Origin of the sequence: Cysteiniphilum sp. 19S12-1 (assembly GCF_052030685.1) — a bacterium.
Lineage (GTDB): Bacteria > Pseudomonadota > Gammaproteobacteria > Francisellales > Francisellaceae > Caedibacter.
The window spans coordinates 1-57,671 of record NZ_JBQAJM010000010.1; the positions used below are offsets into that span (position 1 = coordinate 1).

Sequence of the window (57,671 nt, forward strand, 5' to 3'; positions counted from 1 at the left end):
TTGCGTAAGAAAGCAGCCTGGGGAAATCAGACTTTAAGCACTATTTTGGCTCAAGGTTTGTAGATGGGACAGCCGTGATTTGTAAGCGCTTTTATAAAATTAATGAACAGAGTATTATGATGTTATGTTTTTCAAGAAGCTTTATAGCTATGTTGAAATGATGCAAAAGGATGTTTTGTAATGAATAATGAAAAAAGTATTAAACAAATGAATAAAGCTGAGTTGTTATCTATGATTTCTGATCTTGAGGAAAGGCTTAAAAATATAAAAGATATTAATCAGGATCATGAGAAAATATACTCGAAGTGCCATGATTCTGTGAAAAATGATAATGATCTTCATTCAGTTTTGAAAAAGAAAGATGATTCTAACGTTGCCAAATAATCCATATCGATTGGACTTAATTCAAAAATATAGTATATTTACTATGTTATATTTAAGCATGCATTCATATGAAAGAAGTAATTTGGCTAGGCTCATCACTGAACGACCTGAAAAACTTTCCTGATCTGCAATGGGTTATGCGCTGCACTTGGCACAAATAGGTGAAAAGCATCACCATGCAAAACCATTGACAGGAAAACAGTTTAGCGGTGCAGCAGTGATCGAGGTAGTTGAAAACCATGATGGTGATACATATCGGTGTGCTTATACGGTGAAAATTGGTGAAACACTTTACGTGTTGCATTGTTTTCAGAAGAAATCTAAGCGCGGTATATCAACACCAAAGCAAGATATTGAAATGATATTAAAGCGTTTAATTGAAGCAAAGCAATTGGAGATTGATCATGGCAAATGAAATTAAATATCACAAAGGCTCTGGCAATGTTTTTGAGGATTTAGGCTTTAATGATCCTGTTGAAATGCAGGCAAAAGCACGGCTAGCGCTCAAAATAAGTCAGTTACTTAAAGAAGAAAAAATTACGCAAGTTAAAGCCTCAAAATTAACAGGTGTTGCACAGGGTGATTTATCAAAAATCGTCAATGGTAACTTTGCAGGCTTCACAATTGATCGCATGTTTAGCATTCTTTTGAAGCTGGGGCAGGATATTGATATTAATATTCATCCTGCTAAAAATTCGCCATCAAATATCAATTTTGCGATGGCTTAGATTATCCCGTTCTCAAAACTTCGCGTTACCCGGTGTGCGTGGAAATGGGATCACATCACGAATGTTTGGCACACCCGTGATATAGCCTAATAGACGTTCAAATCCAAGGCCAAAGCCGCAATGTGGTACTGTGCCATAGCGACGTAAATCACGATACCAATATAAACCTTCAGCATCGACACCGGTTTCAGCAATGCGCTGATCAAGTATCTCAAGGCGCTCTTCACGTTGACTGCCACCGATAATCTCACCAATGCCAGGGACTAGCACATCCATCGCTGCAACGGTTTTATTATCATCATTTAAGCGCATATAAAAAGCTTTGATGTCTTTTGGGTAGTTCATTAAGACTACTGGCGATTTGAAATGCTCTTCACACAAAAAGCGCTCATGTTCAGATTGTAAATCCAAGCCCCATTCAACCGGATAGTCAAATGTCTTGCCACAGGTTTTTAAGATTTCAATAGCATCAGTATATTCAACGCGGATAAAGTCATTGTTCACTACGGAGTTTAACTTATCGACTAAGCCTTTTTCCATAAACTGATCAAAGAACTTTAGATCATCTTGGCGTTCATGCATAATGGTTTTAATCACTGATTTTAAGAGTTTTTCAGCCAAATCAGCATCATCATTCAGATCAGCAAAGGCAAACTCAGGTTCAACCATCCAAAACTCAGCTAAGTGACGTGAGGTATTTGAGTTCTCTGCGCGAAACGTTGGACCAAAGGTATAGACCTTGGATAATGCCATGCAATAGGTCTCAACATTCAACTGACCAGAAACAGTCAAGAAAGTTTCACGCCCAAAGAAGTCTTGAGTGTAGTCAACGTTACCTTGATCATTTTTGGGTAAGTTCAACTGATCTAATGTTGAAACGCGAAATAACTCACCAGCGCCTTCACAGTCATTTGACGTTAAAATGGGTGTGTTAACCCAAAAGAAACCTTGATCGTTGAAGAAATTATGAATGGCATTGGCTAAGGTATGACGCATACGCGAAACCGCACCGATCAAATTGGTGCGAACGCGTAAATGTGCATGTTCTCTTAAGTGCTCCATCGTGTGGCGCTTGGGTGACACGGGATAGGTTTCAGGGTTATCAATCCAACCGTGAACAATCACTTTATCTGCTTGGATTTCGACACTTTGTCCTTTGCCTTGTGATGAAACTAATGTGCCGGTTACCTCAAGTGCGCAGTCCTTAGTTAGATTTAAAATTTCTGATTGATAATTAGCAAGTGAGCTTTCAGCAACTGCTTGAATGGGGTCAAAGCATGAGCCATCATGAATGGCAAGAAAGGAAAGTCCGGCTTTTGAATCGCGACGGCTTCTTAACCAACCTTTGACGGTTACTTTTTGCCCAATAAGTTTTGGTGTGGTAAATAGTGCTTTTGCGGTATGTGTTTGTATCATATTAGTTTTTACCTATACTATCTATTTTATTTATCTAGCATGACATATTTGATCTGAATATCGCTTGAAGTTTTATCATAAGCGTATATGCAACAAAGGGGCGTATGCAATATGCCCCTACAAGGTCATGTTCAATATGGTTTCATTTAATCAAAATTGCGCAAGCGATTATAACGATATTTACACTTAAGCGGTAGAACAAGATTGCAAATTGGCACCAAGCTCGAGATAAACACTATAAAATAACAGCTAATAAGTATATACTTTAGCGCAATTTTGATGTGATGAATGTGGATAATCGCTAATGCTTAGTTTTCAGGATATTATTTTCAAACTTCAGCAATATTGGGCAGAAAAAGGTTGTATGATTGTGCAACCATTGGATATGGAAGTAGGTGCTGGCACTTTTCATCCGGCAACTTTTTTAAGAGCAATTGGTCCTGAGAGTTGGAATGCAGCATATGTGCAACCATCGCGCCGCCCAACCGATGGTCGCTATGGCGAGAACCCTAATCGCGGGCAGCATTATTATCAATTTCAAGTAGTAATGAAGCCATCACCGAAAGAATTGCAAGAGCTATACTTGGGGTCATTGCGCGTTTTAGGTATTGATCCATTAGAACATGATATTCGCTTTGTTGAGGATAACTGGGAGTCACCTACCTTGGGTGCTTGGGGCTTAGGCTGGGAGGTTTGGGCAAATGGCATGGAAGTGACCCAGTTTACCTATTTCCAACAAGTTGGTGGCTTAGAATGTAAGCCAGTTACTGGTGAGATTACTTATGGACTTGAACGTTTGGCAATGTATTTGCAAAATGTTGATAGTATGTATGATTTACTGTGGGCAAATACGGCAATGGGTCCTGTGTATTATCGCGATGTGTTCCAACAAAATGAACGCGAGATGTCACAATATAATTTTGAAGAAGCCGATGTTGAGCATCTCTTTAGTGAGTTTGATTTTCTTGAGAAAGAAAGTGCGCGACTTTTAGAAAAAGGCTTGGCGTTACCCGCCTATGAGATGATGCTTAAGGCATCACACATCTTTAATTTACTAGATGCGCGGCATGCGATTTCTGCAACCGAGCGCCAGCGCTATATACTACGTGTTCGCACATTATCACGAGGTGTGGCTGAAGTATACTACAAAACCCGTGAGGAACTCGGGTTTCCAATTTTGAGTAATGTTTGACTTCTGAATATTCTGATCGTGACCCATTATACGAGTCGACCTCTAAATTTAGTGAACTAAAGACCCACGTTCACACTTAAGAAAATAAATTTTAAAAAACTATAAATAAAAGATTGTGTTTCGCAAAATCTATTGCTAGTTTAATAGCTATGTTGTTCAAAACAGATGCAAGGCATTTGTTGATAAAGACACAGAAATACATAAAAAATGCAAATTTTGGAGATTAATTTATGCTACGTTCACCGGTAATCAGCCTGATCCTGATTATTATTCTGGTCGTCATTGGACGATCGGAAGGTGCGCGGCTGTAGCTAAGAAAAGCCAAGATTAGAGAACCCGCATCTTCCAAGCAAAGGAGGATGCGGGTTTTTTTTTGTTTTTTATTTAATTTTGTGGTGTTGAAGAAAGAATATGTGAATAAATTGAAATAGAGACAGTGGGGAGTAAGTATGCAAATAACCGGCGCACAAGCAATTGTTAAAGCACTAATAGAGGAAGGGGCTCGTACTGTTTTTGGTTATCCAGGGGGCGCGATTATGCCAACCTATGACGCACTGTATGATGCAAAAGATACGCTTCACCATGTGTTAGTGCGCCATGAGCAAGCTGCGATTCATGGTGCCGTTGGCTTTGCGCGCGCAACAGGTGGTGTTGGCGTTGCGATTGCCACCTCGGGACCTGGCGCGACGAATCTTATCACCGGTATAGCTGATGCCCTTATTGACTCTATCCCAGTGGTTTGTATTACGGGTCAGGTATTTAGCAGCCTATTAGGATCTGATGCTTTTCAAGAAGCAGACATTATTGGCATGACCATTACTGCTACTAAATGGAATTATCAAATCACCGATCCAAATGAAATTCCAAGTGTTTTCAAGAAAGCCTTTGAAATTGCTCAAAATGGCCGCCCCGGTCCAGTACTCATAGATATTACCAAAGATGCACAAGTAGGAATGATGGAATATATCAGTGCTCATCAACCAGTGAAACATGAGGTAGTTAAACCTAAATGGCTTAAAAAGCCAATGATTAATATGGATAGTGTGCACCAAGCATCGCAACTGATTAATTTGGCGAAAAAACCGATTATGATTGCAGGCCATGGTGTCATGATCTCCGGCGCTGAAGAAGTATTTATAAAGGTGGCAGAAAAAGCAGATATGCCGGTGGTTAGTACCTTATTAGGTTTGTCTTCTTTCCCTGTAGAGCATCCACTGTATAAAGGCATGCTTGGCATGCATGGCAATTATGCGGCTAATGTCTTATGCAATGATGCTGATGTTGTTGTTGCTGTGGGTATGCGCTTTGATGATCGAGTTACGGGGGATCTCAAGCGTTATCTACCACACGCTAAAGTCATTCATATTGAAATCGATATGGCAGAAATTGATAAAAACGTTAAAGCCGATGTTGCGATTCATGCCGACGCCAAAGAAGCATTAACCGCATTATTACCCTATGTTTGTCAGAATAAACATGATGATTGGCATAAGGTGTTTGTTGAGCATCATGCCAAAGAATATGATGCCGTTATCAAAAATGAAACAAAACCTGCAACAGGCGAGTTAAAAATGGCGGAAGTCGTTGCACTTTTATCTCAAAAGACAAAAGGTGAAGCCATTATTGTTAGTGATGTTGGTCAACACCAGATGATTGCAGCACGTTATTATCAATTTAGAAATAGCAATAGTCATATTACTTCCGGAGGCTTGGGAACGATGGGATTTGCACTACCTGCTGCCATTGGCGCTAAGCTTGGTGTTAAAGAGCAAAAACAGGTCATTGCCATTGCTGGGGACGGTGGTTTTCAGATGAATATCCAAGAGCTTGCCGTACTTAATCAAGAGGGGATTAATCTTAAGATGATCGTTCTGAATAATGGTTATCTTGGGATGGTAAGACAGTGGCAAGAGCTCTTTTTTGAAGAGCGTTATGCATACACTAACATCTCATCTCCCGATTTTGTCAAAGTCGCCGAAGCCTATGGTATCCGCGGTAAACGCGTCGTTGATCGCGCGGATTTAGAGGCAAGTATTCAAGAGATGCTAGATTCAACACACTCATTCTTTTTAGAAGTGGTGGTTGAGCAGCAAGAAAATGTTTTCCCGATGGTGCCAGCAGGTGCTTCAATCAGTGATACACAACTATCCGTAGGAGGGTAAGATCATGCAACAGAAAATTTACTTTATCTCAATGACAACAGAAAATGCTTTATCCGTTTTACAGCGTATTTCATCGATCTTTTCACGCCATAGAATTAATATCGAGCAGATGAATGTTTTTGAAACTGCTAATAAAGGGGTGTCACATTTTAGTTTGGTGCTGCATTCTAATGATGAAAAAATCCAGAAAGTGACCAGACAACTTGCCAAAGTGATTGAAGTGATTGATATCCAGATTTCAAATAGTATGCCAATTACTACTGAAGAAACTGCAAGCAAAGAATCACTGAAAGTCGCCTAAAGGAAAAGTCCATGTATCAACTGCTAGATTTTAACACCAAAGATGTGGTGACAACGGATGATTTCGTTTTTGCCGGCGAGAGCTCTCCGTGGGAAGTGCAAATGGATATTGAGCACATCCGACGTAAGATTAATTTAGATTATTTTGTCTCCGCTGCTCCTTGCCTTTCTAAATATTTACCCTTAATGCCAATTCAGGAACCCGCTAACTTTGTATCATTACGTGAAAGTGCGACTCCACTTGTTAAAAGCAAAGTGTTGGGCAAAGAGTTGGGCATTGATTTATATTTCAAAGTTGAGGGCAAAAATCCAACAGGTTCGTTTAAAGATCGCGGCTCCGCAGTTGATATTAGCATTGCCAAAGAGTTGGGTGCCAAAGGGGTAATATTGGCCTCAACAGGTAATATGGCAGCGTCATGCTCATGCTATGCAGCAGCAGCTAAAATGCCATGCTTTATTGTCGTGCCTGAAGGAGTATCGATGTCGAAGCTTGCGCAAGTTATTTCATTCGGGGGCAAAATTATTCAGGTTAAGGGTAGCTATAATGATGCGGCGAATCTGGCTTTCAAGATTGCTAAATCGCGTAAGTTTTTCTTAGCGGGAGACTATGCTTTTCGTGTTGAAGGACAAAAAACTGGTGCCTTTGAAGTCATCGATCAGCTATTGTTTCAAGTACCGGATGAAGTAATTATTCCGGTTGGCTGTGGTACTAATATTACGGCTTATGCTAAGGGCTTTGCTGAGTATAAAGACCTAGGACTTATTCATAAGATACCACGCTTAGTTGGTGTGCAATCAACCGGTGCTTGCTCTTTGGTTAATGCATTTAATAAAAAGGCAAAACATCTTGAACCATTAGAGCGTGCTGATACGATTGCCACAGCGATTGCCGTGCCTTTCCCAATTGATGGTGATAAAGCGATTGACGCCATTTATCAAACTGGCGGTGAGGCATCAGCGGTAAGTGATACTGATATGCTCAAAGCACAATATTATCTATCCACACAAGAAGGTTTATTTGTCGAAAGTGCCTCAGCAGCTACGGTTGCACATTTGTTTAAGAAAAAAGAACAAGGCTTGATTAAAACAGGAAGTCGCGTTGTTTGTGTTTTATCAGGCGAAGGCTTAAAAGATCCGTCAGTGGTGTTGAAATCAGCGATCCAACCGCCGATTATTTATCCAAATGAAAAAGACTTTGACAAACTTTATGACAGTAATTTTTTTAATAATAAAACGATGGTATTCGTTGAAAAAGATCAAGTGCTGTTTAGAGAAATGCCAAATCCTACTCAAACCAAAAAGGCATTGGAAGATTTGTTTGGCGCGAATTACAATGATGACCTAATTGCCAAGGTGCAAAGTTGCATTGAGCGCTTTTTAGCAAAAGGGCGTGCTATTCATATTTCAGATTTGCAAGACATCGTCCAAGATGCGATGGAAATGGTTGATGTTACACGAGGTGATATTTTAAAAGTGGTGTCATTTAAAGTGACCACAGGGCAAGATAAAATTGCTGAGGCTGAAGTCACGGTTGAGCTTAATGGTCAGCTTTACTATGCATCAAATAAAGGTGTTGGGCCGGTTGATGCAATTATTCAAGCCTTATGCAAGGCGTGTCCTAGTGAAATTCAATATCAATTGACTGATTATAAGGTTCAGATTCGCGGGCAGGGTGCTGATGCAGTTGTTTATGTCGAAATGAAGTTGATAAAAGGCAGTCAAAACTCGGTTGGCAAAGCAGTCTCACCTGATATCATTCAAGCATCTGTTGAAGCGTTTATTGATGCGTACAATATTGCGCATCCGGCATAAAAACAAAGGAATATAATCATAATGACAAATCAAAAATTAAACCGTTATAGCCAAGTGTTAACGCAAGATAAAACTCAAGGAGCTTCACAAGCCATGCTCTATGGCACGGGAATGCATGAAGCGGACATGAACAAAGCTCAAGTCGGCATTGCTAGTGTTTGGTATGAAGGTAATACCTGTAATATGCATTTAAATCAACTGGCGCAATATGTAAAGCACAGTGTCACCAAAGCAGATCTTGTCGGTATGCGCTTTAATACGATCGGTGTCAGTGATGGTATCTCAATGGGAACCGATGGCATGAGCTATTCATTACAATCGCGCGATTTAATCGCTGACTCTATTGAAACAGTGATGTCTGCACATTGGTATGATGGTTTAGTAGCTATTCCTGGATGCGATAAAAATATGCCTGGATGCATGATGGCATTGGGGCGTTTAAATCGACCTGGTTTTGTGATCTATGGTGGTACGATTCAAGCTGGTGTCGTGCGCGGTCAACCGGTGGATATTGTCACAGCTTTCCAAAGCTATGGAGCATGCTTAGCAGGCAGTATTAGTGAAGAAGAGCGCGTTGAGACGATTAAAAAAGCGTGTCCTGGGGCTGGCGCTTGCGGTGGCATGTATACTGCTAACACCATGGCATGTGCGATTGAGGCAATGGGGATGAGCTTGCCATTTAGTTCATCAACCCCAGCGACCGATGTGAAAAAGATTCAAGAATGTGATAGAGGCGGTAGCGTTATCGAGAACTTATTAGCATTAGATATTAAGCCACGCGATATCATGACCAAACACGCCTTTGAAAATGCAATGGTTGTGATTACCGCAATGGGTGGTTCAACCAATGCAGTGCTGCATTTAATCGCTATTGCACATTCAGTGGATGTCAAATTAACTTTGGCAGATTTTCAGCGTATCAGTGACAAAGTGCCATTACTGGCAGACTTTAAGCCAAGTGGAAAATATGTGATGGCAGATTTGCATGCAATTGGTGGCACACCGGCTGTCATGAAAATGTTGCTAAAAGAAGGGTTGTTGCATGGCGATTGTATGACCGTAACGGGTAAAACATTGGCTGAAAATCTAGCTGAAGTCCAAGAGTTGCCACAAGATAATGATATCATTCGGCCATTAACTAATCCGTTGAAGGCAACAGGGCACTTACAAATGCTATTTGGTAATATCGCGACTGAAGGTTCGGTTGCTAAGATTACCGGTAAAGAAGGTGAAACGTTTACAGGTGTTGCCAATGTGTTTGATGCTGAAGAAGAATTAGTAACAGCCGTTGAAAAGGGGCGCGTTAAAAAAGGTGATGTGATTGTTATTCGCTATGAAGGACCCAAAGGTGGACCTGGCATGCCGGAGATGCTAAAGCCAACCTCACTAATTATGGGCGCGGGATTAGGACAAGATGTCGCATTGATTACTGATGGGCGTTTCTCGGGTGGATCACATGGTTTTATCGTTGGACATATTGCCCCTGAAGCACAAGCAGGAGGTAACATCGCACTGATTCAAAATGGTGACAAGATCACGATTGATGCTGTCAATAATCGAATTGATGTTGATCTGTCGGATGATGAGCTTAACGCGCGTCGTGCGAATTGGAGAGCCCCTGAACTTAAAGCCAAACAAGGCGCTTTGAAGAAGTATATTAAGACAGTTGCTTCTGCTTCTGAAGGCTGTGTCACTGATTTGTAAATTTTTAAAATGACAAAAAGTCATAAAATCATCTGGTGTTTTTGATGACAATTTGTCATAATTGAGCAAGATTTACAACAAGGAGTAAAAAATGCTAAAAAAAGGCAAGATAAATCCGGTAGCAAAGAGCCTTGCTAAACTTAATTATAATGCAGGGTTTCATGAAAAAACGCATAAAGCAAAGCGAGCTAAAGAAAAGCAGAAATTATTGAAATCATTATCACGTAGCTTTGATAGCTATTTAATGGGTTTGTTTTCTGAAGCAAATTAATTAGATAGCTATTAAGTAAGTCAGCGATGATAATCATTAACAAAGAGCTTATCATAAAGTTTTGTAAGAAGCATGCGCGTGCTAAGAAAAGTTTTGATCCGCTTCTTAAAATCATAGAAAGCAATGACTTTGATGGGGTTAGACACCTGACTGAAACATTTAAAACAGCAGATTATGTTTACCATGTTTTTACAATTTTCGATGTAGCAGGACATAATTATCGCATGGTAACGATTGTTGATTATGATTTTGCAGTGATTGATGTGCACCATATATGGACACATGAAGAGTATAATAAAAAGCAAAGCATACTCAAAAAAGAGGCAAAGAAGCATGCTAACGATAAATGATATTAATAAATCTTGGGTTTTATTAATGCCATATTTAGAGGCGTACAAAACCAAAAAACAATATGAAGCATCGAAGCGATTATTGCGCGAGCTCATGAGTTTGTCAGCAGATGACAGAACAGCAGAGCTTCAATCTTTTGCCAAAACATTAGCTAAGCAAGTCGCTTATTATGAACAGAAGCATTTAGGTGCAGATAATAGTGCAGAGGCTAAAGATATCTTAGCTTATTTAATAAAAGCAAATGGCTTAACGCAGAAAGATTTGCCTGAGATTGGTTCGCAGTCACTGGTGTCTAAGATTCTAAATGGTGAAAGGGAATTAACACTTGAGCATATCAAAGCTTTATCGAAGCGTTTTAATGTTTCCATTAATACATGGTTTTGATATTTCATTCGTAACGGTATCCGTTTTATTGGAGTAGCATCAGTAGTGTTCTCATACTCTGAGCTCAGTCGAAGGGTGCCTATCTATGAAGGGCTTCGACTACGCTCAGCCAACGGTTTATTTTACTTGGTTGATTATGTATTGAGTCAACATCGGTACAGGGCGGCCAGTGGCAGTGGCTTTCTCAAAGCCTTTCATTGCTGAGCCTGCAACATCCAAATGTGCCCAAGTATATTTTTCAGTGAATTTGGATAAGAATAGGGCTGCTGTAATGCTACCTGCAGCAGGACCACCAATATTATAAACATCAGCAATCTCACTTTTTAACTGTTCATGATACGCCTGATGTAAAGGCATGTGCCATGCGTGATCATGACTTTCTTCAGCAGCAAGCTTTATATCATTTACTAAGGCGTCATTATTGCCAAATAATCCAGTAATGTCGCCACCCAGAGAGATGACCATGGCGCCTGTTAAAGTGGCAACATCAATCACAACTTTAGGATCATAGCGCTCGATATAAGTCAATGTATCACAAAGTGCTAAACGACCCTCGGCATCGGTGTTACCGATTTCAACCGTAATGCCTTTCATGCTTGTCAAGACATCACCTGGACGATAAGAATCACCATCAAGTGAGTTTTCAACCAATGCAACAGTGCCAATGATATTAATTGGTAGGTTAAGCTCAACGATTGCCTTCATCGTACCAAATACAGCGGCAGCGCCACCCATATCCATCTTCATGCTACCCATGCTTTGCCATGGCTTTAAGCATAAACCACCTGTGTCATAGACTAAACCTTTACCAACCAATACGATTGGTTTGTCATCTTTGTTACCACCACGATATTCCATGCAAGCAATATAGCTTGGCATGCTAGAACCACGTCCTACAGCCGTAATACAACCCATACCGAGTTTATGCATCTCGTCTTCACCAATATAATGTAATGACCCATGCTTGCTACTATCCATTAACTTTTTAGCTTCATTTAATAAATAATCAGTGGTGCAGATATTTGCTGGGAAGTTTTTTAGATCCTTGGCATAGTTTTGCCCGTGCGCTACTGCTTGTGCAACGTGGATTTCATTAGCTACTTCGCTAGCTGATTGGGTAACAATATCAACTTGTGTTAGTTTGAAGGTTTCTTTCTCAGATTTTAATTGATCAAAGACATAAGCAGCATTGATGAGTCCTTCAACAAATGTGCGGATATGATTATCACCAATCGATTGGCTGTCTACCGCAAAACGATCAATGTTTAATGATTTTAATTGCTTGTATAGAGCGGCAACAGCCTTTCTTAGAGAATTGGTGTTTAGTTTATCTTTTTCACCTAAGCCAACGGCAAGATAGTTTTTGCCATTATCTACGCCAAAGTAGGTGCTTGCGACTTTTGCTTTAAAAAGTCCCTGCGTCAGTGCATCTTGAATGGTGGTGATTGTGCTGTCGTCGTTATCAAAAATAAATACGATTTCAGTCTGTAATGGGCTTTGTGTCAGTGCATTAATTTGCATAATATCCCTCATGATTTTAGATTACAAATTCAGAGGTTGCAGTGTCGCATAGATACAAAGCGATTTGCAAGTTACTATCAGCAGATTAGAATTCGTAGCTTACTCCAAAAGTGTATGCATCAGCAAAAGGTTGCTCACCACAGTTATATAAAAAGTAGCGACTACTTTGGAAGAAAATATTAAAGCCCAAGATTTGATAACCCATGCCAATGGCAACGGCTGGGCGCCATAAAGTATTTGGAAAAGCGCTTTCATCGATGCCTGAAATGCGGTTATAAGCATAACCTAATTTAGCCGTTAAATTTAAACCAAGCGGCAAATCTAAATTGGCGGTAGCATAAAATGGGATGGTCGTTAAATCACCCGTTTGATTGTTGAGCTTAACCGTGCTGTTGAGGTAGTTTAGCTCTGTTTCAACACCAAGTTTTAATAGCGGGAAAACCGAAAACTGATAACCAACAAGAAAGCCTGTTGTAATATTGTTATCAGCATTTAACTCACTTGATGAGTGACTAACACCGCCTTGGGCGCCGACATAAAGTCCTGCGTAGGCAGAGCTTGTCGTGATTAGGCTAGCTAGTGTGAGAGATGATAATATTTTTTTCATAAGCTTAATCCTTGTTATTAGATACTGTAACCTGTGGAGGATACGTTACTATTTGAACCAATCCAATCTGTATGAAAGAACTCACCGCGTTTTTTATCCAAACGTTCATAGGTATGCGCGCCAAAGTAGTCACGTTGTGCCTGAAGTAAATTTGCCGGCAAGCGTCCTGTGGTAAAGCCATCAAAGAAGCTTAAGCTTGAAGTCAATGCCGGCATAGCAACACCAGCTTCAATGCCTTTGGCAACGATGCGTCGAACACTTGGCAGAGCCTTGCTAATGATTTCTTTAAAATAATCATCAAATAGTAAGTTTTGTAATTGAGCATTATTGTCAAATGCGGCTTTGATCTTGTCTAAAAATACGCTGCGGATAATGCAACCTTCGCGCCACATCAGCGCAATATCACCGTAATTAAGATCCCAGTTGTAATGTTGAGAGGCTTCTTGCATGAGCATATAACCCTGTGCATAAGAGATGATTTTGGCAAATAACAGTGACTGCTGTAAATCATGTAATAACTCCTCAGAAACGGTAAGTTTAGCATATGATTTCTTGCCGTAAATGGCTTCAGCTTCAACACGAATATCTTTTTGTGCAGAGATGCAACGCGCGAAAACGCTCTCAGCAATGAGTGTTAACGGGATGCCTAAATCAAGTGCATTGATACCTGTCCATTTGCCTGTGCCTTTTTGACCGGCAGTATCTAAGATACGGTCTATAACATAGCCTTGAGCATCTTTGAACTTGAGGATATTAGTAGTAATCTCGATTAAATAGCTATCTAATTCGGTTTTATTCCATTTCTCAAAGATTTTACTTAGTTGTTCATTGTCTAAGCCTAACAGATCTTTCATAAACTGATACGCTTCACAAATGAGCTGCATATCACCATATTCGATACCATTGTGAACCATTTTGACAAAGTGACCAGCGCCGCCATTGCCAACCCACTCACAGCATGCTTCACCTGCGGGTGTTTTAGCAGCAATTGCTTGGAAAATAGGCTTGACTGCATTCCATGCTTCAGGCATGCCACCAGGCATCATTGATGGTCCAAAACGCGCGCCTTCCTCACCACCTGAAACACCCGTGCCAATAAAGTATATGCCCTTAGCTTTAAGTGCATGCGTGCGACGTTCGCTATCGGTGAAATTGGAGTTGCCGCCATCAATAATGATGTCACCTTTATCTAAATGTGGGATTAAGGCATCGATAAACTGATCAACCACCTCTCCGGCCTTGACCATTAGCATGATTTTGCGCGGGCTCTTTAACTTAGACAGCATATCTTCAATTGAGTATGCACCAATGATGTTTGTGCCTTTGGCATTGCCATTTAAAAACTCATCGACTTTGCTCGTTGTACGGTTGTAAGCAACAACATAAAAGCCATGATCATTCATATTTAAAATTAGATTCTGTCCCATTACTGCCAAACCAATAACGGCAATATCTCCCTTTTGTTGCAGTGCTTGCATCAAAACGCTCCTAAACTTATTCTGAATTTTGCGAGCATTTTAAAACTTTAGTCAGGCAAGATAAAGGCTTTTATTGGAGGTGAAAAAAGGTAACAAGATTTAAGTAAAAGAAGTTTCTTGAGTTGATATCGGTATGTCAATGACAAATAAAAAAAGGGTATATGGCAATAATGTGATCAGGTTTAGTCGCTAAGGTAATAATTCGTGCATTTATTCGGTCTTGGACAGAGATTCCTTGCTCTTGGAAGATGACCTTTAAGCGTTGCCTTTTATGACGATCAATTGGGCGACAACGATCCCCTGCTTGACGCGGGCGAATCATTAAATCATCTAATGCAAATGTTGTTTGCTGTTGTTTATTAAGCCAATGCAATATATCGATGTCAGTAGCGGTTAATGAGGCTTGTGCTGTATTGCCCTCAATAAGCAAATAACCTTTGGTTATAGATAAATGATTTTCAGCTAATGTATAGTGCCAATCGCTATGCATATTTTGTGTGCCAGCGTGAATTTGTAATAACTGCGCTTGCGAAGGGTAAATATTATGTTCAGTTAGCCACATTTTTAAGAGTTGCTTTTGCTGTAACGATGAATACCCTTTAAACTGAAGCAAATCAAGACGTTTATCAGTAGCTATTTTTTTCAAATGTGGTGCTAATAACTCATGTATTAAACGATCAGCTTCAGCGCATAACTCGGCACTGCGCGCGAGTGTGGTGCCTGCTTGCGGTGCTATTTCACGTAGTTTTGGCATGATATTGTGACGAAGGGCATTGCGCCTAAAATCAGTGGATTGATTGCTTTCATCTTCAATCCATACCAGATCATGATCTTGGCAATATTGTATAAGTTCACTCTTTTTAAGATCTAAAAAAGGACGAAGCAATAAGCCATTGGCAAAAGTTTTCTCTTTGGCAATCGCTGCAAGCCCTTTTAAACCATGCCCACGCAATGCTTGCAATAAAAAAGTCTCTGCTTGATCTTCAAGGTGATGGGCGGTAAGCAATAAACTATTAGGTGTCTGTTGCATCACGGATTTAAAAAATGCATAGCGTTCAGTGCGTGCCCAGTTTTCAATATTCTTACGCTTAGTTGGCGGTGAAAGTTTGTGGGCAATAAATTTGATATTTAAATCAGTTGCTTGCGCCTGACAAACATCAAGCCAGTGATCGGCGTTTTTACTTAAGCCATGATGAATGTGAATGGCGTGGATATTGATATTACTCTTTAGCTGTGCCGTTAAGTGCAACAAGGCAGTTGAATCAACACCTCCACTATAAGCAACATAAATATGTTGAATATGATGTTGTGTTACAACGTTATCAATGAGGTCAACTGCCGGATGCATGGATTCTAGAATAAAACGCGTGAGCGAATCGTGCCATCAATGGCTTTAAGCTTTTGCAGTAAGGCGCGTGAGGTTTCTTCACTACTATCAATGTCAATAACAACATAGCCAATATTAGCAAGGGTTCGCAAAAACTGACCTTCGACGTTGATGTTATGATCAAAGAAAACACGGTTAATCGCGCGCATCATCCCAGGCTTATTTTCATGGATATGCAAGATTCTATGAACATTATCCTGTGTTGGTAGAGAAAGTTCTGGAAAATTCACGGCTGAGATGGTGGAGCCATTGTCGCTATATTTAATGAGCTTATCAGCCACTTCAACGGCAATGTTTTGTTGTGCTTCTAAGGTACTGCCACCAATATGTGGTGTTAAAAATACATTATCAAGCCCTATAAGCGCGCTTTCAAAAACTTCATCATTACTTGATGGTTCTTTTGGGAAAACATCAATTGCCGCACCTTTTAGATGTTTGATTTTAATTGCTTGTGCTAAGGCTTGGATATCAATAACGCTACCGCGTGAGGCATTGATCAATACACTGCCTTTTTTCATGAGCATAAGCTCTTTGGCAGTAATCATATTTTTAGTAGCTGGTGTGTCTGGCACGTGCAAAGTAATAATATCTGATTTGTTTAATAATACCTCTAAGTTAACACTGGCGGTGGCATTGCCAAGGGGGAGTTTATTTTCAATATCGTGAAAAAACACCTTAAGACCTAAGCTTTCCGCTAACACACTGACTTGAGAGCCTATATGACCATAGCCAATAATACCTAGTGTTTTGCCACGTACTTCATGTGCGCCACTGGCCGATTTTATCCAATTTTGGCGATGCATCTGCATATTTTTGTCAACAACATTGCGATAGAGCAAAATCATCTGACCAATGACAAGCTCAGCCACACTACGTGTATTAGAAAAAGGCGCATTAAAAACGGGGATGCCAAGGCTTTGGGCAGTTGTTAAATTCACCTGATTGGTGCCAATGCAAAAGCAACCAATGGCAATTAAATGAGGACAAGCCTTTAATACTTTGTCGGTTAATTGTGTGCGTGAACGCACGCCAACGATCTTAACATTTTGTAAAGCTTCAATCAGGGCGTCATCATCCAATGCGTGCGTCAGTGAAGTGATATTGCTATAGCCCGCTTTGATAAAAGCGTTATGCGCTTGGGCGTGTACACCTTCAAGTAATAGCACTTTAATCGCACTGCGATCAAGAGAGGTGGTTTGTTTTTCTTGTTCGTTCATTAGACAGCTACCTGTGCTTTAATGGCTGGGTGACATTGATAATTAACGATCTCAAAGTCATCGAATTGATAATCAAAAACTGTCGGAGCCTTACGTTTGATATGTAACGTTGGCAACGGCAGTGGGGTGCGTGTTAGCTGTTCATCAATTTGCGCGTGATGATTGCTATAAATATGACAATCACCTCCTGACCAAATAAATTCACCGACCTCAAGATCACACTCTTTGGCGACTATATGCGTTAACAGCGCATAAGAGGCGATATTAAAAGGCACACCTAAAAATGCATCGGCTGAGCGTTGGGTGAGCATGCAGGATAACCTACCATCAGCAACATAAAATTGAAATAGCGTGTGACAAGGGGGTAATGCCGCTTTGCCCATTTTGACATTGTCTTGTGGTGAGATCGATTCATCGGGCAAAACACTAGGATTCCAACTATTAACGATGATTCGTCTTGAATCAGGACGAGTTTTAATTAAGTTGATGGCTTCTTCGATTTGATCAATCACTTCACCATCAGGTGTTTGCCAACTGCGCCATTGTTTGCCATAAATAGGGCCCAAATCACCATCCTCAAGCGCCCAGTCGTTCCAGATACGCACCCCGTGTTCGGCTAGATAATTATTATTAGTATCACCCTTTAAGAACCATAATAATTCATGAATGACACTTTTAATATGAATTTTCTTAGTCGTAACTAATGGGAAGCCTTCTGTTAAATCAAAACGCATTTGATAGCCAAAGACACTTTGTGTGCCAGTGCCGGTGCGGTCAGCCTTGGTGACGCCATGTTCCTTGATGTGGCGCAAGAAATTAAGGTATTGCTGCATTGTTATCCTTCGTCTTTTCTTCTGCTTCTTGTGTTTTTTGCGTTCTCTGTGTAGTGATATATAACAAAATAATCAAGCCTACAACAACCATTGGTGTCGAAAGCAGTTGTCCCATGGTCATCCAGTTAAAAAGCATGTAGCCCATTTGTGGATCCGGTTGGCGGAAAAACTCAGCGATAAATCTAAATAAACCATACCATAATAAGAAGTTTGCAGAAACAAATAAGCGTGGACGTTGTTTTCTGGAGATAAACCACAAGATCAAGAATAATATAACGCCCTCAAGCGCAAACTCTAAAAGTTGTGAAGGGTAACGTGGCAGCGGCCCACCATTAGGAAACACCATGCCAATCGATGAGTCAGTAACACGTCCCCATAACTCACCATTGATAAAGTTACCCAAGCGTCCCGCACCCAAACCAATCGGTACCATCGGCGCGATAAAGTCTAAGATATCAAAAACATTGCATTTATACTTGCGGCAAAATAATGAAATAGCAAGAATTACACCGATTAAGCCACCATGAAATGCCATACCGCCATCCCAAACTTTGAAGATAATCCAAGGTGCATGAATGAAGTTATTAAAATCATAAAACAGCATATAGCCAGTACGCCCGCCAAGGATCACCCCTAGGGCTGCGTAAAAAATCATATCAGAAACTTGTGCTTTGGTAATTGGGCTGTAGCATTTCTTGCAGCGAAGCGTTGATAGAAACCACGCACCAGCGAAGCCGACTAAATACATGATGCCATACCAGTGCACTTTTATCGGACCAAGTGATAAAGCAACTGGGTCAATGTTTGGGTAGATAAGCATTTGTCTTATTAATAGATCAAAAGTAGGCATATTATAGCGAGATCAGGTAAGATTTTATAGCGTTTAGCGCCAATAAAATCTTATAAACAAAGACAGTGAAAAAACACTTTCGCTTATCAAGTTGTTTGCTACAATTATTTAGAATTAAATCAACAAGGAAGACGACCTACGTGGAAGTTAGTAATTTTTTTGCCTCAGCAACCTATATCCCTATTGTGTTAATGGTTATTTTATTATTGGGATTCGCTTGTCAATGGTTGGCGTGGCGTCTGCGTCTGCCGGCAATTTTATTTTTATTGATTGTCGGGATTTTATTAGGACCTGTAAGTCAATTAGTTCTTGGGAATCATTATCAATTTTTAAATCCTGAACTTGTATTTAATGGTATGCTCTATCCGATTGTTTCAATTTGTGTGGCAATCATCCTTTTTGAAGGCTGTATGAGCTTGAAATTCAGAGAGATCAAAGGTTTGGGTGGAACCGTTAGAAATATTGTCACTATTGGGCTTTTAATTACCGCGGTTTTAACGGCCTTTCTAGTGCATTATATCTTTGATATTTCTTGGAAAGTTGCAGCGCTTATTGGCGCGATCTCTTCAGTCAGTGGACCTACTGTTGTTGTGCCGATTTTGCGTAGTGTGCGCCCAACGGAGAAGCTTGCTAACATCATTCGTTGGGAAGGAATGTTAGTCGATCCAATTGGTGCGTTGTTGGCTGTGATTGTCTTTACCACGATCACTGCTTCGCAATATAATGCTTTTTGGCATATCACCGTACATATTTTATTGGTGTTTATCGTCGGTGGAATTGGTGGATTGGTTGCTGGGTTTTTATTGGGTACGGTACTTAAAAAGCAGTGGGTGCCAAGCTATTTAAATAACATGTTTGTCCTGTCATTTGTGATTACTAGCTTTGTAATTGCTGAGCATGTTGTTGAAGGTGGCGGGCTTTTAATTGTCACCATTATGGGCATTATTGTCGGTAATATGCCTAATGCGCATATTGAGGAAATTCTTGATTTTAAAGAGTCTTTAAGCCTGATCTTAATATCAAGTTTATTTATTATTTTAGGTGCGAATGTTAGTTTTGAGTACTTAGAAGCCGTATGGTGGAAGGCCATTGTATTGGTGCTGATACTGCAATTGATCGTCAGACCAATTGCTGCAGGCTTCTCAACTTTGGGCAGTGAGCTTAATTGGCGTGAGCGTGTGATGGTAGGGTGGATCGCACCCCGCGGGATCGTTGCCGCTGCCGTAGCTGCGTTGTTTTCCATAAAAGTCATTGAGAACTTGGGTTTGCCGCAAGAAGGTGAATTACTCGTTCTTATTGTCTTTATGATTATTTTAGGCACGGTGATTATTCAGAGTCTCACTGCACCATTTTTGGCAAAAGTATTACATGCATCGGCTCCTGAGCCACGCGGATTTTTAGTCATTGGTGGTAACACTTTAGCCAGAAACATTGCTAAGGAGCTTCACAATAATGATGTGCATGTTGTGCTTGCTGATACCAGTTGGCGTAGTGTTCAGGCGTGCCGTTTGCAGGGTTTGACCTGTTATTATGGCAGTTCGGTATCAGAGCATGCCGATTGGCATTTGAATCTGGTAGGCATTGGGCGAATGCTCGGCTGTTCTTCCAGTGAGCAAATGAATACATTGGCAGCTGTGAAGTATTATCGCGAGTTTGATGGGCGTGCTTCTGTATTTGTCTTACCAACAGCTCAGAATAAAGCGAACTCTAAGTTAACGTATCTTACTAAAAAGTATGCCAAGCGTTTGTTTAGTAAAGACCTGTCATATCAAACATTAAGAAGTATCATCAAGCAAGGTGGGCAAGTCAAAACGACAACCATTAGTAATGAGTTTAGTTGGGAGCAGTTTTTGTCTCTCAATCAACAGGCGATTCCACTGTTTTATATCAACAAAAAATCACAAATTCATGTAGTATCCCCTGATAGTCAATATGCTCCTGAAGCAGGTTGGCGTGTGATTTACCTGATGCCGCCTGAGAATTGGGTTGTTGAAAATGATGAAGAGTAATAATAAAACCCTATGTTCATTATTGTATAGCAGGTTGTTGTTATTGAATAACACCGCCACCTAAACAAACTTCACCATCATAAAATACGATCGATTGCCCCGGTGTAATCGCGCGTTGTGGTTGGTCAAATATAACTTCTACTTGGTCTTTAGTTACCATGACCTGACATGCTTGATCTGCTTGGCGATAGCGTGCCTTGGCAGTGCATCTAAAGCGATCAGCTGGCGGGTGCCCTTTGACCCAATGTAATTTAACCGCAGTTAAGCTTTGTCTTAATAGTAATGGGTGGTTATGACCTTGAACGGCAATTAATACATTATTTTCAAGGTCTTTTTGTGCGGCAAACCATGGAATTTCGGGGCGATTTTTAACCCCGCCAATGCCCAAACCTTGACGTTGACCGATAGTGTAATACATCAAGCCATCATGTTTGCCGATGACAATACCGTTTTCATCATGAATCTCCCCTGGTTGCGCAGGTAAATATTGGTTCAAAAAAGCCTTGAATTTACGCTCACCAATAAAGCAGATACCCGTGCTGTCTTTTTTGTTATGTGTGATAAGGTCATGTGCTTGAGCAAGCGCGCGAACCTTTGGTTTCTCAAGTTCACCGATTGGGAATAATGCATAATGTAATTGTTGCTGCCCTAAAGTGTAGAGAAAATAGGACTGATCCTTGTTGTGATCTAAGCCTTTTAACAATTGATGCTCGCCATTTGGCAGTGTTCTTTTTCTGGCGTAGTGCCCTGTGGCAATATGCGTACCACCCAGATGTTTGGCATAGTCTAAGAAGGCTTTAAATTTAATTTCTTTGTTGCATAGAATATCAGGGTTTGGCGTGCGTCCGGCTTTGTATTCCTCTAGGAAATATTCAAAGACGTGATCCCAATACTCTGCTGCGAAGTTAATTTTATTAAACTCAATGCCAATGCTTTGACAAATACTTTGCGCATCTTTGATATCTTCTTCTGCAGAGCAAAACTTGTCATTGTCATCCTCTTCCCAGTTTTTCATAAAAACACCGATGACATTAAAACCTTGCTCTTTGAGTAATAAGGCGGCAACGGATGAGTCGACACCACCGGAGACGCCAACAATAATTTTCTGTGACATAAGCTCTAAAATGATCAAAAAATAATGCGTCTATTGTGCCGTGATTTATAAAAATTTGCAAAAAATAACTTCTCTCTTGGTAAATGTTTGCTTTAATTCAACACGGAGAAAGATTCACTAACAGTGATTGAAACTGGTGCATGAGTGTTAATGATTAGCTCATCTTACACCCATGCATTGCGCCCCCACGCAAACCTGATGGAGATTAAAACATAAGCTAATTGAAATGAGTAATAAAAAAACAAAATAGGGATATTAACGAAAAGAATATCCACTGCTCCCTGTCTATCGTACCCTGAGCGAAGTCGAAGGGAGCGATAAAGTAATTTTAAAGAGAGTGGTAAAACAATAAAGGCTTCGACTAACGCTCAGCCAACGTTGTCAAGCGTACCTTGAGCGTCAGTCGAAGCGATGCACTGAGCAATCGTTGAAGTGGGTGACTTCTTCAAATAATATCTAGCAAAGGCTTTAACTAAGCTCAGCCAGCGCTTATACGGTAAAGTAGATGGGGTATGGATTTAACTCAAGGCTTGTGCCAAAACAGCTGCCTTATCTGTTTTCTCCCAAGTGAAATCAGCATCTTCGCGACCAAAATGACCATAGGCGGCTGTTTTTTGATAAATCGGACGCAGTAAATCAAGTTGATGTGTAATGGCATAAGGGCGTAAATCAAAGTGTTCAAGAACGAGCTTCTCAATAATATCATCATCCAATTTACCTGTGCCAAAGGTGTTAACCATAATTGATGTTGGGTTAGCAACACCAATAGCATAAGAAACTTGAATTTCACATTTATCCGCTAGACCACTAGCAACGATGTTCTTAGCGATGTATCTACCCATGTAGGCAGCAGAGCGATCAACCTTGGATGGGTCTTTGCCGGAGAATGCTCCACCGCCGTGATGTGCTGCTCCGCCATAGGTGTCGACGATAATCTTGCGTCCCGTTAAACCGCAATCGCCAACAGGCCCGCCAATAACAAATTTACCTGTCGGATTAACAAAGTATTTGGTTTTATCTGTTATCCATTCTTTCGGTAAAACCGGTAGAATGATTTCTTCAATTACTGCTTCTTCAATTACTTTTTGTGGAATTTCAGGCGCGTGTTGAGTCGAAATGACTACTGTATCAACGGCAACAGGCTTACCATCGACATAACGCAATGTGACTTGTGATTTAGCGTCAGGGCGTAACCATGAGAGTGTTTTATTTTTGCGTAAAAACGCTTGGCTCTGCATGAGTTTATGTGAGTAATAAATGGCGGCGGGCATTAGTGTTGGGGTTTCATTGGTGGCAAAGCCAAACATCAAACCTTGGTCTCCAGCGCCTTGATCTAAGGGGTTGGAGCGATCAACACCTTGGGCAATTTCAGGGGACTGTTTACCAATAGCGTTGATTACCGCGCAACAGTTGCCGTCAAAACCTAAGTTATCTTTGTCATAACCAATATCAATTACGACATTTCTGACGATTTCTTCAATATCAACCCACGCTGAGGTGGTAATCTCGCCGGCAACAAGTGCCATGCCTGTTTTGACTAGGGTCTCACAAGCAACTCGTGCGTTTTTATCTTGAATTAAAATAGCATCTAAAACTGCATCAGAAATTTGATCGGCAATCTTATCTGGGTGTCCTTCAGAAACAGACTCAGAGGTAAATAAAAAATCATTTGCCATGATATTTTTCCTTTTATGTTTGTTGTGTACAAGCTAAAAGGCTTCTAGAGGAAAAGTCTATAGAAACGCTTTAGCGGTGTTGTTTTATGTCGCCCGCAAGTTGTTTTTAAATCAGCGACAGTGTAATGACAGGATGTTATGCTAATGCTAACAAAATGTGCTGTCAAACTATTTAGTAATGAATCAAGAATCAGTTGCGCCAACTAATACCTCTCCCCTTGTGGGAGAGGTCGTGCAGCTTAAGCTGTGCGGGTGAGGGGGAATTGAAACTCAACTTATGTGTGCATTATTAATTAGCTTGATTAATGATTTCCTGTAACTCACCATTTTCATGTAGTTCAAGCACAATATCGCAGCCGCCAATTAATTCACCATTGACATACAGTTGTGGGAAAGTTGGCCAGTTGGCGTATTTAGGTAAGGTGGCACGAATCTCAGGATTCTCCAAAATGTTAACAAAAGCAAAAGGCTTGCCACAGGCTTGAATGGCAGCAACCGTATGTGCTGAGAAGCCGCATTGTGGCATTTTAGGAGTGCCTTTCATGTAAAGTAGGATGCTGTTATCAGCAATTTGTGATTTTATTGTTTCGATTACTTTTTCTTCATCAAAATTATGGTTTGTATGCATTATTGTTTCCTTATTATTGTCTTAACTTGAAAAGATACAGGATTAGTATTATATTGCGCGGACATCATATATCAATTTCTAAATTTTGGTCAACCAACAAGGAGCAAGAAATGTTTGAATTACCACAGTTACCATACCCTAAAAATGCCTTAGCACCCGTGATCTCTGAAGAGACGATTGAATACCATTATGGCAAGCATCATCAGGCGTATGTCACTAACTTAAATAACTTATTAAAAACAGATGAATTTAAATCTTTTGCCGGTAAATCATTAGAAGACGTCATTTTGACCTCAAAAGGTGGAGTGTTTAATAATGCAGCACAAATCTGGAATCACACGTTTTATTGGAACTGCCTAACACCGAATGCTAAAGCAAAACCCGAAGGCGCGTTATTGCAAGCAATTGAGAAAAAGTTTGGCAGCTTTGATGCCTTTAAAGAAGCGTTTAGTAAAACAGCTGTAACTACTTTTGGTTCTGGCTGGGCGTGGCTTGTGAAAACTAAACAAGGTGAGCTTGAGCTAGTAAGCACTGGTAATGCGGCATGTCCATTAACCGAAGGTCACACACCACTTTTAACCTGTGATGTATGGGAGCATGCTTACTATATTGATTATCGTAATGCGCGTCCAAAATATGTTGAAGAGTTCTGGAGTATTATTAATTGGGACTTCGTTGCTAAGCAGTTTGCAAGCTAATTGTGTAGTTTAAGCTAGGCGCTCAAAAGTACTTCACATGCTAATGCCATTACCTTAAGTAATAACGCAAAAAATAAGCTGAGCTTCAATTATCTCTAACTCGCTCAGCTTAAGCTGCCATCGATGGTTATTAATTCTTCTCAAGGATGGTGCTATTAATTTATGCTTAAGCATTTCTTGGCAAAATCAGAAAAGTTCTATAGAATTGGACGGCTTTTGAACTTTGGAGAATATGTATGGCACGTGTAACAGTAGAAGACTGTTTAGAGAAAATTGATAGTCGCTTTGAATTAATTGTTTTGGCCTCAAAAAGAGCGCGTTTCTTGAGTCTAAGTGGACAAGAGCCACGTGTCGACTGGGATAATGATAAGACAACCGTTGTTGCTTTGCGTGAGATTGCTGATGGCAAAATAAACAAAGTAGAAATCCGTGCTGAACAGGAATATTAAAAAGATTAACAAAAATAAAAAATATTGATTTTAGGCGTTGACTTTGAATTTTTTAACCCTATAATCTCATCTCGTTCTCGGGTGCTTAGCTCAGCTGGGAGAGCATCGCCCTTACAAGGCGAGGGTCGGGGGTTCGAACCCCTCAGCACCCACCAGAGATTTGAAAAGGCTTCCAATTGGGAGCCTTTTTTGTTTGTGTCACATAATAGTGCTTGAGTTTTAAGCTGCTATCTGTGACAATAGCGCGGCTCTTTGCTGTTGCCCTTAAATTAGGCGCGCAATAGCTTATCGAGAGTAGATACGATAAACCGAAAGGAGTAAAATTATGAAACATTATGAAATCGTGTTCATGGTGCACCCTGATCAAAGCGATCAGTTGCCAAACATGTTACAAAAATACCGTGAAATCGTTGAGTCTAGAGGCGGAAAAATTCACCGCTTGGAAGACTGGGGACGTCGTCAACTTGCTTATCCAATCGCTAAGCTTCACAAGGCGCATTACATTTTGATGAATATTGAGTGTGATACTGAAGCGTTGAACGAGTTAAATGAATCATTCAGATATAATGATGCGATTTTACGTCGTTTAGTACTTAACCAAAATGAAGCAATCACTGAACCATCAATCATGATGGCAAAAGATGAGAAAAAAGAAGTTAAAGAAACAAGCCAAGCGGCTGAGTAAGGAGAGGAAAAATGCGTCCAAATCGTCGTCGTAAAGTATGTCGTTTTACCGTTGAAGGCGTTAAAGAGATCGACTACAAAGATTTAAATACATTGAAAGGTTATGTCACTGAAACTGGCAAAATCGTTCCAAGTCGAATCACAGGTACATCGACTAAATATCAACGTCAACTTGCTAATGCAATCAAAAGAGCAAGATTTTTAGCGTTGATCCCTTACTGTGATCGTCACTTTAACTAGTCTTTAAGTTTAGAGGTCTTTGACAATGCAAGTTATTTTAAAAGAAAAAGTAGAAAACCTAGGTACGCTAGGTAGTGTTGTAAATGTGAAGTCAGGTTATGCGCGTAACTACTTAGTGCCTTATGGCAAAGCAGTTCAAGCAACTGAAGCAAACATTGCTGCTTTTGAAAAGCAAAAAGCAGAATTACAAAAATTAGAAGCTGAGCGTTTAACAACGGCTAAAGCAAAAGCTGAGAAAATCTCAGGTCAAGTATTCACAATCAAAGCAGCTGCTGGTGATGGTGGTAAACTATTTGGTTCTGTTGGTACGAAAGAAGTTGCTGATGTTATCGCGGTAGCGGGTGTTGAGGTTGAAAAACGTCACGTACGTATGCCAGAAGGTATCATCCGTTCATTGGGTGAATATGAGTTATCAGTTCATTTACACTCAGATGTTGATGCTGATATCAAATTGGTCGTTATCGCTGAATAATTTCCTAATTATTCACTAACTACGATTACACTTTAAGTAATGAATCAATAATAGGTTGCGTCAGCTAATACCTCTCCCCTTGTGGGAGAGGTCGTGCAGCTTAAGCTGCACGGGTGAGGGGTATAATTGAAGCTCAACTTATTTTTGCATTATTGCTAAGCCGCATATTTTGCGGCTTTTTTGTTTTTTTGGAGAGTGTTTACTCGGCTGCGTTACCCTTGTCATTGATAGTTTATGTGATAAACGACGCAAGTTTCTCTTTTGAATTTCATTTGTATTTGACAGGCAATAAATTAAAGGCTTTAGCGCTAAATTTTGGTATACTCTACGGTGATTTGTTTTGAATGAAAATGGAGTGACTGAATGTCCGACGTTAAAGCTTATGATTCGTCAAATATTAAAGTATTAAAAGGGCTTGAGGCGGTACGTAAACGCCCAGGCATGTATATTGGGGATACGGATGATGGTTCAGGTCTTCATCATATGGTATTTGAGGTGGTTGATAACTCAATCGATGAGGCGTTAGCGGGATATTGTGATGATATTATTGTGACTATGCATACTGACGGTTCGGTGTCAGTCAGTGATAATGGTCGTGGAATTCCTGTGGATATACATCCTGAAGAAGGGCGCTCAGCAGCAGAGGTCATTATGACAGTACTGCACGCAGGCGGTAAATTTGATGATAACTCTTATAAAGTATCAGGTGGCTTGCACGGGGTTGGTGTATCCGTTGTTAATGCGTTGTCTGAAAGTTTGGAGCTACGTGTTTGGAAAAATGGCAAAGAATACGAGCAATATTATGCTCATGGTGAGCCGTTGGCACCACTAAAAGAAATAGGAGATACAACAAAGCAAGGGACAATGATTCGCTTTAAGCCATCACCACAAACATTTTCAATTGTTGAGTTTAATTATGACACATTAGCAAAGCGTATTCGTGAGTTATCATTTTTAAACTCAGGTGTTAAAGTTCAACTGATTGATAAGATTAATGATCAAAATGTGACTTTCCAATATGAAGGGGGTATTAAGGCGTTTGTTGAGCATTTAAATAAGAGCAAAACGCCATTAAATCAAAACATTATTAGTATCCAAGGTGAGCGCAATGATGTTGTGGTTGAGCTTGCGATGCAATGGAATGAGTCGTATCAAGAAAGCGTCTATTGCTTTACGAACAATATTCCACAACGTGATGGTGGCACACATTTATCAGGCTTTAGAGCGGCATTAACACGTACAATTAATGGTTATATTGAATCAGAAGGCTTAAATAAGAAGCTTAAGATTAGCACGTCAGGTGATGATGCGCGTGAAGGATTAACCGCTGTATTATCTGTCAAAGTACCCGATCCTAAATTCTCATCACAAACTAAGGATAAACTGGTTTCTTCTGAAGTGAAAACGGCAGTTGAAGCGTTAGTGAATGAAAAGTTGCAAGAATTCTTACTTGAAAACCCGAATGAAGCCAAGTTGATTTCCAATAAGATTATTGATTCAGCACGCGCTAGAGAGGCGGCAAGAAAAGCACGTGAAATGACCCGCAGAAAAGGTGCTTTGGATATTGCCGGTTTACCAGGTAAGCTTGCTGATTGTCAGGAAAAAGATCCGGCATTATCTGAACTATATATCGTGGAGGGGGACTCTGCGGGTGGTTCAGCAAAGCAGGCACGCGATCGCAGAACACAGGCTATTTTGCCATTAAAAGGTAAGATCTTAAATGTTGAAAAAGCCCGATTTGATAAGATGTTAAGCTCACAAGAAGTGGGGACGTTAATCAAAGCCTTGGGTTGTGGTATTGGACGTGATGAATATGATCCGGATAAAACAAGATATCATCGCATCGTTATTATGACGGATGCTGATGTCGATGGTTCACACATCCGTACGTTACTTCTGACTTTCTTTTATCGTCAAATGCCTGAGCTTATTGAGCGTGGTTATATCTATATTGCACAACCGCCATTGTATAAAGTTAAGCGCGGCAAACAGGAAACCTATCTTAAAGATGATGCCGCCTTAGCACAATATTTAGGAAGTATCGGGATTGAGGGTGCGTCTTTATTTCCAGGGGACAACATCCCACCTATTTCAGGTGTTGGTTTGGAGAATTTGTATCAGCAATATCAAAAAACCAATGCAAAAATTACTACCTTATCGCGCCGCTATCCAGTGAATGCGCTTAAAGCATTCATTAGCTATGAGCCATATCCTGTTGTAAGCGACGAGTCGGCACTTAATGCTTGGTGGCAAGGCTTTGCTGAGCATGTGAATGAGCTATCAGGTGGTTATGAATTTTATACGGCTGCTATCGATAGTGAACAGCATGAAGATGAAAAAGTGATTAAACTTAAGCTTTCGCGCTTGTTGCATGGTGTAAATACTGAGTACAGTTTTAATTTGAGCTTCTTTGAAAGCAAAGATTATCAAAGTATTGTTGAATTGGGCACAGCACTCAATGGTCTTTTGACCAAAGCCGCCTATGTTGAGCGTGGTAGCAAAAAAGAATTTGTTGATACATTTGAGCAAGCGATGGAGTGGTTGATTTCTGAGGCGAAACGTGGGCAAAATGTACAACGCTATAAAGGTCTTGGTGAAATGAATCCAGAACAGTTATGGGAAACAACAATGGATCCTGCTGAGCGCCGTATGTTACAAGTCACCATTGCCGATGCTGTTGCTGCTGATGAGTTATTCTCGACACTCATGGGTGATGATGTTGAACCAAGACGCAACTTTATTGAAAGCAATGCGCTTAATGTTGTGAATATTGATGTTTAAATAACTGCTTTATCATGGTTATGCCAATGATCAACATACATCTTGGTAGTGCCTGCGATGGCAGCAGGAATAACAAGGATATTAAAAAATGGAATCATCAAAAAAACCGTGGTAATAAAGCCAAAATTTAGGCTTAGAGACTTTTGTTGGGAGAGTTGTTTTTTCATTTGCGGAAAGCTGATTTCATTATTATCAAAAGCGTAATCGGCGTATTGTACGACGTTGAACCAACATAATAATATAAACCATAAAACACTGGTAAAAAGGTTAACTACAGGAATAAAGTAACACAACAGAATAATTAAAACCCACGGTAGAAAAGACAATAGTTTTTTAAATTCGCGGGCGATAGATTTTGGGGCGATAAGCATCAGTTTTGCAAGTGTGAGCTCACTACCAACGTCTTGCCCTGTCAGTTGTTTTTGTACTTTTTCTGCAAGGAAACTATAAAAAGGAGCCGCAATAATAAGAGCAATTGCAGTAAAGAGATAAGCACTAAAGAGCAATAATGTCAAAATAGCAATAATATAAATCAACCAACTAAGCCATGTGAGCCAGCTAGGTAGGTGCGCATCCACCCAGTTGATCAATAGTGAAATCTCATGCAGGCTAAACCACCATAGTGCAATAAAGATGATGGTATTGATAATAAGTGGCACAATGGTGTAGCGCTTAATCCCTTTCTTGAAAATAAGTGTTAATCCGGCAAAAAAATAGCTAATACCACTGTTTTTACCTTGATATTGCGTCATGGTTAGCCTCCCGTTACATCGGCAATGTTTTGATAAAAGTGCGTTAATAATCCCCGTTCTTGTGCCGTAAAATTCAGTGATTTCTTATGAGTAAGGTCAAAGCTTTGTTTGCTATAGATTGGATTGGTTATTTGGAAATAAGTCTTAAGATTATGATATTTATCGCTATGAATTTCAAATGCAATCACTCGCCCGTTTTTAATCTCTAGTGTGATATGGTTATCTTCAAAAATAAACTTGCGGCTAAAGGGTAGCGTTTTGCCAAAGCGCCATTGCCAAGTACGCAGGGTGTTTTCTTCATCAACTACCTGCTTATTTTCCATATGTTCAGGAATATAGGTAATGTGGTGATTAAACTGATTTAAAAAACAATCGCGTATCTTTGCGGCACTAATCTCAGGATTGATTGCTGCTAAGTTGATAACGCTTGAACGCTTAGAGTGCACACCCTTTGTGCTTAATGATGTATCAATATTGTGATGTAAATAATGATATAGTTTGCTGGTGTAGGCATTAATCAAGAGTGTCCCGTGATGAAAGGATTTATCCTTTGTCTCACGAAAGGCGCTGCCTGAGACTTTATAATCAACCCCCTCATGTGTCACTAAGATATCATTACGTTCGGAAGCATGGGCATTAATGCCGCAGCTTTTAAGTGTATTTACAATCAATGCGAGATTTGCTTTTTTATCATAATCTTGCGATTTTGCCATGATGGTATAGTTGAGATTACCAAGATCATGATAGACCGTGCCGCCACCACTTTGACGGCGGACAATTGGGATATTGTCATTGCTCAAAGCATCAATATTACACTCACGCCATGGATTTTGCGCGCGTCCAATAATCACAGAAGGCATATTCTGCCAAAGATATAAAATTGGGGTGTCCGTCAACATCTCGCGAAAAAGCCAGTTTTCAACGGCAAGGTTATAAAAAGGATCGTGACTTGTAGCAATATAAACGTTCATATAGATTGTTTGTGTGACTTATTAAGCTTTTATAAAATGGCAGTTTATACCCATCACAAACCATTTTACAGATTTTCTTTTAACTTAGTTGTATAAGAGATGGGTTCTAAGGATGATTATTATAGTACTGCCACATATTCAAGATACGCGAATACTTTAGAAATGGAGTAATGCCCCATAAAATATGGGGTTTACAAGTAAACTCAAGTAGTCGGGTGTTTAAAAGTTGTAACAGTACTTTGTACTGGAGAATATATTGACAGTGTTTTGATGAATGGCTTAAATAGTTTGATAATCGATAGGTTAAAATTATTAAATCATGATAAATGATCAAGCAAAGCAATGGAAATCAATAACAGAACAATTACAAATATTGAAAGAGCGTAATTTAGTTATTAATAATGAAGATCGTGCGATGCGCTATCTAAAAAAATTAGGCTATTATCGTTTAAGTGGATATTGGTACCCATTAAGGAAATTAGGCATCGGAAATGATCAGCACAATGTTAGCAGTGATCAACGCTCAGATTTTTTTATGCAAGGGACTTCTTTCGATAGTGTAATTTCCCTTTATGTATTCGACAAAAAGTTGAGAATATTAGCAATAGATGCCTTAGAGCGAATAGAAATGGCATTAAGGGTTGATATAGCACATCTATTGGGGCAGAAAAATTTGTATGCACACGAGATCCCAGAATGCCTACATGGTAAATTTAGTAAAAAAGTTGAAGAAAGAGGTAAATATAAAGGGCAGACGCCACATCAAATTTGGCTCAAGAAATATAATATAATGTTGCAGCGCTCTAAGAACTTGCCATTTGTGGATCATTATCTGAAGAAATATAAAAAGTTACCCATATGGGTTGCTATAGAGGTATGGGATTTTGGGATGATGTCAAAATTGTATGCAGGAATGAAAATTAAGGATCAGCAGATAATAGCAAGTAGATACGGTGTCCAAGATGAAAAATCATTTGTGCAATGGGTGAAAAGCCTCAATTATATTAGAAATGTTTCAGCACATCATGGTCGACTATGGAATATAAATATTTTAGAAAGAGCCCACCCCTTGCAAAATGATAATTTTTGGTGTTTGTTAGACAATGCAAAGCCATTTTTCTATTTTTGCTTAATAAAAAAGCTAATGGATATTGTATGTCCAACTTCAAAATGGGGAGAAAGATTTTGTTACCTATTAGAAAAAGACTTCCCAAAAAATGAGTATTTGAGTTTAGATGATTTTGGAGTAATTAAGGACTGGAAATCTTGGGAACTCTGGAGTTGACTTTCTGAGAAAGCAGAAAGCCAGTGCGTACGCGAATTAACGCGAAGAGGCACTGGGCATATTCGCCCGAAATTTTAGGTGAAAATTTTGATCAAGTCAAGATTTTACCTAAGTTATTTTGTGATTTAATTTTTAGAAAGACTGCTATCAAGCATCGCATTGGCTGCCATTACCAAAGGTGAGATGACGTCAGCAGCTCCTAAAGACTTCGCTTTGTTAATATTGTTCTTTTGATTGATGCGAATGGTTATCTTAGCGGACTTTGATGGTTTATGGTCATTTAGAAATTCATTAATACTCAATAAAGTGATGATATTATCAGCGTCTTTTTCATAGGCGATGATTACTGCATGGGCATCAGTGATGCTCGCTTTATCGAGAATGTCAGGGTCATTGGCGTTACCATGAAGTGTGAGTGACTTAAGCTCAGCACTATCGGCTGTTTCACTGTGTTCGCTATCGATAATGAGAAAGCTTTTATTTTGCTGTTGTAACTCACTGATAATAATGTGTGTTAAATCATTTAAACCGCAAATAATCACATGATCTTTCATATGCTTTTTCCCTTTGTTGAATGTTTGAAATAAGTTTTGTAAGCGGTCGATAAAAGCGCTAACAATAAAGGTCAAGACAGCAGCAAATGCGCCTAATCCGATAAAAATCATCGACACGACAAAAAGCCGCGCTTCATCGGTAATGGGTGTAATGTCACCATAACCAACCGTGCTATAAGTGACTACAGTAAAGTAGATAGCATCTGGCCAATCTTTAATGCTGTTGAATTGATCACGTAGCAGATAAGCGCCAACAACACCGTATAGAAATGCCAAAATAAATGACAAAATAACGATAAACTGCGCATAACTGAGCTTGATCGTTTGCGAGCGCACATTAAATACTTTCCAACTCATGGCAAGGACTATGATCTCAACAAAATAAAACCACGTTAAAAAACCTGAGCGGTAATAAACAAAGATATTGGTCAAGAAAAGGGTTATAAGCATTAGTAGTGCTAATATCCAGAAAAAACGCAAGCGTCGATAAATCCCGCGACCAATTAGTAGCATTAAGTAACCAATAAAGCAGGAGATCACCGTATTAAACTCTTTAAAGCCTTGTCCTGCGATAATATGGTTAACGAATTGGACGCCTTCATCATGAATAGCGGCTTCAATAAAAGGAAATACGCCGATTAAAATAGCGAATATACCATTTAAAACTAACAAAATAGCCAAAAATAAAGGGATATTAAAACGCATCAGCTTTTCTTTGAAAAAGTGCACAAACCTTGGCATAAGCTATCCTTAGTGGTATTACTATACCTATCACAAAATGCTTTACGATGGGTAGTCTAATAAGTGTCTCGTATAAACATAGCCAATATTATTCTAAAGTTCAATATGAAACGTGCTTAAGGTAGGTAATGTTGAATAAGTGGAGTTACATACTTTATGTCTAGGCATGTTTTTCTTTATTATAAACGTCGCCATAATGTTTGATCTTTTGATTTTTTATCTAGCAGCTCTAGATAATCATCATGTGCATTACTTTGTGGATTTAGAGCTAGTAAATCAATCAATTTAATCGCCTTGTTGGCGGAGGTTGATGTATGCTTATTTATCGATGTATGCGCGTTGCTGTCATCTTCAGTAGCGGGTGTCATAAGGCTAAACAAATCTAGCTGTCCACCAGTCATCATTAAGTAAACATCTGCAAGAATCTCAGCATCCAATAACGCGCCATGCAGTGTGCGATGTTTGTTATTGACACCGTAACGTGAGCATAGGGCATCGAGTGAATTTTTCTGTCCTGGGTGCTTTTCACGAGCCATGATTAGGCTGTCGATGATATTACAATGCTGCTCAAGCTCTCCCCATTTATTAGGGGATAATAATTGCAATTCCCAATTTAAAAAGGGGACGTCAAATCCGGCATTATGAATAATCAACTCAGACTGACCAAGGTATGCCATGATGTCATCAATTTTGTCACTAAAAAGGGGCTTGTCAGCCAAAAAATCATTGCTTAAACCGTGGACTTGCAAAGCACCCGCTTCAACTTCAATATCTGGTTTGAAGTAAAAGTGTAGGTTGTTACCCGTTAATTTGCGATTGATCATTTCAACGGCGCCAAACTCAATGATTCGATGACCAGATTTAAAGTCAAAGCCTGTGGTTTCAGTATCTAAGAATATTTGTCGCATGATTTGTATATAGTAGTCAAAAGTATGGCAATTAGTATAGCGGACTTAAACTGACTTTGACATAATAGCCTGCGTTATTTTAACTAAAATAAAGGACAGGAAGATGAAGAAAGTTTTACTCACTATGGGTTTATTGTTATCAGTTAATGTAGCACTGGCATGCTCAGGCAAAGAGCAAGTAAATATACTATTTACCTCGCAGCAAGGGGATAATGTATCACATAAAGACTATGCTGGATTGGGCAAAGCATTGTTTGCCAATCAGATGATCGCTAGTGAGTTGCATGCTTATAATGTCACCATCAATCATAAAATCGGCGAGATAATTCTGGATATCGAGACCCAAAAAACACCGATTCAAGATATGTTGAAGGAAGTTAAACCATTATTAAAAGAGCATGGATTTAAAGTGGTACGTGTTTCTTTTGAGACACCAATTGAACGTGCTAACTCAGCAAAATGTATGTCGGGAAAACAGCCTATAACGAGTGATGTTACCGCTAAGTAAAAATGGCTAAGACTGATATGGAACCATCGTCCCCTCGGCATAAGTCGAAGCGATGCACTGAGCGTAAGTCGAAGGGTAGCTTGGGAAAATCACACATAGATAAAGGCTTCGACTCACGCTCAGCCAACGCTTATACAATCAAAGTGGGTCGGAATATTGTCGTCGCCGTCAAAATTAAAAAAGCTTTATTGCATATTAAATTTAGGAAACCAAATAATTTAAGCTCCTCAGATTATCCCTGCTGTTATATTCCTTGTTGATACTCAAATGGGGGTCGAGTTACCAGCTACTTTTGCTATCACTTCACATGGGGTAATGCTGTGTAGCAAAGCACAATCTGAGGAGTGCTCAAATCATAATAAATAATTATAACTATGTCTAGCGCAGCAACGTTAAATGTTGGTAAAAAATCATTGTGTATATGAAGTGATCAGTCTGTTTTTGACGTTTCCTTTAGCAAATTTTAAGGCAGAAAGATATGCAAAAGGTCATTTAAAAAGCGTTGGCCTAGCTCAGTGGGTATAAGGTGTTGTGATTTCTTTGTTAGTAACTCACGAGCGATTGCCTCGTTAAGTTGTGAAGCAATGGCATCAATACTAAGCCCTGTAGCCTGCTCAAATTGGCTAATCGAAAAACCACGTTGTAAACGTAGTGCATTTAGCATAAATTCATAAGGGCGCTCGTCAGTGGCAATATCACTGGCACCATAAGGGAACTGTAACTCCTGCATATAAATCTTGGGGTTTTTGCGTTTCCAATGGCGTCTGATAGTGCCAGTTTCGGGTAAAGTAATCTTGCCATGGGCGCCGGCGCCGATCCCAATATAATCACCAAACTGCCAATAGTTTAGGTTATGTTTGGCTTGATATTCACTATCTTTACAATAGGCAGAAGTTTCGTATTGTGTAAATCCAGATGCTTGAATCAATGCCTTGCCTTGTTGCTCGATGGTGAATAATAAATCTTCATCTGGAAGCTTTGGTGGTTTGACGGCAAAGGCGGTATTGGGTTCTAATGTTAATTGATACCAAGATAAGTGGGTCGGGTTTAATGCGAGCGCTTCGCGTAAATCAAACAGTGCATCATCAACACTTTGATCAGGTAAGCCATGCATTAAATCGATATTGAAATTATCAAATCCGGCATGAGTTAATTCATTGACAGCGTTATAGACATTTTGTGCATTGTGAATACGACCAAGTGTCTTCAATTTGTCATTTTGCAGACTTTGCACGCCAAGAGAAATGCGATTGATGCCCATGGCTTTATAGTCACTGAATTTACCGTGCTCAATGGTGCCAGGATTCGCCTCAATGGTGATCTCAGCATGATCAGCAATAAGTTGATGCTTAGATAAATGCTCAAAAAGTTTTGATAGCTCATTACTTGGAAATAACGAAGGTGTCCCACCACCTAAAAAGATGCTGTCAAATTGCCGACCTTGTAAATCGTGTGCATGACTTTGCAAATCTAATAATAACGTATCCAAATAAGCTTGCGCTGGAATATCGCCCTTTAAGTGATGTGAGTTAAAGTCACAATAAGGGCACTTTCTAACACACCAAGGGAAATGAATATAAAGGCTTAAAGGAGGAAGTTTTAGCATAAAAAAGAGAAATAAGAGAAATTATTTTGGCTGCCCAATACGAATAACAAGTACATCACAATGCGCGCGTTGTAACACACCATTGGCTGTTGAACCAATAAAACGCTCAACACCATAACGACCATGACTACCGATAACAACGATATCACAATTAAGCTCTTCGGCGAGTTTAACGATTTTACGTTTAGGTGAGCCGTGTAATAAATGAAAGTCTGCCTCAAGATCAATTTGTGCTTCAAGTGCTTTCAAGTGCTTGAGGTTTTCTTCTTCTAGGTAATCTTCCAAATCAGAAATCGAAGGCACACCAGATGCCATATAATAAGGAATATGTGGTAAAACATTAACAACACTTAGTTTGGCATCATTACGTTTGGCTAAGGCAACAGCTTGTTCAATCACAGGTTTGTTGTCAGCATGTAAGTCAGTTGCCAGTAAAATATGTTTGTAATTCTTCATCCTAAGTCTCCAGTGCAGTGTTTTAACGATTCTAACGATGATCATTCTAAAAAACTTCTTCTGTAAAAGATAGTCAAAGCATCATCAAAAATAGTAACAAGCAACAAATAGCAGTTGAAATCTTAGGGGTAAAATTTTAAGCTAGCGACTGGTAATTTTTAAATAATCAAAACAAGGGATAATCACACCAATGAGTATGAATATGAGTAAGCTCATGCAGCAAGCGCAGAAAATGCAAGATCAAATGAAAAAAATGCAAGAAGAACAGGAAAAGCTAGAAGTCGTCGGTGAATCTGGTGCTGGTCTTGTTAAGGTCACAATGACAGGTAAGCATGATGTCAAGCGCGTTGAAATTGATCCAAGCTTATTGTCAGAAGATAAAGAAGTCCTAGAAGACTTATTAGCCGCTGCGGTGAATGATGCGGTTCGTCGTGTTGAGGAGAATAATAAAAGCTCAATGTCAGACATGACGCAAGGCTTGAATTTACCACCTGGGTTTAAATTCCCATTTTAATGCCTTAGACATTAGCTCTAAAACGTACTATGCAAAAACTATTTTCACCCAAAATCGAAGGCTTGATTGAGTCACTGAAGATATTGCCTGGTGTCGGTAAAAAAACCGCACAACGCATGGCAATTCAGTTGTTAGATAAAAAACAACAAGCCGCACATGAGTTAGCTCAGGCGATTGAGAACGCGCTTGATGCGATAAAACATTGTCAGCAATGTAATATGCTATGTGAGGATGATTTGTGTCATATCTGTAGTAGTGTCAGACGTGATAATGCACAGCTGTGCATTGTTGAAAATATGCTCGATATGATGGCGATTGAATCAGCAGGTGTGTATGGTGGTAAGTATTTTATTTTGCACGGTAGGATATCACCTTTGGATGGTATAGGTCCTAATGAGCTTAAGCTACCTAGACTTAAATTACTTGTAGCAAGTCTTGAGGTCAGTGAAATTGTGATGGCGTTAAGTCCATCTGTTGAGGGTGAAACAACCGCACACTTTATTTCAGATATGTTAAAAGGTCATGCCTGCACGATCTCGCGTATTGGCTTTGGTGTACCCTTTGGTGGTGAGCTTGAGTATCTTGATCAACAGACATTGACACACGCTTTTAAAGCACGCGTTAATTTTTAATTCAACATTTGCGTAACTCCAGTGAAATAAAGCGCTATTCAATTGCGTTGGTTGTCGTTATAATTTTGACGTTTTAGATAAAATTATAGTGAAAATATGCAGATTTCATCCTCAAAATCGCTGACGCTGTTGCGTTTGGTGATGATTAATATTATTGCTGTTGATAGTTTACGTAATATATCCATTACCGCACAAGCCGGCTGGGTTGTGGTGAGTTTCTACATTTTGGCAGCGATTGTATTTTTAATCCCTTGTGCTTTATTAACAGCAGAGATGGCAACGGGCTATTCCAAAAACGGTGGTATCTATCTGTGGACGAAAGAGGCCTTTGGTGCCAAAACGGGATTTGTGATTTTATGGCTGCAATGGGTCTATAATCTTGTGTGGTTTCCCTCAATATGTGGCTTTTTTGCAGGGATTATTGCCTATATTATCGCACCATGGTTTGGTCTAAATCCTAATGAGCTTGTCATGAGTCCGTGGTATATGATCAGTATGAGCTTGTGCATGTTCTGGCTAGCAACGATTATTAATTTATTTGGAATCAAAACGTCAAGTACCTTAAGTGTTATTGGTGCAATCGTTGGTACATTAATGCCGATGTTGTTGATTATTGGCTTGGCATTATTTTGGGTTATGGCAGGGCAGCCTATCTTAAAGCCGCAAACAGTCTCAGATGTATTGCCAAGCTTTGCGAATATCGGCAGTTGGGGATTGTTTTTGACGGTGATGTTTAGCTTATTTGGTTTAGAGATGAGCTCTATTCATGCCGGAAATGTCAAAAACCCCAAGAAGAACTTCCCTAAAGCATTATTGATTTCCAGTATTGTTATTTTATTGTCACTGATATTATCCAATATTGCGATCTTTACGGTGAATAGTAGCACAGGTGGGCAGGTGGATATTGTGACAGGGCTTATGGCATCATTTCATTATTTCTTTACGCAATTTAATATGCCGTGGATGTCAGATGTTATTGCATTAACCTTGGTGCTTGGCGCGTTTACCACGGTGGCTGCTTGGATTATGGGATTATCACGCGCTTTTACGGTGGCTGCTGAGGATGGACTCATTAGTAAAAAATTGGCGCAAACCAATAAATATGAAGCACCGAGTAAAGTACTTATTTTGCAAGGTATTATCTTTTCTTTGTTTTGTTTAAGCTATGTGTTGATGCCAAGTGTTAATTCAGCCTATTGGTTTTTAAGTGCATTAACTGCACAACTTGCTGTGCTAGCCTATATTGGTATGTTTGCCGCAGCGATTAAATTACGTCGCCAAAACCAACCAAAACCTGGGCAATATATTATTTTCGGGGGTGTCAAGGGCACCATTTCAATGGCTGTCTTGGGCTTTGTTGGCTGTGTTATTGCGATTAGTGTTGGTTTTATTCCGACATCAGATGTCACGATGTCAGCAGTAAACTTTGATTTACTGCTACTCACTGGAATTATAATAGCGTTAGTGATCCCTTATGCTATCACGCGTAATTATCAAGCTTGAAATGATCTACCCAGCAATTGGCACTGTTTAAATTTTTTGGGGTATTATAAAAAATAACACTCACATTATTGAAACTGGGAAGTCATGAAAATTTTTACGGAGATACTAAAGGCAGTTAGCTTACACGAATATCTAAATATTCCCCAAAACTTGTTTTATTACTATAATGACTTGGGATATAAGATATTATGATGATCATGAAAATGGTGGGTCGTGCAGGATTCGAACCTGCGACCAATTGGTTAAAAGCCAACTGCTCTACCAACTGAGCTAACGACCCTAAGACAGGGCACATTATAGGGAATATGGAGTCAATTGCAATATGAAGATGAAAAAAAATAGCAAAAATAGCAAAAAGGGCAAAAAGGACAAAAATAAGAAGTGTGTTCGAAGTTTAGGCTTTAGCTTGATTGAAGGGATGGTTGTTATCGTTGTGATGGCGATTGTTATTGCGGTTGCCGTACCTATGATGATCGGCACCTTTGGGCGTGCTAATTCAGAAATTTATTTAGATAAAGTCAAAGCGGCATTAGAGCTAGGCCGAATCACAGCGATGTCAGAGGCAACATCGGTTTTTCTATGCCCTAGTGCTGATGGTGAGACTTGTACAACGGTACCAGAGAGTAATTGGGGGGATAATCGCTTGATTCTATTTACAAGCTCAGATGGTGTGTCCACTGATGTTGATCGCATTATTACAACGATTGAGGCACCTGCAGCAGGAGAATATATATCAAGTACAAATGGTGATACAGTCGAGTTTAGACCAAGTGGATTGTCTTCAACAGCCGCATCATTGCGTTATTGCGCCACCGTTGATAACCAAGGAGCGGGGCGTTATGATCGAGAAGTGGTGATTAATATGATTGGTAGAATTCGACTTGATATTAATAGTGATTCACAAGTTTGCTCTTAATGTAATTGACAAACTAACTCAGTTAACGCTTGTTCTACATCACCTTGTTCAATTCCTTTAATCAATAAATCAATCATGAAGCATTGATTAAAAAGCTTGGCATAATGTTGTTTGCTAAATTTCTTAGATAGTCGCGCATAAGGGGCTTGCCGTGTTTTCCAGATATTATTGCGCATAAAAGTTTGTTGTTGCTGTTGTGGCGTTTGCGTGCTTAGGTTATAGCAAATGCGTAGCTCTTTTAGAATTGCCCAAAGAATAATGGCATTTTCAATGCGTTCTTTGAATAGGTGTTGTAATATCACCAGTGAGCGAGCCATGTTTTGTTCAATAAGGCTTTGCGCTAGATCAAACACATCGTAATTCATCGCATTAGATAGGTACTCAGACAGTGACTTATCATCAAAATGCGTTTGCGGTTGATGTTGCAGCAAGCTAATCATTTGATTGGCAGCAAAGAGATTGCCTTCGGTTTTTTGTGCTAAAAGCATCAAGGCATCTTCGGTTAATGTAATCGGTTTATTTAGAGAGCTAAGTTCAAGTTTAATCAGTCTAATCGACTCTTGAATGCTAACTGGCCACACTTGAATATATAGCGCTTGTTGAACAATTGATTGAAACCATTTGGTTTTTTGTTGTGCGCTTGTTAGGTCATCAAATATCAATAAGAAGCGATCACTCTGTGAGGTGTTGTTAAGGCAGTCAACAAGTAGTTTTTGTGCCTTTTTATCCGGCGCTTTAGTGATCGTTAGCTGTAATAAACGTTCTTCAGCAAACAAGCTAAAGCTATTAAAGTTACTTTGCAAAAAGTCGTATTGTTGGTTGATGATTTGTGTGCGTAAGATCTCAAAGTTTTGTGCTTTATATTTGGCATTGATTTCTTCAATGAGTTTATTTTTTTGATAAGGCTCTTTGCCGGTGATGATATAAGAAGGGAAGTCTTTTTTTTCAATGGCTTTTAATGCTTCTAGATAATTAGTCGCTTTGATCATTATTCTTTTCCCCTATGGTTGGCATTGTGGGCAATAGAAGGTGTTGCGTTGATTGATAACAACTGAGGCAATGGCTGTTGAACAGGTTGGGCATGTTTTGTCTTTTTGCCCGTAAACTGCTAAAGATTGGGCAAAATAGCCAGGTTTGCCTGTGGCATTTTTGTAGTCTTTTAACGTAGTGCCACCGGCTTTAATCGCTTGCAACAAAGTGAATTTAATGGCATCGATAAGCTTTTTTAGCTCATTTTGTGTTAAAGTATTGGCAGGTTTCAATGGTGAAATGCCTGCTTTAAATAAACTTTCACAAGCATAGATATTACCAACACCAACCACAATTTTGTTATCCATAATGACACTTTTAACCGCTTGTGTACGTGCTTTAAGTGCGCGTTGCAAATAGTGACTATTAAAGTGTTGTGTTAATGGCTCAGGACCGTAGTTTAAAAAGTATTTATGTGCCAAAGGATCACTGTTGGTAATGTCCCAATAACCAAAGCGCCGTGGATCATGATAAAAGATCGTTTGACCGTCATCAAGTTGTAAAACAATATGATCATGTTTTTTATGCTGGTAGGTATTACTGTCAACGATTTGTAACACGCCTGACATGCCAAGATGAATAATTAACGCATAATCATCTAAAGTGATAATCAAATGCTTGCCGCGCCTTGAGATATCATGAATGCATTGGTTAGTCACTTTATCACTAAGTTTAGGATCCAATGGGTAGCGTAGTTTATTAATATAAGTATTAGCAGTTATGATCTGGCGCTTTAAACAATGTAAACTAAGACCATTTTTAACCGTCTCAACTTCAGGTAATTCAGGCATTTTTCTTTTGACCTATTTTGCTTTCGCTACCATTGATAAGACGTTTGATATTCTCGTGATGACGCACAATCACAATAATAGCGATAATGATAAACGGCAGTGCAGTGTTAAAACTAAAGATAAAAATCACACAAAGAGCAGAAACAATCGTCGCAATTAATGCAGACAATGAAGAGTATTTGGTAATTAAAGCGCATATGAGCCAGGCGGCAAGAAAGATCATGCCAATCAACCAATAAAATCCAAGAATGACACCGATTAAGGTTGCTACACCTTTACCACCTTTAAAGCCAAAGAACACAGGAAATATATGACCAAGGATCGCGGCAAGTGCGACATAACCAATCTCAGTTGCGCTTAAATGTAAAGCATGTGCAATGAGTACGGGAATTAAGCCTTTTAGTGCGTCACCCAACAGCGTGATTGCTGCGGCCTTTTTGCCCCCAAGACGCAAGACATTGGTCGCTCCTGGATTACCGGAGCCAATACTGCGTGGTGAAGGTAAACCCATGAATTTACAGGTGATAATGGCACTATTAATTGAGCCAAATAAGTAGCCAATGATAAGCATTAAAACAAATAGCATAATTGTGTACAGTATGATTTAAACTGCCCATGAGTGTCTGAATTTTTAAGTGCTAAGTCAAGCCCTCATTCAAGAAAGCTCTTCCTATTTATGCTAGTGCGCATTAAACTACTTCAAGTTATAGCTAAATTGGATCATATGATGAAATTATTAGACTTTGAAGTGGGGACTGATAAGCCATTTTTTTTAATTGCGGGACCTTGTGTTATTGAATCAGAGGCTTTAGCAATGGACACAGCAGGTTATTTAAAAGAGTTAACCGATGAGTTAGGTATTTCGTTTATTTATAAATCTTCTTTTGATAAAGCGAATCGCTCATCGATTAATAGCTTTAGAGGACCAGGAATTGACAAAGGGCTTGCGATTTTAGAAAAAGTAAAAAAGGAAATTAATGTTCCGATATTAACGGATGCGCATGAAGATACACCATTAGCTGAGGTTGCAAGTGTTGTCGATGTATTGCAAACACCGGCTTTTTTATGTCGTCAGACAAACTTCATCGTACGCGTATGTGAGCAAGGGTTGCCAGTTAATATTAAAAAGGGGCAGTTCTTAGCACCTTGGGATATGAAACAGGTGATGGAGAAAGCCAAATCAACGGGGAACCAGCAAGTAATGGCATGCGAAAGAGGTGCCAGCTTTGGTTATAACAATCTGGTGTCTGATATGCGCTCATTAGCGGTTATGAGGGAAACTGGTTGCCCTGTGGTGTATGATGCAACACACTCAGTGCAACTGCCAGGGGGGCAGGGGAATGTCTCAGGTGGGCAACGTGAATTTGTACCAGTGCTTGCACGTGCAGCTATTGCTGCAGGCATTTCAGGCATATTTATGGAAACGCATCCCAATCCAGCCAAGGCCTTAAGTGATGGACCAAATGCATTACCAATTCAAAAAATGAAGTCATTATTAATGCAACTTCAACAGATTGATCGTATTGTTAAATCACAACCTCTATTAGAAAACACACTTTAATCAACGTAGCTGATCGTGCATAAAAAAATCATTCAGCTGTCGATTCCTTTAATCCTTGCCAATATTAGTTTGCCATTATGTGGTATTGTTAATTCGGCATTGATGGGTAATTTGCATGCCAGTAGTTATCTGGCAGCAAGTGCTTTAGGTGTCTCAGTAATTACCTTTATTAGCGCACTGTTTTACTTCTTACGAATGAGTACAACCGGTGTTATTGCGCAACAATATGGTAAGAGAGACTTTGATAAGGTATTTGATTGGTTAATAAAAGCGCTTATTGTCGCGGTTATATTGGCGCTTATGTTAATTGCGCTACAAGGTGTTATTTATGATCTGGCGTTAACAATATTGTCGATGAATCAAACCGTAACTAAGCTATTTAGTCAATACTTTGATATTACCATCTATGCTTTGTTGTTTGTTCTTATTAATTATGTCTTACTTGGCTTTTTTATTGCGCTACAGCGGGCAAATCTTGCTTTTTTGATGGCGTTAATTACTAGCATCACAGGGATTTTGTTGAGCCTTGTTTTTGTTAAATTACTGCATTTAGATATTAAAGGAATAGCTTATTCCGTGTTGTTGTCACAAGCCTTAAGTTGTATATTTGCGTTATTTTTCAGTATTAAAATCGCCAAAGATAACAATGTATCATTGAGGAAGTTAATACATCGTAATCAGTTTAATTGGCGAGCGTATCAAGCATTTATGTCGGTCAATGGTGATATTTTTATACGGTCTTTGTGTTTACAGATCTGTATTAATTCATTCTTTGTATTCTCAGCACATATGGGGCAAGAAGTGCTTGCTGCAAATACCTTACTGATTGAGTTTGCGATGTTATTAGCGCTCTTTTTGGATGCCTTGGCAAATGCAACAGAAACGCTTGTTGGTGAAAAGGTTGGGCAAAATGATAAAAGCGCATTAAAACGTACTTTGTTATACACGTTGAGTTACTCTATTACTTTTAGTTTATTGTTTGTTTTGATTTATGCCTGTGTATACCCGTGGGTATTTGATTTGTTAACGTCTATTGCAAGCGTTCGCCAAGCAGCTGAGCACTATGTTATTTTCTCAATCATATTCCCATTAATAGCGGTATTTAGTTTTTGGTTAGATGGGGTATTTGTCGGCCTGCTTAAAACAACGATTATGCGTAATGCAATGATTGTATCTATGCTTTTATATTTGTTAAGTGTTGCAGCGTTATGGTCATTTGGTAATGTTGGATTGTGGCTTGCGTATTTATTGTTTTTCATTTACAGAGCGATAACATTAGGTGTGCCACTAACTAAGGCGCTTAAGTAATAATTTAAAAATAAGTTGAGCTTCAATTACTCCCCTCACCCGTGCAGCTTAAGCTGCACGACCTCTCCCGCAAGGGGAGAGGTACTAGCTGACGCAACTTATTCTTGATTCATTACTAGAGTAACTCTTGAAAGTTACTGTCGGTGACGTGTGGGCTATTGTATTATATTGCTTTACAACACTTTCTAAGCACAAGATAGCCGGCAAATCCTGAAATGAGCGAGCCACCTAAAACACCTACTTTGACCATGTTCATAAGGTCAGGTGTGCTAAAGGCAAGCGTGCCAATAAACAAACTCATGGTAAAGCCAATACCACAAACGAGGCTAATACCATAAAGCTGAGGAGTTGAGAGTTGGCGTCCAATGGTGAAGTATTTCGTTTTGCTAAATAGATAAAGGCTGATAAATATACCGATTTGTTTCCCTAAGAATAATCCTAAGATAATACCTAACGCTACTGGATGAAATAGGTGTGATAAACTCATGCCGCTAAAGCTAATACCAGCATTGGCAAAGGCAAATAGTGGTAAAACCATAAAGATAATCCAAGGGTTTAAACCATGCTCAAGTTTCAGTAGAGGAGAATTTTTTTCAGTGTGTGGAATGGTCATTGCCAAGGCAACGCCAGCTAAGGTGGCATGAACGCCTGATTGTAAAACGCACAGCCACATGATTACACCAACAATCATAAATGGTGCAAGTTTCCTGACACCTAAGCGATTCATACAAATAAGTATGACAATGCATATTAAGGCTGCAAATAATGATATAAGCGACAAGTTGCTGGTATAAAATGCGGCAATAATCGCAATGGCTGCAATATCATCAAAGATGGCAATTGTGGTTACGAGTATTTTAAGCGATGTTGGAATACGCGACCCAAGAAGTGCTAATATCCCTAAGGTGAAGGCAATATCTGTGGCTGTTGGAATTGCCCAGCCATCGATATAGTTTGGGTTATGTTGGTTAATCAGAAAATAGATAAGTGCCGGCACCAATAAACCAAAAAAAGCAACAATGGCAGGGATAATAATATTGGATTTACTGGAAAGGGTGCCACCGACAAATTCGCGCTTTATTTCCAAGCCAACCAATAAGAAATAAAGTGCCATAAATCCATCATTAATCCAGTGGGTTAGGTTCTTCTGTAAAGCAAAATCCCCTATAGATACGCCGGCATAAACCGTTTCTAGCATGTGATAATACGGACTAAGCCATGAATTATTGACCACGATTGCTGCCACTGCAGCGGTGAATAAGATAATACCGCCAATGACTTCAATGCTGAGCTTTCTCTCTTTGCTCATGAATGATTTTCCCCTTCTTTCTTAACTAAATTAAATTATTACTATGGTAGAGTTTTTTGAAAATTACTCAATCTGCTTTACAGCAAGTGTTTGAATGAGTGTTGTTGTGATCATATCTATATATATATTGCATTCATCTTCATTTTTAAAGTAAGCCTGCCCTGTGCGTACGAATGGTCCTAGAATTAAGCCAAAAATCATACTCGTTACAGCTTCGTCACTAAGCTTATCTGTCACTTGACCTTTTTTGCGATAAATCTGCAAGTAGTCTAAGAGGGTTTTCCAATTGCCATTTTTGGGTGCATTACCCAAGCCAAAGAGTTGGTTTTTGCCACTTTCAAGGCGTTGCCAATCAAAGAGTCTGACGATATCAGGATTTGAATATAATAATTTCAAACGCATGTTGACGAAATATTCTAGAAACTCCACAAAGTTGCGATCTTTGTCAAGGTGATGATCACCCATCCAACCACTATCGATCAAGAGATTAACTTTAACCTCTTGCCATAAATGAACCTTATTCTCAAAGTAGTGATAGATCAGCGAAACAGGGACTTGTGCCTTGGTTGCAATATCGCGTAGGGATGTACCGTCAAAGCCTTTTTTTACGAATAGTTTCTTGGCGGCATTTACGATTTTTTGTTGACCTTTTTGCTTCTCTGTCACACATAAGCTCCTTCACTGTGGTTGAAAGACATTATACCACTCCTAAATGATTTTGAGGTGTTTAATAACGAAGAAATTTTGGAGATTTTTAAGCGATTTAATGCTGCGTAATATCTTTATTTTTTAAGGGTTTGATTTGCAAAGTCATCAAAGTGCTCGGCATTAAATGCTTTCTGAGTTAGGATATAAAAATAAAATTTTGTCGAGATTAATATTCATAAATTCACATTCGTTAATTGGTGAGTTATTCTCCTGTATGTACACTTTGACATTACGTAAAGCAATAAATTTACCTGTCATTTCACTATTGATGTGATCAGTTAGGCGTACACCCGTTCGTATTGATATCTCTCCTGTAATAATATACTGATCTGTATGAACGGTAACCGGTACGAAATCTCGTGCGCTATTTTTAGAGTCTGCTGCATTGTAGTAAAACGGCATAATGTCATCCTTGAAAAATGTTATTACTTCTTGAGTATATACTACAATCTTGAAAAAGCGAGATTAACCAAACCAGCGACTAAAGAATCCAGCGCGCTCAATAGTATTATTAGCATAAACAGGAATCTCAACTACCGTATAATCACCCGCGCTAATGATAAGTGTACCCACTTTTTGCCCTTTGTTAATCGGCGCCTTAAGTCCCGGTAAGAGCACGACTTTTTGGCTTAAATGGTTAACAAATGATTTGGGGATCGTTTTGGTGATGTCATCTTTACCAATGACTGTCAATGTAGCATCTTTAGCGGCATCAGTAATAGCGGTGTCATCGAGTGAGATAACGCTATCTTTAGTGTAAAGTGGTTGATCGACAAATTTACTAAAACCAAAATTTAATAGCTTTTCAGATTCTTGTTCCCGTACATAGGCACTGGGTGATCCAAGAATAACACTAATATAGCGTTGGTTATTTTGCATGGCAGAGGCAACCAAATTATAACCTGCTTTTTTGGTGTAGCCTGTTTTTATGCCATCAGTTCCTTCAAATGTACGTAGTAGTTTATTGCGATTGTGTTGAACAATGCCATTAAATTCAAATGTTTTTTCAGAATAAAGTTTATAAACTTGAGGGTAATGCTTAATAAAGCTGCGCGCTAAAATTGCCATGTCATAGGCTGTCGTATACTGATCGTCTCCGGGTAATCCATCAACCGTGGCAAAGTTAGTATCTTTCATGCCCAGTGCTTTGGCAGTTTTATTCATAAGGCGTACAAAGTTACTATCAGAGCCAGCAATAAATTCAGTCAGTGCAACGGTAGCATCATTGCCAGATTGGATGATCATTCCCTTTAATAAATCATCAACACTAACACGTGATCCTTGATTAATAAACATTTTAGACCCTGGTGTCTTAGACGCTTTTTCACTGATTTTTATCTGTTGATCTAGTTTAAGTGTGCCTTGTTTTAGCTCTCCTGCGATAATATAAGCGGTCATAATTTTGGTCAAACTTGCTGGTGCGCGCCGCTCATGCATGTTGTGATCGGCAATAATGTCACCAGTTTCAAAATCCATTAATAACCAGCTGGCAGCATTGAGTTGAATCGGATGCGGTTTGATAATAATAACAGGGGAACTAGCTAGTGTATTAGCAATCAAAAGTGATGGTGTGTTAATAAAAGCAAATGTCGCAATAGCGGTACTTACGAGTACTTTTTTAACGTGAGTTAGTTGCATTATAGATATTTCCACTTCTTATAACGGTGTTAGAAAGATAGCAATGAGTTTTAGCTATTTCAAGTGAGTATAGCGAATGCTTATTTATTTGATTGGAGCGGGAAACGAGGTTCGAACTCGCGACCCCAACCTTGGCAAGGTTGTGCTCTACCGCTGAGCTATTCCCGCATGAATATGGCGCACCCGGAAGGATTCGAACCTCCGACCGCCTGGTTCGTAGCCAGGTACTCTATCCAGCTGAGCTACGGGTGCGTATTGAGTTTTCAACTGTTTCGTGAAAACGAGGTGCATGATAGTGCTTTGCCGCATCGCTGTCAATGTCAAAGTAAAGATAAATTAAAAAATATTTCGCTTTGTTGCTTTGAAATTAACAGCTGTTTTATTGTTGATCAGTGTTGTTTAAACTTGCGTCGCCAAGCGTAGTTCATTCAGTGCTTTGGTCATAATATTAAGTGCCTTTGCTAGTTCATGCTCATTAATATTCAAAGGGCATAATAAGCGTAACACATGCTTATGACTACCTGAGCTTAATAAAATTAATCCATGTTTTAATGATTGATCAATAAAGCTTTTCAACATCTTGGGATTGGGGTGATTATTGTGATCAATAAACTCAACACCAATCATCGCACCAAGCCCTCTGATATCACCAATAAACTCGCAGGTTTTCTTATGCTCATTGAAAAAATCACGTAATACCTGACCAAGTTGCATAGCTTTATCAGCAAGCGCTTCTTCTTTAAATACCTCTAAAGAAGCAAGTGCTGCGGCACAAGCAAGTGGGTTACCTGAATTGGTGCCTCCTAATGATGCCGTGGGCATGTCTTTAAGAAGTGTTTTTTTAATGGTTAACGCGCTTAATGGTAAGCCTGAAGCCAGTGATTTTCCCATCACTAGAATATCGGGTGCACAATGATAATGCGCCATCGCAAAAAGTTTGCCTGTGCGACAAAAGCCACTTTGGATTTCATCAGCAATCATCACAATACTATGTTCATTACAAAGCTGACGCAAATATTGTATAGCCTCAATACTTGCTGGAATAAATCCACCCTCACCAAGTTCAGGCTCGATAATGATCGCAGCAATATCCTCTAAAGCAACTTGATTGGCAATTAAATCATTCAGCAATGATTTAAAGTGATTAAGATCACAATGCATATCAGGGTAGGGCAGGCGGTAGATGTTATTAAAAAGTTCACCAAACCCTTGTTTATAAGGCTTGACTTTAGCAGTTAAAGACATGCTCATAAATGTCCGACCATGAAAAGCGCCATCAAAGCAAAGCACAGCCGAGCGTTTTGTAGAGAAGCGTGCGACTTTAATTGCATTTTCAACCGCTTCAGCGCCACTATTGCAAAGCATTGTTTGCTTTGCAAAGTCACCAGGCGTTAAGTTATTTAAGGCTTGTGCAAGTCTTAAATAAGGCTCATGAATCATTACATGAAAGCATGGTTGGATAAATGCATTGGCTTGCTTGGTGATCGCTTCAACGACTTTGGGGTGATTGTGTCCGACATTCATGGCACCAATACCTGCAGCAAAGTCGATATAGGTTTTGCCATTAACATCAGTTAAGGTCGAACCTTGTGCTTTTTTGACGCATAGCTTGGTATTATTACCAAGTGCTTGAGGAACTTCGCTTTCACGCAGTTGCCATAACGATTCGTTATTCATCATAACCTCGATTAGGCATTAACATTGGTGCTTTCAAAGATTTTATCAGCAGAAGCTGCCACAAATCCTTGATAAAGTTTACCGGTGTGATCTGGGTAGCGTTTAGCAAATTCATAATAGCAACACGGGATGTCTTTTTCGCCTTCAGTGAACTCAACCTTAATCATGCCTGATTTAGTACTTGATTGCTCAAGTAAGTCGCGCGGTGTGCCTTTGACTTCACCACCTGAGCTATTTAAATCAAATCCATGATTTTTAAGGAAGGTGTTCACTTCATGGACTTCATTAAATTGATCTAATGCATTGATGAAAACGGTAAAGTGGTTTGCCCTAAACCCGAAGACATAGAACCATGCAGCATATTCCGATTCAGCTAATAGCTTTTGGTAAACTTCATGGCTTGGTTTGCCCCAAGAGTTGCCTGATAGCAATAGTTTTTGAGGATCATCAAGTAAAGCTTGTGGGATTTGATCAATACATGCCTTAATGGTTTTTTGTGCAAACGGACTTAATTGTTCAAGTAATAACTGACTGATAAACACCTTAGGCTGTGTTGGTTCTTTTTGCTCATAGTGTTTAGCGTAAAGTTTTTTAGCTTCAAAGTGGTAATCACCATTTTCAAAATAACCTTCATTAATGAAAGGTTTGGCTAATACATCAAGATCAATGCGCGGGTCATTAATCGTACGCAGCGCAATATGATCATTAATTACTTGTACATTATGATCACAAAAAAGATCATAAATCTTCTGCGCGTGTGGATTGGCTTCAACATATTGCTGCCATAAGTCTTCTAAAATTGCGATTTGTGACATGGTTATTCTCCTACTCTGTAAGTGAAAATTTGATTCCTTGCGCAAGGGGTAAGTCTTTGCTCCAATTCATGGTAATGGTTTGGCGACGCATGTATGCTTTCCATGCGTCTGAACCTGCTTCACGCCCGCCACCGGTGTGTTTCTCGCCACCAAAAGCGCCACCAATTTCAGCGCCTGATGTACCAATATTAACATTAGCGATACCGCAATCACTACCGGCATAAGATAAAAATTGTTCAGAATGATCAATGCGTTGCGTGAAAATAGCAGATGATAAGCCGTGATCAACTTGATTATTGATTTTAATTGCATGTTCAATATCATCAAATGGCATTACAAACAAGATCGGGCAGAAGTTCTCCTGATTTACGATATCCCAGTCAGGTTTGGCTTCAATTAAGGTTGGCTCAACGTAGTTACCTGGTTGATCAATCACATTGCCTCCAAACAGAATATTGCCACCTAATTCTTTAGCGCGAGCAACTGCTTTTTGATAAATCCCAACAAGGTTTTGATCAATCAAAGGTCCCATAAGGTTGTTAGTATCTAGTGGATCACCGACAGTGATTTGTTTGTAAGCATTTTGTAGACGTTTGACAACATCTTTATAGATGTTCTTGTGTACAAGCAAACGACGTAATGAGGTACAGCGTTGCCCCGCCGTGCCAACTGCCCCAAAGACAACGGCAGGAATTGCCAATTTTAAATCAGCAGATTCGTCAATGATTGCGGCATTATTACCACCTAATTCAAGTAATGATTTACCAAAGCGCTCAGCAACACGTGCACCAACCTCGCGTCCCACGGCAGTGGAACCGGTGAAAGACATAAGGGCTATGCGCTCATCAGCAACCAATGCTTTAGAAACATCAACACTTTTTGAAACCACAGAGGTAAAGACATTTGGAAAGTTATGTGCTTTGGTCACGCGATCACAAATCTCTTGAATTGCTAAGGCGCAAAGCGGTGTTTTTGGTGATGGATTCCAAACAACTGTGTTACCACAAATTGCGGCAATAAAGGCATTCCATGACCAAACAGCAACAGGGAAGTTATAGGCTGAGATCACACCAACAACACCAAGCGGGTGCCATTGTTCAAACATGCGATGATCTGGACGCTCTGAGTGCATTGATTTGCCATAAAGCATGCGCGCTTGACCAACGGCAAAATCAGCCATATCGATCATCTCTTGCACTTCGCCATCACCTTCTTGCTTGGATTTACCCATCTCAAGGGACACGAGACTGCCTAATTGGTCTTTCTGCTTTCTTAATTCTTCACCAATTAACCGCACTAATTCAGCGCGTTGCGGCGCTGGAATCTTACGCCATTTTATGAAAGCATTTTGTGCTTCACCAATCGTTTGTTGTAAATGTGAAACGCCTAAGCTTGGCACCTTAGCCAATAGTTCATTATTGGCAGGGTTGAAGCTTTCGATATATTCACCCGTGTTGTGTTTGGCAGCGTATTGGCTTAGTTGTTCTGTGTAGCTTGTCATGCAAGTCATTGTATTATATTCTCCAGTCATTAAGTTTAGATATATTCTGTTTTGCTTGGATTAGTGCCAAGCTCAGGCTTTGGGTTGTCAGCGCAATTATCTAAGAAATTATAGCGATAATAGTGCCCAAAGCGATTATCCATCATTTGCGCCAAAGTGATATCTTCTTGTTTAGCAAAACCTGCTTTAAAATGCGCTTGTTTTAGTGCAAGGTCAATGGTGACACATAGACCGCATGCTGTTGTTAATTGCAAAGCACTCCACTTTTGTCCAAAGGCTTCTTGTGAGTGGTATTTCTTAGCAAAATGACGCTCACTATAAACGCCATTAATTGTGCCTTCAACAGAGACATAGACCAAGACCACATCATCATCAACGCGTGGAATGGCATTATTAAAGATTTCACACAACAATTCTTGTTTGTCTTTAAGCTTGAGATCATTAATTAAGAAGCGTAATTTCTCACAGTGTCCTGGATAACGCACACTTTTGTAGTTGATATTACGTACCTTACCTTTGTATGTGTCTTTGAGTGAGCCAATACCACCTGAGGTGTTAAATGCTTCATACGTTAGACCATCAATTTTAATTGTCTCAAGATCATCAAGTGGTTCGATCGTGACATTTTTGAAATCCTCAATCGCCTCACATGGCTTCACATATTCATTGATCAAGCCTTCGGTTGACCAAGTCAGTGCGTATTGCAGTGGATGACTAATATTAACCGGTAGCGCGCCTACACGCATTTTGACTGTTTCGGCTTCATCAAAAAGCTTAACAAGATCATTAGTGACAACACTGATAAAGCCAGGCGCCAAACCGCATTGTGGGGCAAAAACTTTGTTACTGTTTTGCGAGAGTGATTCAACATATTTCGTTGTTTCAACATCTTCAGTTAGATCGAAGTAATGGGTATCACAGGCTTTTGCCATTTCAGCCACTTTTTTGGTTAAAAAGTAAGGAAGAGCAGCTGCCAGAGCCGTGATATTATGTTCTTTGATATATGCCTTAACATTATCTTCCTTTGTAATATCTAATACACAGTGGCTCAAATTATGAGTATGTTTGCCAAGAGTTAAAGGTTTTCTATCAGCTTGAATATCAGCAATATGCACATGGTAGTCACCGCTTGATGCAAGCATGGCGCCCGTAAGTAAACCTACTCTACCACTGCCGAATATAAGTATATTGATCATTAGAATCCTCCATTTTGCTTTTTATTTACGTTGTTTATCTTTAATTTAAGGATAGGCTGTTTTAATTATTTCAGTTAATAAATTTCATTTAAGCGCATCCGTTTCGCCATAATAGTTATTAATGATACCTAAATGATGAAGTTATTTTACATATTGGCAGTATTGTTGCAATCAAAATCCAGCAGAATTTAACACGCTTTTTTTCGTAAAAGCTTTTTATTTTCACTATGCTATGAATAGTGTTTGTTATTTGAACTTTTTTATGCATAAACGTCTGGGTTTTTCTTTGATCACTCTCTTGTCATTGCTTATCACAATACATGGGCTGTGGGTGCTTTATGGCTATGGACAGAAATATCCTGAAAATCAACTAAATAAAAAAATTATGATCGAGGGTGTTGTTGCTAGTTTGGTTGATCGTGATAAAGCGGTCAGCAAATTCCTATTTGCGACAAAGGATGGTTTGATTCGCTTGAGTGTTTATCCAAATAAAAATTTAAGACCATGGCAGTTAACGCCGGGTTCGCGTTGGCGCTTACATGTTAAGCTACAAACAGCAAAAGGCTTTAGCAATCCGGGTGTTTTTAACTATGCCAATTGGCTGAAACGTCAGCGTATTAAGGCTGTGGGTTATGTTGTTACCACGGAGAAAGCAAAATTTCGTGGGATAGACTATGGTTACTTTGTTGAGCGCCTGCGTTATAAAATTGAGCGCATACTGCAAAAAACCATTAAAGATACACAATTAAGGGCACTAGCCAGTGCATTATTAATTGGCAATAAAAATGAGCTGACACTTGATGATAAACGCCTTTTTCAGCAAACAGGCACATCACATTTGATTGCGATCTCAGGGCTTCATATTGGAATGATTGCGTTATTTGCTTTTTGTCTGTTGCGATTTTTATGGTCATGCTCAGTGCGCTTATGCCAATGGTTGCCAGCGCAAAAGGCGGGATTGATTGCGGCTGCTATCAGTGCCTTTAGTTATAGTTTATTAGCTGGTTTTGCTATCCCTACAGAGCGTGCTTTTATCATGGTACTTGTTTTTTCTGTTGGGCTTTTGATCAATCGCAAGATCAATAGCTTTTATTTATTACTCTTAGCTGGTGTTATTATCGTTCTATGGCAGCCTTTGTCATTGTTTGAACCAGGATTTTGGCTGTCATTTATGGCGGTTTTCTTTTTGATTGTCATTAATCGCATCTTATTGTCATTAACTAAATTCAAACGTTACTTATTGATTCAGTTGCTATTGATGGTGCTTTTAATCCCATTAACTATTTTCTGGTTTCAAGGTTTTAGTATGGTTGGAGTTATTGCCAATTTGGTCGCAATCCCATGGGTAAGTTTCTTAGTTGTGCCAAGTTTATTTATTAATCTGATGTTGTCATTGTTTGGTGTCGATTTTTGGTTTATTAGTGCTTATTTGATTAAGCTCCTAGTATTGTGGCTTAATCTCCTACCTGTTGAGATGTTGTTCTTTTACTGGCATAGCATCTCAACGTTAGCGGTGATTAGTGCAGTCACTGGCTTAACTTTACTGCTTTTCCCTTTGCCATGGTATTTGCGGATACTGAGTGTTGTGCTCTTCCTGCCAATTTTTCAAAAGGAGCGTTTAGCTTCAGATGTCGCTTTTAAAATGACAGTACTGGATGTTGGGCAAGGATTGGCTATTGTTATTCAAACGCCAGAAACCGTTGTCGTCTATGATACAGCAGGCAGTAATGGCAAGAAGTTTGTAATCGCTGAACATACACTCATCCCTTATCTTAAACACCAAGGTATTCATCATATTGACACTCTCATTATCAGTCACCAAGATAAAGATCATAGTGGTGGCTTAAGTCATGTGATAAATGAATTCACAGTAACAAACGTCTTTAGCAATGAGGTAATTGGCGAAGTAAATGCAAAAATTTGTCAAGATGGTTTGCAGTGGCAAGTTCATGCTGTTAGTTTTAAATTTCTCACTGCCAATCATCTTAAGGGTAACAATGGCTCATGTGTGTTAAAGGTAAGTTCTAATGATCAATCCGTTTTGTTAACGGGCGATATTTACAAAACAGCGGAGCGTTATCTTTTTAATAATCATCGTACATTATTGCCATCAACTATTTTGCTTGCACCGCACCATGGAAGTTCAAGCTCATCATCGACAGCTTTTATTGAAGCAGTGGAACCCAAGTATGTGATTTTTAGCAGTGGCAAGCATGATGGCTTTAAACACCCGCATAGTGAGGTGGTACAAAAGTATCAAGCTGCAGGTATAAAAATATTAAATACCGCACAAAATGGTGCAATCACAGCTATATTTAAAGATAATGGCGAACTAGTGATAAAAACAAATAAAACTGAAGAAGATTAAACAAGGCAGTAAAGAGAATATTCACTTAAGGCTATCTGTCGTACCCTGAGCGTAGTCGAAGGACGAGTATGAGTCGTCAAGGACTTTGCCTTACGCTCAGCGCGCACATATAGTCGTGTTGATGAGTGAATATTTAGACTGGGCAAAGAAAACTAAAACAAAACTAACAGAAAAAATGGAGAGCACGTGTGAAAAGAATATGGCATATTGCAGTTGGGGTTATGCTGTTGCTATTGTTGATCATTAATACGATTATTTTTGGGGCGCCAGTGATTATATTGTCATCGTTGAAATTAATCCCGCAAAAAGCATGGCAAAATGCGATAGGAAAAATGTTAATGTTCTTGGCAACATCATGGATGACGATCAACAACAAGGTGAGCTTATGCCTTTTGCCAACCAAATATGTCGTCAGTGGTTATCAAGATTTTAGTATGTGCAGCTCATATTTGCTTTTAAGCAATCATCAAAGTTGGCTTGATATTGTCGTATTGCAACAAGTGTTTTTAAATAAAATTCCCTTTGCCAAGTTCTTTATGAAAAAAGAGCTCATCTATGTGCCAATTATTGGTATTGCTTGTTGGGCATTGGATTTCCCATTAATGAAGCGTTATTCAAAAAACTACCTTAAAAAGCATCCTGAGAAAAAAGGTCAAGATTTGTTAGAGACGAAGCGCGCTTGTCAACGCTTTAAAAATCGCCATGTGTCAGTTGTTAACTTTGTTGAGGGCACGCGTTTCACGCTAGAAAAGCATGTCAAAGGTGGTAAGCAATTTAAGCATTTATTACAACCAAAGGCAGGAGGGGTTGCGCTTGCGTTAGATGTCTTGGGTGATAAGATCAAAGGAGTTTTAAATGTAACGATTGTTTATCCTGATAATTCTCCGAGTTTCTGGGATTTTCTATGTGGAGTTATTAATCAAGTGCGTATTCATATTGAATTGATTGAGCCCAAGGATATTCCGTATCAAAACTATTATCAAGACGATGCAGCAAAGAGGTTCTTTCAAGCTTGGATTAATGCACTGTGGCAGAAAAATGATGTCATGATAAGTGAAATATTAGAAGATAAATCA

Annotated in this window: 56 protein-coding genes, 4 tRNA genes and 1 pseudogene (1 of these 61 running past the window's edge); 30 read left to right on the forward strand and 31 right to left on the reverse strand. The window is 39.4% G+C overall.

The genetic code is table 11. From position 1 onward, the window contains the following. Positions 1-180: 180 nt before the first annotated feature. The 3 genes from ACTS4L_RS04610 to ACTS4L_RS04620 all read left to right on the forward strand — a co-directional run bounded on the left by ACTS4L_RS04610 (position 181) and on the right by ACTS4L_RS04620 (position 1,112). Positions 181-384, forward strand: a complete 204-nt coding sequence (locus ACTS4L_RS04610; RefSeq protein ID WP_440615864.1) for a hypothetical protein — start codon at positions 181-183, stop codon at positions 382-384. Between the two features lie 130 nt (positions 385-514). After that, positions 515-799, forward strand: a complete 285-nt coding sequence (locus tag ACTS4L_RS04615) for a type II toxin-antitoxin system RelE/ParE family toxin (RefSeq protein ID WP_440615863.1) — start codon at positions 515-517, stop codon at positions 797-799. Further along, entirely contained in the window at positions 789-1,112 is a 324-nt protein-coding gene (locus ACTS4L_RS04620) for a helix-turn-helix domain-containing protein (protein ID WP_440615861.1), read from the forward strand. The genes ACTS4L_RS04615 and ACTS4L_RS04620 overlap by 11 nt, the downstream gene beginning before the upstream one ends. Before the next feature lie 12 nt (positions 1,113-1,124). Here ACTS4L_RS04620 and asnS read toward each other — a convergent pair whose 3' ends face one another. Then, on the reverse strand, positions 1,125-2,528 hold the full coding sequence (gene asnS / locus ACTS4L_RS04625; protein ID WP_440615860.1) for an asparagine--tRNA ligase: 1,404 nt from the start codon (positions 2,526-2,528) through the stop codon (positions 1,125-1,127). Positions 2,529-2,832: 304 nt separating this feature from the next. Between asnS and glyQ the strand changes: the two genes are divergently transcribed. The 9 genes and pseudogenes from glyQ (at position 2,833) to ACTS4L_RS04670 (ending at position 10,704) form a co-directional block, all read left to right on the forward strand. Continuing rightward, positions 2,833-3,720 carry a glycine--tRNA ligase subunit alpha gene (gene glyQ, locus ACTS4L_RS04630; RefSeq protein WP_440615859.1) on the forward strand — a complete coding sequence of 296 codons (888 nt, stop codon included), beginning with the start codon at positions 2,833-2,835 and terminating at the stop codon, positions 3,718-3,720. Positions 3,721-4,169: 449 nt separating this feature from the next. Next, on the forward strand, positions 4,170-5,882 hold the full coding sequence (gene ilvB, locus ACTS4L_RS04635) for a biosynthetic-type acetolactate synthase large subunit (RefSeq protein ID WP_440615858.1): 1,713 nt from the start codon (positions 4,170-4,172) through the stop codon (positions 5,880-5,882). A 4-nt stretch (positions 5,883-5,886) separates the two neighbouring features. Beyond that, entirely contained in the window at positions 5,887-6,183 is a 297-nt protein-coding gene (locus tag ACTS4L_RS04640; RefSeq protein WP_440615856.1) for an acetolactate synthase small subunit, read from the forward strand. Between the two features lie 101 nt (positions 6,184-6,284). After that, a pseudogene (gene thrC / locus ACTS4L_RS04645) lies at positions 6,285-7,307 on the forward strand (threonine synthase); the annotation flags it as partial. A gap of 150 nt (positions 7,308-7,457) precedes the next feature. Further along, entirely contained in the window at positions 7,458-7,994 is a 537-nt protein-coding gene (locus ACTS4L_RS04650) for an alpha-isopropylmalate synthase regulatory domain-containing protein (RefSeq protein ID WP_440651759.1), read from the forward strand. A 21-nt stretch (positions 7,995-8,015) separates the two neighbouring features. After that, complete coding sequence (ilvD, locus tag ACTS4L_RS04655; protein WP_440615854.1) at positions 8,016-9,698, forward strand: dihydroxy-acid dehydratase; 1,683 nt, start codon at positions 8,016-8,018, stop codon at positions 9,696-9,698. 91 nt (positions 9,699-9,789) lie between these two features. Beyond that, on the forward strand, positions 9,790-9,969 hold the full coding sequence (locus tag ACTS4L_RS04660; RefSeq protein ID WP_440615853.1) for a hypothetical protein: 180 nt from the start codon (positions 9,790-9,792) through the stop codon (positions 9,967-9,969). A gap of 26 nt (positions 9,970-9,995) precedes the next feature. Next, positions 9,996-10,319: a type II toxin-antitoxin system HigB family toxin gene (locus tag ACTS4L_RS04665; protein WP_440615852.1), complete on the forward strand. Its 324-nt coding sequence runs from the start codon at positions 9,996-9,998 to the stop codon at positions 10,317-10,319. Next, a complete protein-coding gene (locus tag ACTS4L_RS04670; protein ID WP_440615850.1) occupies positions 10,303-10,704 on the forward strand; it encodes a helix-turn-helix domain-containing protein in 402 nt (133 codons plus the stop codon). Before ACTS4L_RS04665 ends, ACTS4L_RS04670 begins: the two co-directional genes overlap by 17 nt. A gap of 117 nt (positions 10,705-10,821) precedes the next feature. Here ACTS4L_RS04670 and ACTS4L_RS04675 read toward each other — a convergent pair whose 3' ends face one another. From ACTS4L_RS04675 to lgt, 7 genes are all read right to left on the reverse strand, one after another. Continuing rightward, positions 10,822-12,237 (reverse strand): leucyl aminopeptidase, encoded by a 1,416-nt coding sequence (locus ACTS4L_RS04675; protein ID WP_440651753.1) that lies wholly within the window; start codon positions 12,235-12,237, stop codon positions 10,822-10,824. A 73-nt stretch (positions 12,238-12,310) separates the two neighbouring features. Further along, a complete protein-coding gene (locus ACTS4L_RS04680) occupies positions 12,311-12,832 on the reverse strand; it encodes an outer membrane beta-barrel protein (RefSeq protein ID WP_440615848.1) in 522 nt (173 codons plus the stop codon). 17 nt (positions 12,833-12,849) lie between these two features. Then, positions 12,850-14,310: a decarboxylating NADP(+)-dependent phosphogluconate dehydrogenase gene (gene gnd / locus ACTS4L_RS04685; protein ID WP_440615847.1), complete on the reverse strand. Its 1,461-nt coding sequence runs from the start codon at positions 14,308-14,310 to the stop codon at positions 12,850-12,852. 136 nt (positions 14,311-14,446) lie between these two features. After that, complete coding sequence (tilS, locus tag ACTS4L_RS04690; protein WP_440615846.1) at positions 14,447-15,658, reverse strand: tRNA lysidine(34) synthetase TilS; 1,212 nt, start codon at positions 15,656-15,658, stop codon at positions 14,447-14,449. A gap of 5 nt (positions 15,659-15,663) precedes the next feature. Continuing rightward, entirely contained in the window at positions 15,664-16,914 is a 1,251-nt protein-coding gene (serA, locus tag ACTS4L_RS04695; protein WP_440615845.1) for a phosphoglycerate dehydrogenase, read from the reverse strand. Further along, entirely contained in the window at positions 16,914-17,747 is an 834-nt protein-coding gene (locus ACTS4L_RS04700; protein ID WP_440615844.1) for a thymidylate synthase, read from the reverse strand. Before ACTS4L_RS04700 ends, serA begins: the two co-directional genes overlap by 1 nt. After that, positions 17,731-18,567 (reverse strand): prolipoprotein diacylglyceryl transferase, encoded by an 837-nt coding sequence (lgt, locus tag ACTS4L_RS04705; RefSeq protein WP_440615843.1) that lies wholly within the window; start codon positions 18,565-18,567, stop codon positions 17,731-17,733. The genes ACTS4L_RS04700 and lgt overlap by 17 nt, the downstream gene beginning before the upstream one ends. Positions 18,568-18,737: 170 nt before the next feature. Here lgt and ACTS4L_RS04710 point away from each other — a divergent pair, with 170 nt between their 5' ends. Then, a complete protein-coding gene (locus tag ACTS4L_RS04710; RefSeq protein ID WP_440615842.1) occupies positions 18,738-20,606 on the forward strand; it encodes a cation:proton antiporter in 1,869 nt (622 codons plus the stop codon). A 40-nt stretch (positions 20,607-20,646) separates the two neighbouring features. Here ACTS4L_RS04710 and mnmA read toward each other — a convergent pair whose 3' ends face one another. The 3 genes from mnmA to grxD all read right to left on the reverse strand — a co-directional run bounded on the left by mnmA (position 20,647) and on the right by grxD (position 24,024). Then, entirely contained in the window at positions 20,647-21,720 is a 1,074-nt protein-coding gene (gene mnmA, locus ACTS4L_RS04715; RefSeq protein ID WP_440615840.1) for a tRNA 2-thiouridine(34) synthase MnmA, read from the reverse strand. Positions 21,721-22,238: 518 nt separating this feature from the next. Then, positions 22,239-23,396 (reverse strand): methionine adenosyltransferase, encoded by a 1,158-nt coding sequence (gene metK / locus ACTS4L_RS04720; protein WP_440615839.1) that lies wholly within the window; start codon positions 23,394-23,396, stop codon positions 22,239-22,241. Between the two features lie 289 nt (positions 23,397-23,685). Next, positions 23,686-24,024 carry a Grx4 family monothiol glutaredoxin gene (gene grxD / locus ACTS4L_RS04725; RefSeq protein WP_440615838.1) on the reverse strand — a complete coding sequence of 113 codons (339 nt, stop codon included), beginning with the start codon at positions 24,022-24,024 and terminating at the stop codon, positions 23,686-23,688. A gap of 110 nt (positions 24,025-24,134) precedes the next feature. Between grxD and ACTS4L_RS04730 the strand changes: the two genes are divergently transcribed. The 7 genes from ACTS4L_RS04730 to gyrB all read left to right on the forward strand — a co-directional run bounded on the left by ACTS4L_RS04730 (position 24,135) and on the right by gyrB (position 29,348). Then, a complete protein-coding gene (locus ACTS4L_RS04730) occupies positions 24,135-24,722 on the forward strand; it encodes a superoxide dismutase (RefSeq protein WP_440615837.1) in 588 nt (195 codons plus the stop codon). Positions 24,723-24,958: 236 nt separating this feature from the next. Further along, on the forward strand, positions 24,959-25,171 hold the full coding sequence (gene rpoZ, locus ACTS4L_RS04735; RefSeq protein ID WP_117002188.1) for a DNA-directed RNA polymerase subunit omega: 213 nt from the start codon (positions 24,959-24,961) through the stop codon (positions 25,169-25,171). Positions 25,172-25,250: 79 nt separating this feature from the next. After that, positions 25,251-25,326: transfer RNA gene (locus ACTS4L_RS04740), tRNA-Val, on the forward strand. 170 nt (positions 25,327-25,496) lie between these two features. Continuing rightward, positions 25,497-25,856, forward strand: coding sequence for a 30S ribosomal protein S6 (gene rpsF / locus ACTS4L_RS04745; protein WP_440615836.1), 360 nt, complete (start codon positions 25,497-25,499; stop codon positions 25,854-25,856). Between the two features lie 11 nt (positions 25,857-25,867). Further along, entirely contained in the window at positions 25,868-26,095 is a 228-nt protein-coding gene (gene rpsR / locus ACTS4L_RS04750; RefSeq protein WP_117002186.1) for a 30S ribosomal protein S18, read from the forward strand. A 25-nt stretch (positions 26,096-26,120) separates the two neighbouring features. After that, the gene (rplI, locus tag ACTS4L_RS04755) at positions 26,121-26,567 is read left to right on the forward strand and encodes a 50S ribosomal protein L9 (protein WP_440615835.1); all 447 of its coding nucleotides are present in this window, start codon (positions 26,121-26,123) and stop codon (positions 26,565-26,567) included. A gap of 363 nt (positions 26,568-26,930) precedes the next feature. Next, positions 26,931-29,348, forward strand: a complete 2,418-nt coding sequence (gene gyrB / locus ACTS4L_RS04760) for a DNA topoisomerase (ATP-hydrolyzing) subunit B (protein ID WP_440615833.1) — start codon at positions 26,931-26,933, stop codon at positions 29,346-29,348. Here gyrB and cysZ read toward each other — a convergent pair. Both cysZ and ACTS4L_RS04770 read right to left on the reverse strand, forming a co-directional pair. After that, entirely contained in the window at positions 29,345-30,100 is a 756-nt protein-coding gene (gene cysZ, locus ACTS4L_RS04765) for a sulfate transporter CysZ (RefSeq protein WP_440615831.1), read from the reverse strand. The two genes, gyrB and cysZ, sit on opposite strands and share 4 nt — an antisense overlap. A gap of 2 nt (positions 30,101-30,102) precedes the next feature. Beyond that, a complete protein-coding gene (locus ACTS4L_RS04770; protein ID WP_440615829.1) occupies positions 30,103-31,071 on the reverse strand; it encodes a lipoate--protein ligase in 969 nt (322 codons plus the stop codon). Positions 31,072-31,390: 319 nt separating this feature from the next. Here ACTS4L_RS04770 and ACTS4L_RS04775 point away from each other — a divergent pair, with 319 nt between their 5' ends. Beyond that, positions 31,391-32,356, forward strand: coding sequence for an Abi family protein (locus ACTS4L_RS04775; protein ID WP_440615828.1), 966 nt, complete (start codon positions 31,391-31,393; stop codon positions 32,354-32,356). A gap of 125 nt (positions 32,357-32,481) precedes the next feature. Here the strand turns inward: ACTS4L_RS04775 and ACTS4L_RS04780 are convergent, their stop codons facing one another. Beyond that, positions 32,482-33,651, reverse strand: coding sequence for an NAD-binding protein (locus ACTS4L_RS04780; RefSeq protein WP_440615827.1), 1,170 nt, complete (start codon positions 33,649-33,651; stop codon positions 32,482-32,484). A gap of 179 nt (positions 33,652-33,830) precedes the next feature. After that, complete coding sequence (dnaQ, locus tag ACTS4L_RS04785; RefSeq protein ID WP_440615825.1) at positions 33,831-34,559, reverse strand: DNA polymerase III subunit epsilon; 729 nt, start codon at positions 34,557-34,559, stop codon at positions 33,831-33,833. Between the two features lie 103 nt (positions 34,560-34,662). Here dnaQ and ACTS4L_RS04790 point away from each other — a divergent pair, with 103 nt between their 5' ends. Continuing rightward, entirely contained in the window at positions 34,663-35,067 is a 405-nt protein-coding gene (locus tag ACTS4L_RS04790; RefSeq protein ID WP_440615824.1) for a hypothetical protein, read from the forward strand. A 463-nt stretch (positions 35,068-35,530) separates the two neighbouring features. On the opposite strand, the gene hemW is transcribed toward ACTS4L_RS04790, so the two are convergent. Continuing rightward, positions 35,531-36,673 (reverse strand): radical SAM family heme chaperone HemW, encoded by a 1,143-nt coding sequence (gene hemW, locus ACTS4L_RS04795; protein ID WP_440651755.1) that lies wholly within the window; start codon positions 36,671-36,673, stop codon positions 35,531-35,533. 21 nt (positions 36,674-36,694) lie between these two features. After that, positions 36,695-37,129 carry a universal stress protein gene (locus ACTS4L_RS04800; protein WP_440615822.1) on the reverse strand — a complete coding sequence of 145 codons (435 nt, stop codon included), beginning with the start codon at positions 37,127-37,129 and terminating at the stop codon, positions 36,695-36,697. Between the two features lie 190 nt (positions 37,130-37,319). On the opposite strand from ACTS4L_RS04800, the gene ACTS4L_RS04805 reads away from it, so the two are divergent. The 3 genes from ACTS4L_RS04805 to ACTS4L_RS04815 all read left to right on the forward strand — a co-directional run bounded on the left by ACTS4L_RS04805 (position 37,320) and on the right by ACTS4L_RS04815 (position 39,778). Beyond that, the gene (locus tag ACTS4L_RS04805; RefSeq protein WP_440615821.1) at positions 37,320-37,643 is read left to right on the forward strand and encodes a YbaB/EbfC family nucleoid-associated protein; all 324 of its coding nucleotides are present in this window, start codon (positions 37,320-37,322) and stop codon (positions 37,641-37,643) included. A gap of 29 nt (positions 37,644-37,672) precedes the next feature. Further along, positions 37,673-38,275, forward strand: coding sequence for a recombination mediator RecR (gene recR / locus ACTS4L_RS04810; protein ID WP_440615819.1), 603 nt, complete (start codon positions 37,673-37,675; stop codon positions 38,273-38,275). 96 nt (positions 38,276-38,371) lie between these two features. Continuing rightward, positions 38,372-39,778: an APC family permease gene (locus tag ACTS4L_RS04815; protein ID WP_440615818.1), complete on the forward strand. Its 1,407-nt coding sequence runs from the start codon at positions 38,372-38,374 to the stop codon at positions 39,776-39,778. A 204-nt stretch (positions 39,779-39,982) separates the two neighbouring features. Here ACTS4L_RS04815 and ACTS4L_RS04820 read toward each other — a convergent pair. Next, a tRNA-Lys gene (locus ACTS4L_RS04820) sits at positions 39,983-40,058 on the reverse strand. A 42-nt stretch (positions 40,059-40,100) separates the two neighbouring features. On the opposite strand from ACTS4L_RS04820, the gene ACTS4L_RS04825 reads away from it, so the two are divergent. After that, positions 40,101-40,694 (forward strand): GspH/FimT family protein, encoded by a 594-nt coding sequence (locus tag ACTS4L_RS04825; protein ID WP_440615817.1) that lies wholly within the window; start codon positions 40,101-40,103, stop codon positions 40,692-40,694. On the opposite strand, the gene holA is transcribed toward ACTS4L_RS04825, so the two are convergent. Genes holA through plsY form a run of 3 tightly spaced genes read right to left on the reverse strand, consistent with a single transcriptional unit; the run spans position 40,691 to position 43,100 of the window. Beyond that, positions 40,691-41,683, reverse strand: a complete 993-nt coding sequence (holA, locus tag ACTS4L_RS04830; protein ID WP_440615816.1) for a DNA polymerase III subunit delta — start codon at positions 41,681-41,683, stop codon at positions 40,691-40,693. The genes ACTS4L_RS04825 and holA overlap by 4 nt on opposite strands. 12 nt (positions 41,684-41,695) lie before the next feature. Then, positions 41,696-42,514, reverse strand: a complete 819-nt coding sequence (gene mutM / locus ACTS4L_RS04835) for a bifunctional DNA-formamidopyrimidine glycosylase/DNA-(apurinic or apyrimidinic site) lyase (RefSeq protein WP_440615814.1) — start codon at positions 42,512-42,514, stop codon at positions 41,696-41,698. Further along, positions 42,507-43,100, reverse strand: coding sequence for a glycerol-3-phosphate 1-O-acyltransferase PlsY (plsY, locus tag ACTS4L_RS04840; RefSeq protein WP_440615813.1), 594 nt, complete (start codon positions 43,098-43,100; stop codon positions 42,507-42,509). Before plsY ends, mutM begins: the two co-directional genes overlap by 8 nt. A 141-nt stretch (positions 43,101-43,241) precedes the next feature. Here plsY and kdsA point away from each other — a divergent pair, with 141 nt between their 5' ends. Together kdsA and ACTS4L_RS04850 are read left to right on the forward strand one after the other, a co-directional pair. Then, complete coding sequence (gene kdsA, locus ACTS4L_RS04845; protein ID WP_440615812.1) at positions 43,242-44,075, forward strand: 3-deoxy-8-phosphooctulonate synthase; 834 nt, start codon at positions 43,242-43,244, stop codon at positions 44,073-44,075. A gap of 15 nt (positions 44,076-44,090) precedes the next feature. Next, positions 44,091-45,383, forward strand: coding sequence for an MATE family efflux transporter (locus ACTS4L_RS04850; protein ID WP_440615811.1), 1,293 nt, complete (start codon positions 44,091-44,093; stop codon positions 45,381-45,383). 163 nt (positions 45,384-45,546) lie between these two features. Here the strand turns inward: ACTS4L_RS04850 and nhaA are convergent, their stop codons facing one another. The 10 genes from nhaA to ACTS4L_RS04900 all read right to left on the reverse strand — a co-directional run bounded on the left by nhaA (position 45,547) and on the right by ACTS4L_RS04900 (position 54,227). Beyond that, the gene (nhaA, locus tag ACTS4L_RS04855; RefSeq protein ID WP_440615810.1) at positions 45,547-46,692 is read right to left on the reverse strand and encodes a Na+/H+ antiporter NhaA; all 1,146 of its coding nucleotides are present in this window, start codon (positions 46,690-46,692) and stop codon (positions 45,547-45,549) included. Between the two features lie 63 nt (positions 46,693-46,755). Continuing rightward, the gene (locus ACTS4L_RS04860) at positions 46,756-47,358 is read right to left on the reverse strand and encodes a TetR/AcrR family transcriptional regulator (RefSeq protein WP_440615808.1); all 603 of its coding nucleotides are present in this window, start codon (positions 47,356-47,358) and stop codon (positions 46,756-46,758) included. Between the two features lie 162 nt (positions 47,359-47,520). Further along, positions 47,521-47,802: a DUF6812 domain-containing protein gene (locus ACTS4L_RS04865; RefSeq protein ID WP_440615806.1), complete on the reverse strand. Its 282-nt coding sequence runs from the start codon at positions 47,800-47,802 to the stop codon at positions 47,521-47,523. 63 nt (positions 47,803-47,865) lie between these two features. Further along, complete coding sequence (locus ACTS4L_RS04870) at positions 47,866-49,038, reverse strand: D-alanyl-D-alanine carboxypeptidase family protein (RefSeq protein WP_440615804.1); 1,173 nt, start codon at positions 49,036-49,038, stop codon at positions 47,866-47,868. A 93-nt stretch (positions 49,039-49,131) separates the two neighbouring features. Next, positions 49,132-49,206 (reverse strand) — tRNA-Gly (locus ACTS4L_RS04875). A 7-nt stretch (positions 49,207-49,213) separates the two neighbouring features. Next, positions 49,214-49,290 (reverse strand) — tRNA-Arg (locus ACTS4L_RS04880). Positions 49,291-49,437: 147 nt separating this feature from the next. Further along, complete coding sequence (locus tag ACTS4L_RS04885) at positions 49,438-50,718, reverse strand: aspartate aminotransferase family protein (RefSeq protein WP_440615802.1); 1,281 nt, start codon at positions 50,716-50,718, stop codon at positions 49,438-49,440. An 8-nt stretch (positions 50,719-50,726) separates the two neighbouring features. Next, positions 50,727-51,530: a DUF1338 domain-containing protein gene (locus ACTS4L_RS04890; protein WP_440615801.1), complete on the reverse strand. Its 804-nt coding sequence runs from the start codon at positions 51,528-51,530 to the stop codon at positions 50,727-50,729. A gap of 10 nt (positions 51,531-51,540) precedes the next feature. After that, the gene (amaB, locus tag ACTS4L_RS04895; RefSeq protein WP_440615800.1) at positions 51,541-53,031 is read right to left on the reverse strand and encodes an L-piperidine-6-carboxylate dehydrogenase; all 1,491 of its coding nucleotides are present in this window, start codon (positions 53,029-53,031) and stop codon (positions 51,541-51,543) included. A 35-nt stretch (positions 53,032-53,066) separates the two neighbouring features. Further along, on the reverse strand, positions 53,067-54,227 hold the full coding sequence (locus ACTS4L_RS04900; RefSeq protein WP_440615798.1) for a saccharopine dehydrogenase C-terminal domain-containing protein: 1,161 nt from the start codon (positions 54,225-54,227) through the stop codon (positions 53,067-53,069). A 262-nt stretch (positions 54,228-54,489) separates the two neighbouring features. Here ACTS4L_RS04900 and ACTS4L_RS04905 point away from each other — a divergent pair, with 262 nt between their 5' ends. Together ACTS4L_RS04905 and ACTS4L_RS04910 are read left to right on the forward strand one after the other, a co-directional pair. Then, on the forward strand, positions 54,490-56,595 hold the full coding sequence (locus ACTS4L_RS04905) for a DNA internalization-related competence protein ComEC/Rec2 (protein ID WP_440615797.1): 2,106 nt from the start codon (positions 54,490-54,492) through the stop codon (positions 56,593-56,595). A 188-nt stretch (positions 56,596-56,783) separates the two neighbouring features. Continuing rightward, positions 56,784-57,671, forward strand: partial view of an acyltransferase gene (locus tag ACTS4L_RS04910; protein WP_440615796.1) — the 5' portion only. It continues 27 nt past the right edge of the window; the window shows 888 of its 915 coding nt (coding positions 1-888); it begins with the start codon at positions 56,784-56,786; its stop codon lies off the right edge, out of view.

Bases quoted from the DNA above. Each gene is read 5' to 3' on its own strand.
- ACTS4L_RS04610 (WP_440615864.1), top strand. From the start codon at position 181: ATGAATAATGAAAAAAGTATTAAACAAATGAATAAAGCTGAGTTGTTA.
- ACTS4L_RS04615 (WP_440615863.1), top strand. From the start codon at position 515: ATGGGTTATGCGCTGCACTTGGCACAAATAGGTGAAAAGCATCACCAT.
- ACTS4L_RS04620 (WP_440615861.1), top strand. From the start codon at position 789: ATGGCAAATGAAATTAAATATCACAAAGGCTCTGGCAATGTTTTTGAG.
- asnS (WP_440615860.1), bottom strand. From the start codon at position 2,528: ATGATACAAACACATACCGCAAAAGCACTATTTACCACACCAAAACTT.
- glyQ (WP_440615859.1), top strand. From the start codon at position 2,833: ATGCTTAGTTTTCAGGATATTATTTTCAAACTTCAGCAATATTGGGCA.
- ilvB (WP_440615858.1), top strand. From the start codon at position 4,170: ATGCAAATAACCGGCGCACAAGCAATTGTTAAAGCACTAATAGAGGAA.
- ACTS4L_RS04640 (WP_440615856.1), top strand. From the start codon at position 5,887: ATGCAACAGAAAATTTACTTTATCTCAATGACAACAGAAAATGCTTTA.
- ACTS4L_RS04650 (WP_440651759.1), top strand. From the start codon at position 7,458: ATGCCAAATCCTACTCAAACCAAAAAGGCATTGGAAGATTTGTTTGGC.
- ilvD (WP_440615854.1), top strand. From the start codon at position 8,016: ATGACAAATCAAAAATTAAACCGTTATAGCCAAGTGTTAACGCAAGAT.
- ACTS4L_RS04660 (WP_440615853.1), top strand. From the start codon at position 9,790: ATGCTAAAAAAAGGCAAGATAAATCCGGTAGCAAAGAGCCTTGCTAAA.
- ACTS4L_RS04665 (WP_440615852.1), top strand. From the start codon at position 9,996: ATGATAATCATTAACAAAGAGCTTATCATAAAGTTTTGTAAGAAGCAT.
- ACTS4L_RS04670 (WP_440615850.1), top strand. From the start codon at position 10,303: ATGCTAACGATAAATGATATTAATAAATCTTGGGTTTTATTAATGCCA.
- ACTS4L_RS04675 (WP_440651753.1), bottom strand. From the start codon at position 12,237: ATGAGGGATATTATGCAAATTAATGCACTGACACAAAGCCCATTACAG.
- ACTS4L_RS04680 (WP_440615848.1), bottom strand. From the start codon at position 12,832: ATGAAAAAAATATTATCATCTCTCACACTAGCTAGCCTAATCACGACA.
- gnd (WP_440615847.1), bottom strand. From the start codon at position 14,310: ATGCAAGCACTGCAACAAAAGGGAGATATTGCCGTTATTGGTTTGGCA.
- tilS (WP_440615846.1), bottom strand. From the start codon at position 15,658: ATGCATCCGGCAGTTGACCTCATTGATAACGTTGTAACACAACATCAT.
- serA (WP_440615845.1), bottom strand. From the start codon at position 16,914: ATGAACGAACAAGAAAAACAAACCACCTCTCTTGATCGCAGTGCGATT.
- ACTS4L_RS04700 (WP_440615844.1), bottom strand. From the start codon at position 17,747: ATGCAGCAATACCTTAATTTCTTGCGCCACATCAAGGAACATGGCGTC.
- lgt (WP_440615843.1), bottom strand. From the start codon at position 18,567: ATGCTTATCTACCCAAACATTGACCCAGTTGCTTTATCACTTGGTCCG.
- mnmA (WP_440615840.1), bottom strand. From the start codon at position 21,720: ATGTCACAGAAAATTATTGTTGGCGTCTCCGGTGGTGTCGACTCATCC.
- metK (WP_440615839.1), bottom strand. From the start codon at position 23,396: ATGGCAAATGATTTTTTATTTACCTCTGAGTCTGTTTCTGAAGGACAC.
- grxD (WP_440615838.1), bottom strand. From the start codon at position 24,024: ATGCATACAAACCATAATTTTGATGAAGAAAAAGTAATCGAAACAATA.
- ACTS4L_RS04730 (WP_440615837.1), top strand. From the start codon at position 24,135: ATGTTTGAATTACCACAGTTACCATACCCTAAAAATGCCTTAGCACCC.
- rpoZ (WP_117002188.1), top strand. From the start codon at position 24,959: ATGGCACGTGTAACAGTAGAAGACTGTTTAGAGAAAATTGATAGTCGC.
- rpsF (WP_440615836.1), top strand. From the start codon at position 25,497: ATGAAACATTATGAAATCGTGTTCATGGTGCACCCTGATCAAAGCGAT.
- rpsR (WP_117002186.1), top strand. From the start codon at position 25,868: ATGCGTCCAAATCGTCGTCGTAAAGTATGTCGTTTTACCGTTGAAGGC.
- rplI (WP_440615835.1), top strand. From the start codon at position 26,121: ATGCAAGTTATTTTAAAAGAAAAAGTAGAAAACCTAGGTACGCTAGGT.
- gyrB (WP_440615833.1), top strand. From the start codon at position 26,931: ATGTCCGACGTTAAAGCTTATGATTCGTCAAATATTAAAGTATTAAAA.
- cysZ (WP_440615831.1), bottom strand. From the start codon at position 30,100: ATGACGCAATATCAAGGTAAAAACAGTGGTATTAGCTATTTTTTTGCC.
- ACTS4L_RS04770 (WP_440615829.1), bottom strand. From the start codon at position 31,071: ATGAACGTTTATATTGCTACAAGTCACGATCCTTTTTATAACCTTGCC.
- ACTS4L_RS04775 (WP_440615828.1), top strand. From the start codon at position 31,391: ATGATAAATGATCAAGCAAAGCAATGGAAATCAATAACAGAACAATTA.
- ACTS4L_RS04780 (WP_440615827.1), bottom strand. From the start codon at position 33,651: ATGCCAAGGTTTGTGCACTTTTTCAAAGAAAAGCTGATGCGTTTTAAT.
- dnaQ (WP_440615825.1), bottom strand. From the start codon at position 34,559: ATGCGACAAATATTCTTAGATACTGAAACCACAGGCTTTGACTTTAAA.
- ACTS4L_RS04790 (WP_440615824.1), top strand. From the start codon at position 34,663: ATGAAGAAAGTTTTACTCACTATGGGTTTATTGTTATCAGTTAATGTA.
- hemW (WP_440651755.1), bottom strand. From the start codon at position 36,673: ATGCTAAAACTTCCTCCTTTAAGCCTTTATATTCATTTCCCTTGGTGT.
- ACTS4L_RS04800 (WP_440615822.1), bottom strand. From the start codon at position 37,129: ATGAAGAATTACAAACATATTTTACTGGCAACTGACTTACATGCTGAC.
- ACTS4L_RS04805 (WP_440615821.1), top strand. From the start codon at position 37,320: ATGAGTATGAATATGAGTAAGCTCATGCAGCAAGCGCAGAAAATGCAA.
- recR (WP_440615819.1), top strand. From the start codon at position 37,673: ATGCAAAAACTATTTTCACCCAAAATCGAAGGCTTGATTGAGTCACTG.
- ACTS4L_RS04815 (WP_440615818.1), top strand. From the start codon at position 38,372: ATGCAGATTTCATCCTCAAAATCGCTGACGCTGTTGCGTTTGGTGATG.
- ACTS4L_RS04825 (WP_440615817.1), top strand. From the start codon at position 40,101: ATGAAGATGAAAAAAAATAGCAAAAATAGCAAAAAGGGCAAAAAGGAC.
- holA (WP_440615816.1), bottom strand. From the start codon at position 41,683: ATGATCAAAGCGACTAATTATCTAGAAGCATTAAAAGCCATTGAAAAA.
- mutM (WP_440615814.1), bottom strand. From the start codon at position 42,514: ATGCCTGAATTACCTGAAGTTGAGACGGTTAAAAATGGTCTTAGTTTA.
- plsY (WP_440615813.1), bottom strand. From the start codon at position 43,100: ATGCTATTTGTTTTAATGCTTATCATTGGCTACTTATTTGGCTCAATT.
- kdsA (WP_440615812.1), top strand. From the start codon at position 43,242: ATGAAATTATTAGACTTTGAAGTGGGGACTGATAAGCCATTTTTTTTA.
- nhaA (WP_440615810.1), bottom strand. From the start codon at position 46,692: ATGAGCAAAGAGAGAAAGCTCAGCATTGAAGTCATTGGCGGTATTATC.
- ACTS4L_RS04865 (WP_440615806.1), bottom strand. From the start codon at position 47,802: ATGCCGTTTTACTACAATGCAGCAGACTCTAAAAATAGCGCACGAGAT.
- ACTS4L_RS04870 (WP_440615804.1), bottom strand. From the start codon at position 49,038: ATGCAACTAACTCACGTTAAAAAAGTACTCGTAAGTACCGCTATTGCG.
- ACTS4L_RS04885 (WP_440615802.1), bottom strand. From the start codon at position 50,718: ATGATGAATAACGAATCGTTATGGCAACTGCGTGAAAGCGAAGTTCCT.
- ACTS4L_RS04890 (WP_440615801.1), bottom strand. From the start codon at position 51,530: ATGTCACAAATCGCAATTTTAGAAGACTTATGGCAGCAATATGTTGAA.
- amaB (WP_440615800.1), bottom strand. From the start codon at position 53,031: ATGACAAGCTACACAGAACAACTAAGCCAATACGCTGCCAAACACAAC.
- ACTS4L_RS04900 (WP_440615798.1), bottom strand. From the start codon at position 54,227: ATGATCAATATACTTATATTCGGCAGTGGTAGAGTAGGTTTACTTACG.
- ACTS4L_RS04905 (WP_440615797.1), top strand. From the start codon at position 54,490: ATGCATAAACGTCTGGGTTTTTCTTTGATCACTCTCTTGTCATTGCTT.